Below are 57,671 nucleotides of genomic sequence, written 5' to 3' on the forward strand. Positions count from 1 at the left end.
ATGCCCTATAGCTAAAACATCTTTAGAAAAAGTATGTAAATTATAGTCACCTCCCACTACCGCTAAGAATTTTCCGTTAGCATAAACAGGAATGGCATAAGTAATTCCTATTTCTCCTGTTGTTACAGATTTATATGGATCAGTTGTTATAAATTTTCCAGCTGCTTTAGCTTCTTTATACCAACCTCTATTTTTAGTATCATAACCCTTTGATAAATCAAGTACTTGACCATCTGATTGATAATTTTTGCCACTATCTTCAAAACCAACATAAACTAGCTCAAACCCAGAAGTTTTTGCAGCTAGTTTGAGAATTTGCATAATTTGTTCTGAAGGCATATTTAAATTACTAGAAAATTGCTCTGCTAAAGATTCTATAGCTAATCTTTTAGTTTTTCCATAAAAATCATACAGAGCATTTGTATCCACCATATTGTTTACTTGTATTTCTGTTAGTAAATCAAAAGTACTATTTTTTGAATTAAAATAACTGACTAAATTAATCAGTATTACAATAGAAACTACACCTACACACATTATCCATATAAGCTTTGAAGATAAGCTCTTAGAAAATGAAAAAACCATAACAGCTCCTTAAAATTTTGTAGTAAATTTTTATACAACGATTATCATGCTATTAATATAACAAAATAACAACAAAATAATAAATATATAAAATAAAAAGTAAATTATTTATTACATGATGTCCTAGTTATAATATTTTAAAAGCATTTATCAAAAATGTATATTAATCAGTATATTTTGAGAGTATTGTAACTTTATAACACAATTTATGCTAAGCTGAAAGAAAAACTTTCAGCTTAAAAAATTATAATTTATTTTCGTTTTTACTTAGATAATCAGCAACACCTTTAGGGTCAGCCTTCATACCTTCATCGCCTTTATTCCAACCAGCTGGGCAAACTTCACCATGTTCATTAGTAAATAACATAGTATCAACCATTCTAATCATTTCATCAATGTTTCTTCCAAGTGGTAAGTCATTTATAACTGCATGGCGGATTGTTCCATCAGCATCAAGCAAGAAAGAACCTCTTAAAGCAACTGCTTCTTCAAATAAAACATCAAAATTTCTAGCAATTTGTTTTGTTAAGTCAGCTACTAAAGGAAATTTAACTTGACCTATACCACCTTGATTTACCGGCATATTTTTCCAAGCAAAGTGAGAGAATTCGTTATCGCAAGATACACCAATTACTTCAATACCTCTATCTTTAAAATCTTGATATCTTTTATCAAAAGCAATAATTTCAGAAGGGCAAACAAAAGTAAAATCTTTTGGATAGAAAAATACTACTGCACCTTTTGGTCCTATATTTTTATAAAGATTAAAATCTCCAACTATTTCATTATTACCTAATACAGCAGGTGCTGTAAAATCAATAGCTTTTTTAGTTACTATCATCGTTTATCTCCTAATTAATAAATTTTATTTGTAACAAAATAATATCATTTGTAAATTTAAAAATTTATTAATTGTGTAAATTTGTATGTAAATTAATTTTATTATCAAAATTAAAAGATTTTAAGAATAAAATTAAGACAATTTTGATAATCTTATATTAAACTTTTAATATTTAAGGAGTAAAAAATGGCAGTTAAAATTACTGATATTTGTATAGCATGTGGTTCTTGTATAGATGAATGCCCAGTAAGTGCAATCGTAGATGATGCAAATAACCCTGAGGGCGAAGATAGATATTATGTTTATGCTGATAAATGTGTTGAATGTGTAGGACATAATGATCAGCCAGCATGTGCAAGTGCATGTCCAACTGATGGCTGTATTGTATGGAGCGATGTAGTTAGTGGTCAACCAAGTCGTGATAATATCGGAAGCGATTTAAGAGATGGCTCAACTCCGGTATTTGCTTAATTAATACCCAATACAAGCATCTTTCTAGTATTTAAGATGCTTGTAGCTTCTTCATTTTATAACTCAAAATTACAATTTTTATATAATTTTAAAGCATTTTTTGATATAATTAGCTCTTTTATAAATATAAAACTTATCTAAATTAAGGGGACGATTTTGGAAAAAACACTTTCTATTATTAAACCTGATGCAGTAAAAAAAGGCGTTATTGGTCAAATTTTAACACGCTTTGAAAGCAATGGTCTAAGAATAGCGGCTACAAAAAAAATACAGCTTTCAGAAAAAGAAGCACAAGAATTTTATGCTGTACACAAAGATAGACCATTTTTTAAAGACTTAGTTGAATTTATGATCAGTGGTCCGGTTGTGGTTTCTGTTTTAGAAGGCGAAAATGCTGTGTTAAAAAACAGAGAATTAATGGGTGCTACAAATCCAAAAGAAGCGGCTCCTGGTACTATCAGAGCAGATTTTGCAGATAGTATTGATGCAAACGCGGTTCATGGAAGCGATAGCTTGGAAAATGCAAAAATTGAAATAGAATTTTTCTTTTCAAAAACTGAAATTTTATAATGAAAATTGCCTTTGCAAAACTTAGCTCTGTAGCTTATCCTTTTAAACTAGATCTTGATAATATAGTTTTTGAAGGAACTATTACAAAAGTTAATCCAAAATTAGCTAAAATAACAGCTAATTTTAAAGGATTTACTTATAGAAATTGCGATCGATGTGGTAATGAAATGGAACTTGAAATCGATCAAAATATAGAGCTTTTTGCAAGCGATGGAATTTTTAAAGATGAAAATAATACTTTAAGTGATACTATGGAGTTTTTTGACTCTCATATTGACTTAATAGAGCTTGCTACAAGTGAATTACAATCTTACTTAAGTGATTATTTTTATTGTAATAAATGTTTAAATTAATAAAGGAGTAAAAAATGGCAGTACCTAAGAGAAGAGTGAGCAAAACTCGCGCAGCAAAACGCAGAACTCATTACAAAGTTACCCTACCTATGCCTATTAAGGATAAAGATGGTAGCTACAAAATGCCTCATCGTGTAAATCCTGTAACTAAGGAATATTAAGAACAATGACGAGCATTGCTATTGATGCAATGGGTGGTGATTTTGGGGAAAAACCTATTATAGAAGGTGTAATTCAAGCTCTAAAAGAGCGAAAATTTAAAGCCATCTTAGTAGGAGATCCTCAAAAGCTTAAAACCTTAATCCCTCAAGAATTAAGCTCATATATAGAATATGAAGAGGCTTTTGATGTATTTGCTATGGAAGAAAATTCTACAGATGCATTAAAACGAAAAGATAGTACAATCTACAAAGCCATAGATTTAGTAAGAAATCAAAAAGCAAAAGCTGTTGTGTCAGCTGGACATAGTGGAGCTACTATGAGTTTGGCTACTTTAAGACTTGGAAGATTAGCCAATATCGCTAGACCTGCAATAGCCACTTTAATGCCAAATATCCATTCAAGAACATTAGTGTTAGATGTTGGTGCAAATGTTGATTGCAAAAGTGAGCATTTGTTTCAATTTGCCATTATGGGTGAAGCCTATGCTAAAGAAATTTTAAAAATTGCTAAGCCTAGAGTTGCTTTGCTTTCAAATGGTGAAGAAGAATGCAAAGGAAATGAGCTTACTAAAGAAACCCATCAACTTTTAAAGCAACTTTCAAATTTTGTCGGAAATGCTGAAGGAAGAGATATATTTAATGGCACGATAGATGTATTAGTATGCGATGGTTTTAATGGAAATATCTTACTTAAAACCGGCGAAGGTGTAGCAAGTGTTATTACAAAACTTTTAAAACAAGAAATTCAAAAATCTTTTTTAGCAAAACTTGGCTATCTTTTAGCAAAACCTGCTTTTAATGAATTAAAAACCCACATTGATTATGAAGAATATGGCGGAGCTCCCCTTCTAGGTGTGAAAGAATGTGTCATTATAAGTCATGGTAAAAGCGGTCCAAAAGCTATTAAAAATGCTATTTTTCAAGCATTAAATTTTACACAATCAAATATAAATCAAACTATAGAAAAAGAACTTGCCAATTATGAAATCAACTAAAGCTTCATTAAAAAGTATAGCTTCTTACATCCCCGAAAAAATACTTAGCAATAAAGAATTAGAATCTATGGTGCAAACTAGTGATGAGTGGATATTAAGAAGAACAGGAATAGAACAAAGACGCATAGCAAATGATGATGAAAACACAAGTGATCTTGGTACTAAAGCAGCTATCAAAGCTATACAAAGAGCGAATTTAAAACCTCAAGACATAGATGCTATTATTGTTGCTACTTTAAGTCCTGATTGCTTTACTATGCCATCAACTGCATGTAAAATTGCTCATAATCTTGGATTAAAAAACATCACTGCTTTTGACATTTCTGCAGCATGTTCAGGGTTTATTTATCTTTTAGAACTTGCTAAATCTATGGTTGAAAGCAAAACAAAGAAAAATGTTTTAATTATTGGAGCTGAAAAAATTAGCTCTATTATAGACTATACAGATAGAAGTATTTGTGTTTTATTTGGCGATGGAGCTGGTGCTGGAATTGTATCTTTAGATGATAATTATCCGATTATAGATACTCATACAGCAAGTGATGGGGAATTTGGAGATTTATTAATAACTCAAAGATCTCAAAAAAGTAGCATTTGCTCTCCTCTTTCTATGCAAATGAAAGGAAACGAAGTATTTAAAATTGCAGTAAATACTCTAAGTAATGATGTTATTGATATTCTTGCAAAAAATAATATAAAAAGTGAAGAAATTGATCTTTTTATACCTCATCAGGCTAATTTAAGAATTATTAAAGCCGTGCAAGAAAAATTAAATTTTGCAGATGAACAATGCGTGGTTACAGTGCAAAAATACGGCAATACTTCAGCAGCCTCAATACCTATGGCAATGAATGATGCTTATGAACAAGGTCGTTTAAAACAAGGCTCACTAATATTGCTTGATGCTTTTGGTGGTGGATTTACTTGGGGTTCAGCATTGCTTCGTTTTGGCGGAGAAAATAACAAATAAGTTTATAAAGCTTATTTGTTATTAAAAGTTTCTATTTGATCTAATACTGACTTTCTAACTTGATTGTCTGAAGAATCTACACGAATATAAAACTCTACCCTATTATTTATTTCATCTTCTTTATTTGTACTTAAAGGATAATTATCACCAAAACTTACAACTATAAGTTGAGTTGGATCGATTCCTTTAGCTATTAAATAATCAGCTACAACTTGAGATCTTTTACTAGCTAAATCAAAATTTCTCTTAGGATCCCTATCGCTTGCATCAGTATAACCTCTAAGTTCTATTTGAGCTTGTTTTGGCATTTTCTTAAGCACTTCACTAATACGCTTTAAAAAATCTTGTACATCAGCAGAATCAATCTGAATACTACCTCTAGCAAATTCAACTCTAGCTGGTAAATTTAAAACTATATTATTTTCTCTTTGATCTAATGCTGCTTTTAATTTTTCTATATTTTCTTGTTGAGTAATACTTAATTTCTTAAGTTTTTCAAGCTCTTCTACATTTGCATTTGAAGGTGCGCTATATTTATTATGCACTTCACTTTCTTTTTCTAAAGGACTAGAAGCAGTGAATTCAAAAATTTTAACAAATTCAGTTTTCAAGGCTTCAGTTTTTGCAGGATTACTTTCAGAAATCGCCCAAAGAGCAATAAAAAGTGCCAAAAGCAAACTTAAAAAGTCTGCATAAGGCACTGCCCATTTTTCACCTGCTGGACATTCTGGACATTTATGTTTTTTTCCCATTTTTAACTCTTATTTATCAAATTGAGAAATTCTAGGCTCATCATGACTTAAATAGTTAAATAACTTTGCCTCCAAATCTCTTGGATTAGCTCCTTCTGCAATGCTTACAATAGCGTGAGAAATAACTATTCTTTCCTTAATTAAATCATGTGAATTAGCTTTCATTTTATTACCCCAAGGCCCAAATAAAGCATAAGCTCCAAAAATTCCCGTAACAGTTGCTGTAAAAGCTCCTGAAATACCCGCTGCCATAGCCTGTGGATCATCGAGTAGTTTAAGTGCCAAAATCAATCCAAAAACAGCGCCAACAAGCCCCATAGTAGGACAAGTTTCACCAAAGCGTATCCAATATTCTGCACATTCTTTATAATATTCTTCCATTTCTTCTACTTGAATTTCCATACTTTCTTTAATTTCTTCTACGCTCTTACCATCTACCATCATCATCATAGCTTCTTTTAAGAACTCATTGTCAATTTCATTAGTTTTTGACTCTAAAGCCAAAAGTCCATCTCTTCTTGCTATAACAGAGTATTCTACAAGCTCAGCTATTCTTTGACTTAAATTTACCCCCGAACCTTTAAAAACTACCTTTAATTCCTTATATGCACCTTTAACAATTTTTTTATGTGTAGAAGTCATTGCGCAAAAAGCTGCTGTAGGCACCACGATAATAAAAGACGCTAAGTGTAAAACATGCAAAGGGTTACCACCCTCTAAAATATCCCCTACAGAAATACTAACAACAGCTAATACCATCCCAAGTATGGTTGAAAGATCCATTAAACATTCTCCTTATTTTAATATACCCCAATTTTTGGCAATACTTGATGAAGTTTTTAATTTAACTTTTAATTTTACAATATTTTCCATAATATCACTAGCTTTTTTTGCAAAATCCTCACAAAGTTCATCTTTTACTTCAAAAATAAGCTCATCATGAATTTGTAAAATTAAGCGTTTATTTTCATCCAAATTTCTACTTATTTCTATCATTGCCAATTTTATTATATCGGCAGCTGAACCTTGAAGTATAGAGTTAATACTCTCTCTTTCATGCATTGCAATTTGCATAGGCTTTGCATTTTCAAAATCAAAATAACGCTTACGACCTAGCAAAGTACTTATAAAGCCATTTTGCTTAGCTTCATTTTTTACCTTTTCAAAATAAGTTTTAATACTAGTAAAATTCTCAAAATATTTTTCAATATATTCTTTAGCCAACTTTGCTTCTATTTTTAAATTTTGGCTCAAAGTCTTATAACCCATACCATAAATAAGACCAAAATTTATACTTTTAGCAATACTTCTTGTCTCATAATCACTATGGCCAAAAATCATAATAGCAGTTTTTGCATGAATATCCTCATCGTTTGAAAACGCTTCTAATAATTTCTCATCTTCACTAAAATGTGCTAGCATTCTAAGCTCAATTTGTGAATAATCAAGTGAGATAAAACTAAATCCTTCTTTTGCAATAAAGCAAGATTTATAATCCTTAGCATATTGACCATGTGCAGGGATATTTTGCAAATTTGGATCTTTTGATGAAAGGCGTCCAGTAGCTGTTCCTGTTTGCAAAAAACTTGAATAAATTCTTGAATTTTCATCTTTTTTAGCTAATTTTAACAAAGGTTCACAATAAGTAGAAACTAATTTTGCAAGCTCTCTGTAAGCTAAAATTTCTTTTACAATCAAATGTTCATCTAAAATAGCATTTAAAACCTTTTCATCAGTAGAATAACCTGTCTTACCTTTTTTACCACTTGGTAATTTTAATTTTTCAAATAAAATATCCCCTACTTGTTTAGGAGAGTTAATATTAAATTTTTCACCCGCTAAATCATATATTTTTTCACTTAGTATTTTAATATCTTGATTAAAACTTTGCATTAAGTTTTCAAGCTTTCGAGTGTCAAGTTTAATGCCATTATTTTCCATCATAATAAGCACTTTGATAAATTCAAACTCACTTTTTTGTGCAAGTTCAAATAAAGGCTTTTCTAAATTTTTTAAAAAATACAAATAAAATCTTAAAGTAATATAAGCATCTTCAGCAGCATATTTACAAGCTTTTTCTACATCCACTCCTGCAAAGTTTTCTCCTTTTTTTACCAAGTCTTCAAAATGTAAAGTCTCATAAGCAAACAATCTTTTTGCCAAATCATCCATATTTACACGCAAACTTGGCTCTTTAAGCCATGCAAGTATCATAGTATCAGCATAGTTTTTTGGAGGAAGTAAATTAAAATTATTTTTTATGATTTCAAAGTCATATTTAAGATTATGACCTATAACCGTGCTTTGATATATTTTTTCTATACCCTTTTTAGCTACTTGCATAGAAATTTGCTTACAAACTCCTAAATAATCATGTGCAAGTGGCACATAAAAGGCTTCACTTTCATGAAAACAAAAACTAAACCCTACTATCTTAGCTTCTTTAGTATCCAAGCCCGTAGTTTCGGTGTCAAAAGCAACAATGCTTTGATCATCAATTTTTTCTAAAATTTCAAATAATTCTTTCTCATCTAAAATTAATCTTGCATTAAATCCTAAATTTTTATCTTTATTAGTAGGATTAGTGCGTAGTTTTTTTAACAAAGCATTTAATTCATAATGCTCTAAAATATCCATAATCTTAAGCAAAGGCTCATCTTTTGGATACTCACAATTTAAAAGCATATCTTTTACATCTAAATTTTCATACAAAGAAGCAAGTTTTTTGCTTAAAAAGGCATTTTCTTTGCCTTCAAGCAACAAATTACGACTTCTCTCATTACGCACTAGTGTTAAGTTTTCATAAATTCCTTCAATACTTTCAAACTCATCAAGTAAATTCTTAGCACCCTTAGCACCAATTCCTTTTACCCCTGGGATATTATCTGAACTATCTCCACATAGAGCTAAAAAATCTCTTATTTGGCTAGGTTTTACCCCATATTTTTCCAAACACCCTGCTTCATTATAATCATTTTTTGAAATAGGGCTATAAATACTAACTTTATCATCTTTTATAAGTTGATATAAGTCTTTATCTTGAGTGATAATTCTTATAAAAATATCCTTACTTTCACACTCTTTAACTAAAGATGCGATGATATCATCAGCCTCATATCCTTCACAAGAAAAACTTGAAAAACCCATTTTTTCTATCATTTGAATGCAAATTGGAATTTGAGCTAATAAATCAGGTGGAGGTGGAGTGCGGTTGATTTTATAATTTGGATCAATTTCACTTCTAAAAGTTTTTCCTTTACTATCAAGAGCAAAAATAATCATATCACTAGGATGTTCATTTTTCAAACTATAAATAAAATTAGCAAAACCACTAATCATATTACTAGGCTCACCTTTTGAATTTTTCAAACCCTTTAAAGCATAAAAAAGTCTAAAGAAAAAGCCAAAAGTATCAATTATTGTTAAAGTTTTCATTTTTTTCCTATATTAAAAAATAATAATAATAATTATCGCCCAAAATTATTTAAAAGTCGGTAAAAAGTATTAAATTTCCATTTTAAGCATTTTAGTTACAATTATATTTTAAATTTAAAACAAAGGTTTAATCTTGCAAACAAAATCAATCGCGGATGAAAATTTTCAAACCCCACAAGGAAAAAAGGCATTTAAAAAGGCTGTGTTTTCATGCTGGATAGGAACTGCCATGGAATATGCAGATTTTGCACTTTATGGCTTAGCTGCAGCTACTGTTTTTTCAGAAGTTTTCTTTCCTGAACAAACTCCTGTTATAGCATTATTGCTTAGTTTTGTTACTTATGGTATAGGTTTTATTGCTAGACCTATTGGAGCTTTATTTTTTGGATATTTAGGAGATAAATACGGAAGAAAAAATGTATTAATGAGCACCATTGCATTAATGGGTATTTCAACTACTTTAATTGGTTTTATACCAAGTTATGCGGTAATTGGAATTTGGGCTCCTATATGTTTGGTTATTTTGCGTTTTATGCAAGGCTTTGGAGCAGGTGCTGAGCTTTCAGGTGGGACTGTCATGCTTGGAGAATATGCTCCTAGCAAACATAGAGGTTTAATCTCTTCTGTTATAGCACTTGGATCAAACAGCGGAACCTTACTTGCAGCTTTTGTATGGCTTTTAGTTACAAGTATGGATGATGCTAGTTTTAAAGAATGGGGATGGAGAATTCCTTTTATAGGAAGTATTTTTATAGCACTTTTTGCTGTTTATATGCGTTTAAATGTAAAAGAAACTCCTGTTTTTGAAAAACAAAAAGAATTAATGCTAAAAATTCGTCATGAAAATGAAGCACATATGAAAAAAGATGAAAGAACTTTTTGGCAGAAAAGTCGTGCATTTTGGACTATGGTGGGTATAAGGATAGGAGAAAATGGACCATCTTATCTTGCACAAGGCTTTATAGTAGGTTATGTAACTAAAATTTTACTTCTTGATAAATCAGTAGCCACAACTGCTGTTGTTATCGCTTCTTTGGTGGGATTTTTGGTTATACCTTTAGCAGGATATTTAAGTGATAAATTTGGAAGGCGTATTACTTATAGAACCTTTTGCTTGCTTTTAATGCTTTATGCTTTCCCTGCTTTTATGCTACTTGATAGTAAAAATGAAATTATTGTAATTTTAACTATCATCGTAGGTATGTCTTTAGCATCTTTAGGAATTTTTGGCGTGCAAGCTGCGTGGGGTGTGGAGCTTTTTGGAGCAAAAAATCGCTATACCAAAATGGCACTAGCAAAAGAATTTGGCTCTATACTTTCAGGAGGAACCGCTCCTATGATAGCTTCAGCTTTGCTTGCTTATTATGGCACTTGGTGGCCAATAGCCTTGTATTTTGTTATCACTGCAGGAATTGGTTTTATCACAACTTTCTTTGCACCAGAAACTAGAGGTAGGGATTTAAATTTAATAGAAGATGCGATATGATACGCCTTATTTTAGATACTGATATAGGCAATGGAATAGCAGGGGCTAATACTGATGATGGTTTAGCCCTTGGACTTATTTTAGCCTCCAAAGAAATCAAACTTGAAATGATTAGCACTTTAAGTGGTAATGTGCAAGCTTTAACCGCTTATAGTGTTGCTAAAGATTTATTAAATAAGCTTAATCTAGATATACCTTTGTATTTAGGTGCTCATGAAGCTTTATGTGAAGATAGTCATTTTTGGAGACAAAGACTAGATAAAGGCGTAGAAGAGTTTAAACTTACTCATCTTTGGGATCATATAAAACCTATAAAAATCTTAGAAAACATAAACCCAAATGCTTGTATGAAAATGGGTGAGCTTATTATGCAAAACCCAGGTAAAATTTCCATTTGTGCTATAGGACCTTTAACAAATATAGCCATAGCTATGAAGCTTTTTAAAGACTTTGATAAAAATGTAAAAGAAATTTTTATCATGGGTGGAAGTTTTGATATGCCTTATCATATCAAAGATACAAATTTTGGCTTTGATCCTGAAGCTGCTAGTATAGTTTTAAACTCAAGAGCTAAAATCACACTTGTTCCTTATAATGCAACAATGCAAACTATGCTCACACATGAAGATTTAAATGCTTTAGAAAATCAAAATCCTCTTTGTGATTTTTTAGTGCAGACTTTAAGAGTTTGGATTGATTTTGCAAGCAAAACAAGAGGCACAAATGGCACATGGATACACGATGCATTAACTATTGCTTATATGCTTGATCCAAATTTAGCAAATTTTGATGAGTATTTAGTAGATGTCATTTGTGATAGTACTTTTGCTAGAGGAAGCACGATAAGGTGTTTTAAAGATGCAAAAATGCCTATGAAAAATCATGAATTAAAAAACACCATAAAAGTTTTAAAAGATGTTGATAATGCTAGACTTTTAAATCTTTTAAAATCAAGGCTTTTAAATGGAATTTGCTATGAAAATTACAAAAGCATAACGACTTAATTTACCCAAGGCTATAAAAATACTTGCTTTTAAAAAAGAATACTTAGCAAATCCAAGCCCTAGTGCAAAAAGATCTCCCACTATGGGTAAAAAAGTAAAAAAAGCATACAAAGAGCCAAATTTTTTAAAGTTTGCATTGATTTTTTCTAATTTACATAAAGAGTTTTTAAAATATTTTTCCAAAATTTGACTCTCTCCAAAATAAGCTAACGCATAGGTACTTAAACTACCCAAAGTATTCCCCAAGCTTGCTATAAATAAAACCATATAAGCATTAAAATCTAATTTCACAAAAACAAGCACAAAAGCCTCGCTAGCCATAGGCAAAAGAGTGCTAGAGAGAAAACATACTACAAAAAGCCCTATATAGCTTATATCATTATATAAAAAATCAAACATTATAAATTTTCTTAGTATTTATTTTCTAAACTATCATTTTAAAGAATTTTTAATAATAATTATCTTAGAATGTAAAGCAATTTGACAATTTTTTAAAAGGAAAAATTATGGAAAGGAAAAAATTTTCTAAACTAAATTTAGAATACTCATTTAACAGAGCTTCTTTTTCTTGGCGTTAAGCCTGCTACTACATTTTCAATCATTTTTTATTTTACATTTTTAGTTTTAGTTGATCATTTTTTGATTTTAAATTATTAATCATTTTAAGGAAATACTATGAAAAAATATTATGGAAAATTTGGTGGGCAATTTGTGCCAAATGAAGTAAAAATAGCATTAGATGAAGTAGAAAAAGCTTTTTTAAAACTCAAAAAAGATAAAGATTTTAACACAGAATTAAAAGAACTCTTAGCTAATTATGTGGGAAGACCCACACCTTTATACCATGCTAAAAATTTAAGCAAGCTTTATAATCATGAAATTTATTTAAAAAGAGAAGACTTAACTCACACAGGAGCTCATAAGATCAACAATGCCATAGCTCAAACCTTAATGGCAAAGAAAATGAATAAGAAAAAAATTATTGCAGAAACTGGAGCAGGACAACACGGGCTTGCAACAGCTACTGCAGCAGCACTTTTGGGACTTGAATGTGAGATATTTATGGGAGCTATTGATGTAAAAAGACAAGCCTTAAATGTCTATAAAATGGAGCTTTTAGGAGCAAAAGTTCATGCGGTAGAAAGTGGAAGTAAAACTTTAAGTGATGCGGTAGATGAGGCTTTAAAGTTTTGGGTTAAAAATACCAAAGAAGTATTTTATGTAGTAGGAAGTGCAGTGGGGCCTTATCCTTATCCACAAATTGTTACGCATTTTCAAAGTATTATAGGTAAAGAATGCAAAATGCAACTTAGAAAATTAAATAAAAAAGTTGATTACATCATAGCAGCAGCTGGAGGTGGTAGCAATGCTGCTGGAATTTTTCATGCATTTTTAAAAGATGAAAAAGTTAAGCTCATAGGTGTTGAAGCAGCAGGTTTAGGAAAAGATACACCTTATCATGCAGCCACACTTACTAAAGGCGAAGAAGGTATTATCCATGGTATGAAAACTAAAGTTTTACAAGATGATAAAGGCAATATTGCTCATACTTTTAGTATTTCTGCTGGGCTTGATTACCCTGGCATAGGGCCTTTGCACGCATATTTGCAAGAAAGTAAAAGAGCAAGTTATCATGCTATTAGTGATGATGAGTGTATTAATGCTTTAAAATTATTATGTAAAGAAGAAGGTATTATACCCGCTATTGAAAGCTCACATGCATTAGCTTATTTAGAAAAACTTTGTCCGACTTTAAAGAAAAAAAGTGTGATAGTTGTAAATCTTTCAGGAAGAGGAGATAAAGATATGCAAAGTATTTATGAATATAAAAAAGGTGAAATTTATGGTTGAAGAATAACTTCAACCAATTTATTTTTTTATGCTTTTTAGCTCTAAATTTAGATAATACCCTGTATAAGAACCACTTTTTTTATGATTTTTAGCAAGCTCTTCAACACTACCTTTAGCTATAACCTTACCACCTTTAACTCCACCTTCAGGTCCCATATCGATGATATAATCAGCATTTTTAATCACATCTAAATTATGCTCTATCACAAACACACTATTTCCAAGATCAACTAAATGTTGCAAAACTACAATAAGTTTATTAACATCTTCAAAATGAAGTCCTGTTGTAGGTTCATCTAAAATATAAAGAGTTTTTCCTGTATCGCTTCTGCTTAATTCTTTAGCTAGCTTAATACGCTGAGCCTCCCCGCCACTTAAAGTAGTTGCATTTTGTCCTAAGGTAAGATAATCAAGCCCAACTTTTACCAAAGTATCAAGCTTTTGTTTTATCTTTGGTACAGAAGTAAAAAACTCGCTTGCTTCAATAATACTCATATTTAAAACATCAGCTATGCTTTTACCTTTATATTTAATCTCTAAAGTTGCATCATTATATCTTTTACCATTACAAACATCACAAGTTACCATCACATCAGGCAAAAAGTGCATTTCTATTTTAATTTCACCATCTCCACTACACTTTTCACATCTTCCACCTTTAACATTAAAAGAAAAACGCCCTGCTTTATAACCTCGCATTTTAGCTTCTTTGGTAGCTGCAAAAAGATTACGAATTTCATCCATAGCACCTGTATAAGTAGCGGGATTTGAACGAGGAGTCCTTCCTATAGGACTTTGATCAAGATAAATTACCTTATCAAGTTTTTCCAAACCTTCTATCTTAGCCCCACTTAGTTTTTTAACTTTTTTAGCACGGTTAAGCTCTTCTTTTGCAAATGGAAGCAAAGTTTGCAAGATTAGCGAGCTTTTACCACTTCCTGAAACACCTGTAATTGCTACTAAATTATGCAATGGAAAATCTACACTTAAATTTTGAATATTATTAATACTCACATCTTTTAAACTAATAAAATCTTTTTGTTCTCTATTTTTTTGATGGGCAATTTGCTTTTTACCACTCATATAAAGGGCGGTTTGGCTTTTGCTTTTTAATAATTCTTTATAAGTTCCACTAAATACAACTTCACCACCAATTTTACCAGCATTTGGACCAATATCTACGATAAAATCTGCTTCTTCTATTGTCATTTTATCATGCTCAACTACGATTAAAGTATTACCCTTTTGCTGAAGATTTCTTAAAGTTTTAATGAGTTTTGCTGTATCTCGCTCATGCAAACCAATGCTAGGCTCATCTAAAACATACATCACTCCACTTAAACCACTACCAATTTGAGATGCTATACGAATTCTTTGAGCTTCACCCCCACTAATTGTTCTTGCATCACGCCCTAAGGATAAATACCCAAGTCCTACATCATAAAGAAAAAACAATCTTTCATTAATTTCTTTAAAAATAGGCTTAGCTATCAATCTTTCTTGCTCACTCAAATATGCAAAATTAGCTTCTTTTGAAAAAAATGCAGTAGTATTTTCTATGCTCATATCTAAAATTTCACCCAAATTTTTTTCAGCAACTTTTACAGCTAAACTTTCAGCTCTTAAACGATGACCATTGCAATCTTTACAAGTTTTTTCGCTCATATACTCGCTTAAATCTTTTTCATCTTTTAGCATTTCATAAGCATATTTAACTGCACCTTCAAATTTGCGATTTAAGCGATGTCTTTTCCATAAAAAGTTAATTTCCTTGGCATTACCATAAAGTACTAGACGCTTTTCTTCTTCGCTTAGCTCATTATATGGAATTTTTACCCTTATATCATTTTGCTCGCAAAAGGCCATTAAAAACTTATAGTAATAACTTTTATTAAACCCATATAATAGCTTTACAGCTCCTGCTTCTAAGCTTAATTCTTCATTGATAAGCTTTTTCATATCTAGCGTATATCTTATACCAAGACCATCACAACTTGGACAAGCACCTTTTGGAGAATTAAAAGAAAAACTCAAAGGCTCAAGCAAAGGAAAAGAAATTTTACAATCAAAACAAGCATTATGCTCACTATAATGAAAATGTTTTGCTATGTTTAATTCTTCATTATTTAAAACTTCAATTTCCACTTCACCAAAGCTCTCACTAAGACCTTTTTCTATATCGCTTGCAAGTCTTGCCAACATATCATCTTGCACTTGGAGTCTATCTATCACAAGCTTTATTGTATGTTTTTTAGTTTTAGCAAGCTCAATATCTTCATCAAGACGCGTTAAAACCCCATCAATTTGTGCTCTAACATAACCTTTTGCGACCAAATTTTCCAAAAGATCTGCAAAAGTTCCCTTTTTTTCTTTGATCAGCGGTGCATAAATGATGATTTTTGCCCCTTTTGGAAGCTTTAAGATTTCACCTACGATATCTGCTGCACTCATAGATGAGATTTTTTGGCCACATTGATGACAATGTTGTGAGCCAATCCTTGCATATAAAAGTCTTAAATAATCATAAATTTCAGTAATAGTCCCAACAGTTGATCGAGGATTTTTAGAAGTTGTTTTTTGATCAATAGCAATAGCAGGAGTTAAACCTTCTATTTTATCAACATTTGGCTTACCCACTTTATCTAAAAACTGCCTTGCATAAGCACTTAAACTCTCAATATAGCGGCGTTGTCCTTCTGCATAAAGTGTACCAAAAGCCAAGGTGGATTTACCACTTCCACTAAGTCCTGTAAAAACTATAAGCTTATTTTTAGGAATTTCTAGGTTGATATTTTTAAGATTATTCTCTTTAGCACCAATTATATTAATAGTATCATTCATAACTTTTCCTAAATATTTAAAAATAAATTTATGATTTTAACATAAGAAAAATTAAAATACATTCTTAAGTTTTATATAAATAAAAATATATATAATGATTATCAAAATTATTTTAAAGGAGAAAAAATGAAATTTTCAAAAATGGTGTTTTTGAGTTTTTTTATAGCAAGTTCTGCTTTAGCTCATCAATTCTTTCCTATGCAAACTAGCAATGGATATGAAGTAGGTTTTTGGGCTGATGATCACTGGGGACAATATCAACCTGATAGGGTTTTTGGTATAAGTGCAAAAGATTCTCAAGGAAAAAATTTAAAAGCTGGCTATGACTACGAAAATAACAAAATATTTATTGAGGGAAAACCTGCTGTTGCAAGTGTTAATTATGATTTTGGATATTACACATTTACAAAAGATGGAAAACATTATGCACAAAAAAGATCTGATATTACAGATATTACTGGTGCAAATGAAGTCACTCAAACAAGAAAAATTTTCAAAATGGGAAAAAGTATTTTTTCTTGGGATGAAGGTTCAAAAAAACCATTAGGATTAAAATTTGAAATAGTTCCTTTACAAAATCCTTTAACACTACATGAAGGAGATAAATTAAAACTCCAAGTTTTACTAGATGGAAAACCCGTAAAAGGAGTTGAATTTGAAGATCAAAATGATGATATCGACAACATAGCAACAAATGAAAAAGGTATAGCAACAATCACACTCACAAAACCAAAAGATGGTTTACAAATAATAGCTGCGAACATCAAATTACCATACAATCTAGACAGATATGGCGATACTCTACAATTGACAGCGACACTAAGTTTTAAATCTAAATAATTTCAAATTCTTAGTCAATAAAATTAATTTTTAATTGACTAAGAAATATGTTACATTTTGTAATATATTAATTTTTTATTTATCCTATATAGCAATAAAATATAATTCTACGATACACTAAATAAATTCACTAAAGCAAAGGAATTAAATGAATATTACTAACAAAATATTATGGTTTTTTGTTGCCATTGTCGGTGCTGTTTGTTTTGGCATATTAGCACTCCAAAATGGCGAAAGTATTTCAGCGATTTATCTTGTTATTGCTGCTTTATGTATTTATATCATAGGGTATAGATTTTATGGTAGATATATTGCCTATAAGGTGCTAGAGCTAGATAAAAACAGAGCAACTCCTGCTGTAGTTAAAAATGACGGATGTGATTTTGTCCCTACAAATAAAATTGTGCTTTTTGGACATCATTTTGCCGCTATCGCAGGAGCTGGTCCTTTGGTAGGTCCTATACTTGCTGCACAAATGGGTTATTTACCCTCTATGCTTTGGATATTAATAGGCGGTGTTTTAGCAGGTGCGGTACATGATTTTGTAGTTTTATTTATATCTACGCGTCGTAATGGAAAATCTTTAGGAGAGATGATAAAAGATGAATTAGGACAATTTATCGGCGCAATAGCAATGATTGCTATATTTGGAATTATGCTTATAATTATTGCGATTTTAGCTATGGTTGTTGTAAAAGCTTTAGCAGAATCTCCATGGGGATTATTTACCATCGCAATGACCATTCCTATTGCTGTTTTTATGGGAATCTATATGAGATTTTTAAGACCTGGTAGGGTTGGTGAAGCTTCTATTATAGGTTTTATATTGCTCATATTAGCCATACATTATGGAAGTGAAATAGCTGCTGATCCTTATTGGGCGAAAATATTTACCTTTGATGCACCAACTTTAGCGCTTATTATGATGGCTTATGGTTTTATAGCTGCAATTTTACCTGTTTGGTTTTTACTTGCTCCAAGAGATTATTTATCAACTTTTTTAAAAATCGGTGTTATTGTGGTTATGGCTTTAGCTATTGTATTTGTAGCACCTGATCTTCAAATGCCAAAAATTAATTCTCAATATTTAGATGGAAGTGGGCCTGTATTTGCTGGAGCAATTTTTCCATTTTTATTTATTACCATTGCATGCGGAGCTATTAGTGGTTTTCATGCATTAATTTCAAGTGGCACAACTCCTAAAATGCTTGAAAATGAAACTCATGCATTAGCTGTTGGATATGGCTCTATGCTTATGGAAAGTGCTGTGGCTATCATGGCTTTAATTTGTGCTTGTATTTTACACCCTGGTCTTTACTTTGCCATCAATGCGCCTGCTGCTACTATAGGTGTAGATGTTGCAAATGCAGCTGCTGCTATTTCTAGCTGGGGTTTTAAAATAACTCCTGAAGAAATCACTACTTTAACTACAAATATAGGCGAACAAAGCATATTATCAAGAACTGGTGGGGCACCAACATTTGCTGTAGGTGTTGCTTTAATTTTACATGAATTATTTGGTGGAGTGAATTTAATGGGCTTTTGGTATCACTTTGCTATTTTATTTGAAGCCTTGTTTATTTTAACTGCAGTTGATGCTGGGACAAGAGCTTGTAGATTTATGGCTCAAGATATATTGGGTAATGTTTATAAACCTTTAGGAAATATCAATAATACCTTAGCAGGAATTTTTGCAACAGCTTTAAGTGTTGGTGGATGGGGGTATTTTCTCTACCAAGGAGCGATAGATCCAAAAGGTGGAATTTACTCATTATGGCCACTTTTTGGAGTGAGTAATCAAATGCTTGCTGGTATGGCATTGCTTTTAGCAAGTGCGATTTTATTTAAAATGGGGAAGGCAAGATATACTTGGATTACTCTCATACCTGCTTGTTTTGTTTTAATCGCAACACTTTATGGAGGTATTCAAAAAATTCTTCCTTACAAAGAAGGAGATCCAATCCATAATGCTATAAGTCATGTTGCTGCTGTACAAATAAATACACAAAAAATACAAGAATTTAATTTAAAACTTTCTCAAACACAAGATGAAGCAATAATCGAGCAAATCAAAAAAGATATAAAATTAGCATCTCAAGCTAAAAATTCCAATTTAATAAATGCAATTTTATGTGTGTTTTTCATGATTACCACTTTGCTTGTTATACTTTCTTGTTTTGGAATTTTTATCAAAAAATTAAACATTCCTTTAAAAGAAAGCCCTTATATAGCATTAAAAAAGGAAAAAACATGATAAAAAAACTTAAATTATGGTATGAAAAATCCGAAAGGTTTTTTCATCCCTTAGTTGGAGTTGCAAGCTATGATAAATATCTTGAACATATGAGAGAAAAACATCCTAAAGCACCTTGTAAAAGTAGAAAAGAATTTTTTAAAGATTTTCTTGAAAAAAAATACAATAGTGGCTTAGGAAAATGCTGATAAATATTAAAGAGTAAAGTTTTTACTATACAAATGATTTTTGGTGAAAATCACCAAAAATCAAGCATGTTTTTTTGCAAAAGCTTTCATAAATTCACTTAACTTTTGAACCTTTTCAATACTGATAGAATTATAAATACTAGCACGAATTCCACCTAAAATTTTATGTCCTTTAAGACCTATCATACCATTTTCTTCAGCTTCTTTTACAAAAACTGGCTCTAAGTTTTTATCATAAGCTATATTAAAACTAACATTCATTAATGATCTATCCTCTTTTTTGGCATGACCTTTATAAAAACCATTACTCTCATCAATCACATCGTATAAAATTTTGGCTTTTTGTATATTTTGCTCATTGATTTTGTCTAATCCACCTTGATTTAAAAGCCATTTCATTTCAAGATTAAACATATATATAGCAAAGGTTGCTGGAGTATTAAATAAAGAATTATTTTCAGCATAAACGCTATATTTTAACATACTAGGTATATTTTTGTTTTTACTACGCTCTATCATATCTTTACGCACAAAAGCACAAGCAAGCCCTGAAATTCCTGCATTTTTTTGCACCCCACCAAAAAGCATAGCAATATTAGAAAAATCTATCTTTTTAGAGAAAAAATCACTAGAAGCATCAATTATCAAAGGACTTTTAGTCTTTGGATAGCTTTTATATTGAGTTCCATAAATGGTATTATTAGAGCATATATAAGCATAATCTGCATTATCGCTAAATTCAAATTGTGGGATATGATCAAACTCACTTTCTTGAGTGCTTGCTACTATTTTTGTATTTACTCCTAAAATTTCAGCTTCTTTAATAGCCTTTTTAGTCCAAACTCCCGTATTAGTAAATTCACAAACTCCACCCATATATAAATTCATAGGTATCATAGCAAATTGCAAACTAGCCCCACCTTGCATTAAAAGCACTTCATAATCATCATTTACACCATAAAGTTCTTTTGCCATTTTGATAGCTTCAAAATGCACTTCTTCAAAAACCTTTCCACGATGAGAAACTTCCATAATAGAAAAGCCTTTACCATGATAATCAAACAAATGTTCCCTAGCTTCTTTTAAAACCTCATCAGGCAGGTTTGAAGGACCTGCACTAAAATTCATCACTCTCATTTTATCTCCTTTTTATAGTATTTGAGCTTCTTTACTCTCATTTATTGAGCAAAGCTTTATAATATCTCCTTTTTTTAGCTTTTCAAGAGAGATATTTTTGCCATCTTTTTGTAAATTTATCAAATTTTTACTTTTATCAAAGAAATTTTTATGCTGAGTTAAAAGTTCCTCAAAATTATCAAGCTTATTTTCATAATTTAATAATTTTAAATTTAAAACACTCTTTAGTTGGCTTTGTAAAAAATCAAGCTTTTGTTTTCTAAGAAAAAAAGCATTTTCTAAAGACTTAGCTTTGGCTAAATTTTGCAAGTGATCGATTTTGTTTTGATAAAACTTAAGATGATTTAACATTTGGTTTTTAAAACACATAGCAAGCTCATCAAGTCCTTGTTCTAAGCTTAGTTTATTTGGAAAAATCATATCAATAGCTGCACTTGGAGTTGGTGCTCTTAAATCTGCTACAAAATCACTAATAACATAATCAATCTCATGTCCAATAGCAGAAACAATAGGCGTTTTTAAAGAAAAAATACATCTTGCAAGTTCTTCATCGTTAAAACAAAACAAATCTTCTCTACTTCCACCACCTCTTGCCAAAATAATCGCATCTAAATTATACTCATTGGCTTTTTTTAAAGCATTTATTAAAGAATTTGGGGCACTTTGTCCTTGGGTAAGGGCATTAAAAATAGTTATTTTGCAAAGATTGTATTCTTTTTGTGAAATTAGCTTTAACATATCTTGCAAAGCAGCTGAAGTAAAAGAAGTAATTATACCTATTTTTTTAGGAAATTTAATAATGCTTTTTTTAGCATTTGTATCAAACAAACCTTCTTTTTCAAGCTTTTCTTTTAGAGCTAAAAATTTAGCTTCTAAATCTCCAAGACTTGTTTTTTGCATACTTTTGGCGATAAATTGATACCTGCCACTTGCTTCATATAAACTCACATAGCCTCTAAGTTCAAGCATATCGCCAACTTTAGGTTTAGCTTGGACAAATTGATTAAAGCCTTTAAACATCACACAAGCTATGCTTGATTTTTCATCTTTTAAATCAAAATACCAATGTCCTGAACTATGAATGGTAATTTTAGAAATTTCTCCACTAAGCTCTATATCATCAAGATGAAATTCTAATAAACTTTTAGCTTTTAGATTAAGTTCTGAAACTTTCATTTTTTTCTTGCAATAAACATAGAGCAAACACCAAAACTAAAGCTTTTATACTCTAGCATTTCAAAATACTCACTCAATTCTTTAATAAATTCTTCTTTGCTTAAAAAATCTTCTATCGAATTTGGTAAATACTCATAAGCACTATAATTTTTACTGATAAATCCACCCACTTTTGGTAAAATATTTTTTAAGTAAAAATCTCTACAAGCAGCTATAAAACCACCCTGCTCTCTTTTAGTAAATTCAAGCACAAGTAAAATCCCATCCTTTTTCAACACTCTTGCAAATTCTTTTATAGCTTCTTTCCTATCTACCACATTGCGTATGCCATAACTTATACTTATGATGTCTGCACTTTCACTTTCAAGTGGAAGTTCTTGTGCTTTTGCTTGCACAAAAGTCGCATCAGGAATTTTTTTCTTAGCCACTTCAAGCATACCCGCACTTGGATCAACTCCTTTTATACTAATGATATTTTTATTTGCCCTTAAGGCTTGATTTTGCCATTCTATAATCATATCGCCTGTACCACAAGCCACATCAATAATATCAAGTTCATTGTTAGAAAATTTAAAAACATCTAAACAAGCTTTTTTTCTCCAACTCACATCACTTCCAAAACTTAAAATTCTATTAGCCTTATCATAAGTTGGTGCTATATCATCAAACATTTTGACTATTTTTTCTTGTTTTTGCATGTTTTTCCTAACTATATATTTTTAATTTTTTAATGCTTTTTTCAATTTGTTTTATTGTATTTTCATCATATGAAATTTGTTCTAAATAATTATGTTCAAAATAATTTTTTAGTTTTTCAATACTTTTTTCTTCAAACATAGTTACAAAATAGCATAATAAAAATTTTATTCTTTCTAATTCTTCTTCATGATTTGTTTGAGATTTTACAATTTTTTTCTTTAAAAAAACTAATTCTTTTCTTAGTTTAAAAGCCACTAAAGACTTTAAAATTTGATTTTTCTCTCCTTGATAAAAACTACAATCATTCTTTAAAATAAAATCCATATCAAGAAAAATATCATTGATTTTTTCATCACTTAAAATAAAAATATACTTTTCTAATTCAAATTTACAAATTTTATCATTACAAATTTGTTTTTCCAAATTCAAAATATAATCTTGAAGTTTATTTTGAATACTCTTTTCAAAAAGAGTGCTAAAAAGCTCAAAGAAAATGCATATTTGCCTAAGACTTGCAAAAAATTGCTCAAAACTTTCAAAATTTAATTTTTGTAAAAAATTCAATCTGTCATTTTTTAATCTTTTTAAAAGCACAAAAAGTAAGATTTTACCCGCTTCAAAACTTTGAATTTGATTTGGAAAATGTAAGCTAATATCTTCTTGCTTATCTAAAATTTTAATACATCTAGCACTATCAAAAATTTTAGAAAAATCTCCATATAATGCTAAATTTTTGCTGTAGAAATTTTCATCATCTGAAATCTCTTTATAGCTTTTAAAAAAGTGAGGTAAATTAAATTGCTTTGCTTTTTCAAAAGTAGGAAAAACAACTTTCAAAATGACCAAATCTTGTAGATTATTTTTAAACTTATAAAGTAAAAATCGAGCACTATTAATCTCAAAACTAATTCTAGTTTTCTTAATAACACTTCCTATAAGTTTTTTACTTTGCTGTTTAAATTCTTTTTTAGAAAGTTTATGATTTTTTTTATCTAAAATATCATGCAGTTTATAAAGTGAAAATCGATAATAATTTTTATTAAATTTTTTATATTTAACATCACAAAAAGGACTTATACGCGTAAAGAAAACGCGTATTTTATCCTTAGAATATATAATTTTTTCTTCTTTTAAAATTTTTATAAAGTCATCATTTTTAAGTAAAAAGCGTCTTTGGACTTCACAAACCATTTTATTTTTTACAAGCTTTACAACCATTCACATAAGCAAACACGCCAAGATAATCAATGATATTGCCAATTTTTTTCTCAAGATCTTCTTGGTATTTATTTATCCCACTATCTTCATAACATACATCTTCTATATGATTGCATTTGCTACAAATTACATGTATATGAGGATATTCATAAATATCATAACAAGTTTTTTGATTTGGAGTGTTGATTTCTACAACCAAACCTTGTTCTTTTAAAGTATTTAAATTTTTATACACTGTAGCTAAAGAGATAGAAGGATATTCTTCCTTAATGCTTTCGTATAAAGATTCTATATTAGGATGTTCATGGCGTTTTAAAATTTTTAAAATACAAAGTCTTTGAGGAGTAGCTTTTAAATCACAATTTTTAAGCAATTGAATAAGTTCCATTATTAATTCTCCGATATTTTTTATATAGTATAACGCTTTTTTTATAAAAAAATGATTATATTAAAGGATATTTTTTATCTTTTAATAAATTTTAATCTTTTTACACAAAGATTCAACATCAATTTCTAGAAATTTTTCTACTTCATTTGTTTTACCATGAGTTATAAATTGATCTTCAAATTCAAAACTTACTAGTTTTATATGATAAAGGTTTTCTTTTTGCAAGAAAGTTGTAATCAAACTTCCCACTCCACCTATCTTAGCACTATCTGAAAAAACAAACCAAGTTTTTGTATCTTTTGCCAATTCTTTTAAAAGCTCTTCATCTAAAGGTTTTGCAAAAATCAAATCTATTAAGCTTGCATAATCTAAACCAAGTTTATCTAAAGCTAGTTTTGCCTTAGCCACACCCTGACCAAAACCTAAAAATACTTTATCGCTTTGCACTTTAGATAAAATTTGAGCTTTTGCAAGTTTTATCTCACATGGATTAAAATTTTCATCTAATAAAAAATTACCTCTAGGATAACGAAAAGCAAAAACACCTTGATGAAAATAAGCATACTCCATAATTTTTTCCATCATAGCCTCATCTCTTGGAGCCGCTAAAGTAATATTTGGTATAGCACTTAAAAAACTAACATCAAAAGCACCTTGATGAGTTTCCCCATCTTCTCCTACTATGCCAGCTCTATCCATAGCAATAACTACATTTAAATTCATAATAGCACAATCATGGATAACTTGATCATAAGCTCTTTGCATAAAAGTGCTATAAATTGCTATAAAAGGCTTAAAACCTTCTTTAGCCATAGCTGCCATAGAAGTAACTGCATGTTGTTCTGCAATTGCTACATCCCAAAAACGCTCAGGATATTTCTCCATTAGCTTATCTATTCCAGTTCCACTTGGCATAGCAGCAGTTACACCTACTATATTTTCATATTTTTGAGCTAAATTTAAAAGTGTATTTGAAAAAATTTCTGTCGCACTTTTTTTGTTCATATTAGTCTTTAAACTCTCTCCGCTACTTCTATCAAAAGCACCTACTCCATGCCATTTAGCATTTTTACCTTCAGCTAATGTATAACCTTTGCCTTTGATAGTTTGCGCATGCACTACACAAGGTTTATTCATAGCTTTAGCTTGATTTAACGCATTAATAACTTCATTTAAATTATGTCCATCAATAGGCCCTATATATTCAAGTCCTAATTCTTCAAATAAGAGTCCAGGTGTAATAAGTCTTAAACCCTCTTCAAAACGCTTTGCCATATAAGATGCGCCTTGAGGAAAATACTCTAAAAGATTTTCTATGCGTTTTTTAAACTTTTGATAAAACTGCGTTGCCATTGCTTGAGAAAGGTATTTTGAAATAGCTCCAATTGGCCTTGAAATACTCATTTCATTATCATTTAAAATAATCACACAAGGATATTCTCTATCGCCAAGCTCATTTAAAGCTTCATAAGCCATACCTGCACTTAATGCCCCATCACCTATTAATACAACAGGTAAGCGATCTTCTTTTTTTAATCTTATAGCCTTACAAGCTCCAACTGCTAAAGATATAGAAGTGCTTGAATGTCCTGCTACAAAATAATCCCCCTCATCAGGCTTTGTATATCCACTCAAGCCATTAAATTGTCTTAAAGTATGAAAATTATCTATCTTACCACTTAAAAGCTTATGTGGATAAGATTGGTGTGAAACATCAAAAATAAAAGGATCTTTTCGCACATCAAAAACATAATGCATTCCTATACTAAGCTCAACTACACCTAAATTTGAGCTTAAATGTCCACCATTTTTACTCACTGTATCTATGATAACTTCACGCAAATTACTAGCTAAATTTTCCAGTTCTTTAATTTGCATATTTTTAATATTTAAGTTATTTAAATCTATCATTCATTAACCATGTTTTTGATTTTTTGCAAACGATTGTTAAGGTTTGACTCTATATTACCCGCATCACTTAATATTAAAATACTTCCCTTATTAATCGCATCATCAAGACTAAATTTAATATTGCTTTGTTCTTGCAAGTGTGTTTTTACATATTCAAAATCATCAGGACTTAACTTTAATTCTATCTTAGTAGCATTTTTAAGTTCACTCATAAGTTCTTTTGCTAAATTTAATGCTATAAGTGATGAATTTTCTTCGAGCTCTTTTGCAATCACTTCTTTTGCAATAATTACAGCTGTATCGGCTAATTCTTTTTCATTTTTAGATAAAAACTCATTTAAATTTTGCACTGTATTTTCAAGCTTTTCTACGCTTTTTAAGTATTTTTCCTTCAAGGCTTCTAATTCACTTTCAAAATTCTTTTGTGCTTGTTCATAACCTTCTTTAGTAAATTTTTCCTTTGCATGTTCTAATTCTGTGTTTAAACGATTGTTAAATTCAGCCTCTTGGCTTTCTATCTGCATTTGCAACTTAATGATATTTCCTGACATTTCATCAGTTTTTTTAAGTAAATCTTCAACAAAATCAGGTTGAATTTGTGGTTGTGGGGCTTGTGGAGTAGCTTCTATTGTTTGATTTTCTACTGCTTGTTGTGTGTTTTGGACAGGAGAGACTTGATTTATAGTTTGAATTTCTTCTTGTTTTTGTTCTTCACTAGAGGGCATTTCACTCATAACTTTAAAATGATAACCCTCAACTACATGAGCAGAAATATTTTCAGGTGAAATTACATTGGTTAATTTTGCCATAATCTTACTCTATCATCTCATCAGCCTCACCCACTTGGATAAGACCTTGTTCTGCAAGTTTTTGCACCACTTCTACAACTTTTCTTTGTGCTTCTTCTACATCTTTAACACGCACAGCACCCAAAAAGCCCATTTCTTCCACAAAAGCTTCAGCAGCACGCGTAGACATATTGGACATAAATTTTTGTTTTAAATCCTCGCTTGCACCCTTTAAACCTATCATCAAATCACGCTTGTCAGCAGCTTTTAAAACTTCTCTAATCGCATTAGTACTAAGTTGAGAAATATCATCAAAGGTAAACATTAAATCTTTAATGGTTGTAGCAAGTTTTTCATCACTTTGCTCAATATAAGAAAGTGTTGTTTTAGAGGCTTTTTGACCCAAGCGATTAAGCACTTCAGCAACTGCTCTTGGACCACCCACTTCAACTTTATAAGAAGTAAGACTTTCAAGCTTACTTTCAAGCACAGCAGATACTCTTTTGATAATTGAAGGAGATATATCTCCAAGATTTGCCATTCTTATTACAACTTCAGCTCTTAATTCATCGCTAAAATATTCCAAAGTTTCAGCAGCTTGAGTAGTATCCATATGAGCTAAAATCAAAGCTATAGTTTGCGGGTGTTCTTTAATGATAAAGTCTGCAAGTTGTTGTGGTTTAATTTGTGAAAGATAAGCAAAATTTTGATTATTTTCCATACTTTTGGTAAGTTTTTCCAAAATTTTATTGGCAATTTCAGGACCAAAAGTTCTAAATAAAATTTCTTTTGCATATTCCAAACCACCACTTTTTAAGTATTGATTTGATTGCAGTAAAGTATAAAATTCCTCAAGCACTGCAGTAGCAACTGGCTTATCAACATTTTTTGCTAAAGCAATATAGCGAGAAATTTCAGTGATGACATTAATATCCATATGAGAAAATAAAACTGTCGTTACATCTTCTCCAAGTTGGATTAAAAATATGGCGACCTTTTCTGGCATAGAAAGGTCATCATAGACCATTTTTTGTTCTTCGCTAAGCTTTATCATTAGATATCCTTCTCACCAAATTCGGCTTCATTTTCAACAAGTTTTTGCAACAATAATGCCACTTCTTCGCCTTTTTCATTAGCTACTGCTCTTAATTTTTCAAGTAAAACATCATATTGTAATGCATCCTCATCAAAACTATCTCCAAAACCAAGCTGTTCTTCAACTTTTCTACGAGCAGCATTGAATTTTTCAATAGCATCTTCAGCCTCATCAATAATCTGCCCATCCTTACCTTCCATCTCTTCTTCAAGTCTAATATCTGCAAGCATTTTTTGAGAAAATGGCACAATAACTTTTTTGTAAAAGATAAAAAGCAAAATCGCGGCAAATACATACTTAACAGGTGGAATAAAAGGCTCAACAAATCTTGAATAAAAAGTTTGAACCTTATTTTCAACTTTAGCTGTTCTATGAAATTCCAAATTATTTACTTCAACCGCATCACCTCTAGCAAGATTAAATCCTATGGCACCTTTAGTAAGATTTTCAATCGCTTTAATTTCTTTATCACTCAAAGGAATGTACTCATTAGTAACATTTCCTTGATCATCAGTAATTACTTTATACTTTCCATCTACCACAACGGCTGCAGAAATTCTTTTAATGGTTGCAAATTGCTTAGTGGTGTTGGTAATTTTTTTAGAAATTTCATTATTAGTTGTAGTTTGATTTTTAGTATAAACCTCGCGCGCACCTTTATCATCCAAACCTTCCACAGGACCGATGTTTGAAACAGCACCTGGTACACCTTGAATTTCTTTATCTTTATAGCCTTCTCTATGCTCTTCCAAGGTTTGCTCACTACGCACAACGGTATTTGGATCATATACTTCACTTTGAGATTCTTCTTTAGAAAAATCATAATCAATACTAACCTTTGCTACTACCCTATCATAGCCACCTGCAAATGGAGCAATAGAAGCAACAATTTTTTGCTCTAATTCATATTCTTGATCTCTTTTATATTTAATTTGAGCAGCGATTAAATCACTTTCAAAAGCACCCTCATCATCTAAAGGAATACCTTTTTGATCCATGATTTTTACATTTTCTGGAGTAAGTTTTGTTACTGAAGAAGCAATTAGGTTTTTAATCCCCATAATTTGCTTTTTATTAAGCTTTAAACCTTCTTTTATAGTCAAAGCTACTGAAGCAGTTGGTGGAACTTGTTGTTGGGTAAAAAGTGTATCTTTAGCAAAAGCAATATGAACCGTAGCACTATGAATAGGCTCTAAACTTTCAATCGTTCTAGCAAGCTCACCTTCTAATGCTCTTTGGTATTTTACCTTTTGCTCAGCTTCTGTGGCTCCAAATTCTTGTTTATCAAAAAGCTCAAAGCCTACTTTATTATCTTTTGGCAATAATCCTGCAGAAGCAATAGCTAAACGCTGTTTATATACTTGTTCATTAGGAACTAAAATCGTTCCTTCATTACGCAAAATATAAGGAACTCCACTTTTTTCAAGTTGAGTTACTATCATCGCCGAATCACTAGTATTAGCATTTTCAAATAATACTGAATATCCAGCTTCGCTAGCTACTGTAGAGCCACTTCTAAAAAGGGTTAAAAATACTAAAAATCCAACTACAACAACAATAGAAGCAGCAATAATAATACGCTGTCTTAAACTTAAATTTTGATAAAGCTGACCTACTTGGTGCAGTATAGTTTTATAATCCATTTATTTCCTACAAACTAAAAATTTTTAGAAAACTCTTCAAAAAACCTTGAATTTTCATACTCTGTACCTATACTTATACGCACAGCATTTAAACCATAACTTTGTAAATTTCTTATTATTATACCGTTTTTAAGCAGTTTTTCAGATAAATCTGTGCTATTTTTTTCATCAAAAAAATAGGTAATAAAATTTGTATAGCTTGGAATGTATCGAATTTTATAATTTTTAGCAAAATCTTCATAAAGTTTCATTTGTGAAAAATTATTTTCTAAGGTTTTTTGCACAAACTCATCATCATCTAATGCAGCAACAGCAGCTTTTAAACTCAAATTAGTCACATTAAAAGGTGCTCGTAATTTATAAAATGTATTGATAATTTCCTTGCAAGCTATACCATAACCCACTCTCATACCGCCCAAACCATAAAGCTTAGAAAAGGTTCCTAGATATACTGCATTTTGAAATTTATGGATTAATTCTTTAGGATTAATATGCTTTTTGCTATCTTTAAATGAAGCAAATTCATTATAAGCTCCATCGATGGCCACCAAACAATCTTTATCAATTTTCTCTAAAAACTCAAAAACCTCACTTGCGTCTAAACACTCACCCAAAGGATTATTTGGCAAGCATAAAAAAATTACTTTGATTTCATTTTTATGCTTTTGATATAACTCATATAACTCATTTAAATCATGGGTTAAACTTGGAGTTTTATAAACCTTAACTCCTAGTTGTTTTGCATAAATTTCATACATAGCAAAACTAACCCCACATTGCAAATAAGCCTTAGAATGATCAAGTTTTGCATGTACTATATATTCTATGATTTGATCACTCCCACTACCTATAATGAGATTTTCTTTTAAAATATCATATTTTTGTGCTAGAGCTTGTTTTAATTCACTCATAGTATCATCAGGATATAAATGAGCTAAATGTGCATTATTTATGATGGCTTCTTTAGCTTTTTTACTTGTGCCATAAGGATTTTCATTACTTGCTAGTTTAATAACTTCTTTTAAACCATATTCTTTAGCAACTAAATCCATATCCTTGCCACTTTCATAAGTTTTAATAGCCTCTAAAAAAGGATTAAATTTCATTGCTTTCTCCTGATAAATATGATCCAAGCCATTTTATATGCTCAGCTTTTTTTAATACTCTTTGGACATTTTCATCATCAATATGTCCTTCAAAATCTATATAAAAACTATGCACAAATTCTCTTGTTTTTATAGGGCGTGATTCAAGTTTTGTTAAATTTATCCCCTCTTTTTTAAACTCATATAACAAGTCACTAAGCCCACCTGGTTTGTGTGCAGCAAGTGCTAAGATAGAAGTTTTACAATGAGGCATTTGAGGTATTTTTATATCACTTAAAATCAAAAATCTAGTACGATTTGCCAAATTATCCTCAATCGTTTCAAATAATATAGGTACATTATAAAGTTTTGCTGCAATTTTAGAGCAAATCGCGGCTGAAGTAACATCTTGCGAAGCTAAGTAAGCTGCATGAGCTGTGGATTTGCTTGCTACAAATTCTACTTCACTTAAATCATGACTTTCTAAAAAATTTCTACATTGATTATAACCTTGTGGATGAGAATATATGCGTTTAATATCTTTTAAATTTTCACTCATACTTACAAAAGAATGATGAATATCCATATAAATTTCAGCAAAAATTTTTACATCTTCATATTTTCCAAGACAATCAAGCGTCACACCCACTGCACCTGCTGTATTATTTTCTATAGGCACTACTCCATATTTTGCTTCTTTGTGAGCTAATTCTTTAAAAACATCTTCTATATTTGCAAGTGGAGTATAACGACTCATAGCACCAAAACGCGTTCTTGCTACTTGATGCGTATAACTTCCCTCAGGCCCTAAATAAGCTATGCTTTGGGGCATTTCTAAATTTCTTGATACAGCAAAGATTTCTTGATAAATTGCTTCGATTGCATTTTGATCTAATAAACCATGATTATAATTTTTAAGTCTATTTATAATAGCCCTTTCGCGCTCAGGTCTATAAATACTCCCACCTAAATTTTGCTTAATAACTCCTATATCTTTAACATGAAGCATTCTTTCATTAAGTAAAGCCAAAATTTTATCATCGATAGTATCGATTTTATTGCGTAATTTTTCTATCTCTTTCATTTAAACCTCGATATGTAGTAATCCTTAATACTATCATATACAAAATTAAGTTTAGTTGTATCAAGACCTTGAGTGTTAGAAATTTTACCACTTAAAACTAAGCCTGTTTGCATACCAAGCTCATAAGCACCAAGCAAATCGCCTTTAAAATCATCACTGATGATTAAAGTCTTTTCAAAACTCACATTACAATCTTGTTGTTTTAATAAATTTAAAGCACTTTCATAAAAAGCCTTACTAGGTTTTCCTATCACTTTATAATCAAACTCGCATGCATTTTTAAGCATAGACATGATACTCCCAACACCTGGATAAAGCCTTGAGTTTTTCTTATAAATACTGCCCTCATGCATTGCTATAGCTTGCACGCCATCTTTAATATACTCTATCATATTAGCAAAATCTTGAAATTTAAAATCATCATAACTTGCTACCAAGAATGCTTTTGGGTTTTTATAATCAAGCTCATAACCTAACTCTTGAAGTGAATCTAAAAATTCTTTTGCTCCAAAAGCTGCTATTTTACAAGGTTTTAAATGATCTTTTAAAACACAAAAAGGATCAATATAAACCTTTTCATTAATTTCAAAACCCAAATTTTGCAAATAATTTAAAAAATCTAATCTTTTGGTGTTATTAGTAATAATCACATAAGGAATTTTTTCTTTATTTAAAGATTTAATGAGTTCTAAAGCACCATTTATAGGACTTTTATCATGATCTGAAATCAAAGTTCCTTGCACATCTAAAAACAACATTTTAATCCTTTAAAAAATCAAGTTCTAAAGCAATTTGATCCTCATAACTTTCTCTTTTTCTAATCATTCTTACTATGCCATTTTCACAAGCTAGCTCACATACTCTATTGCGAGTATTGTAATTACTACTCATACTAAAACCATATGCACCTGCGCTTTTAACTATGATCAAATCTCCTGCTTTTGTTTTAGCTAGTTTTCTATCTTTAGCTAAAAAATCTCCACTCTCACAAACCCCACCAACAATATCACAAAGGCTTTCTTCTTTATTTTCACTCAAAAGCTTGATTTCATGATAAGCACTATATAAACTTGGACGCAATAAATCATTCATCGCCCCATCAATAATCACAAAACGCTTTTTATCATTAAATTTTTCATATAAAACTTTAGTAACAAACTCGCCTGCATTTGCTACCAAAAACCTGCCAGGTTCCATACCTATACACACATCAAGACCTTGCAAACTTGCTAAAATTCCTTGAGCATAATCATATAAATTTGGCTCTTGTTCATCTTTATAACAAACTCCTAAACCCCCGCCTATATCAAAGAATTTAATATTAATTTTCAAAGCTAAAAGTTCTTTTACTAATTTTGCAACAATCGCTGAGGCCTCATGGATACTACTTATATCAAGAATTTGTGAACCTATGTGAAAATGCACTCCAACTGACTCTAAAAATTGTGAGTTTTTAGCATAAAGATACATTTTTTTAGCACTTTCTATATCTACACCAAATTTATTTTCATGCAAACCTGTAGAAATATAAGGATGTGTTTTAGCATCTACATTTGGATTTACCCTTATACTTATACGAGCTATCTTTTGACTTTCTTTAGCAATTTGCTCCAAAAGAAGCATTTCTTCATAACTTTCTAAATTTACATAAAGTATGTTTTGCTCTAAAGCATATTTTAATTCATCAGCACTTTTACCTACCCCGCTAAAAATAATTTTATAATTTTTAGCCCCTGCTTTTAAAGCTCTATAAATCTCACCCGCACTAACACAATCAAACCCACTATCTAAAGAAGCTAAAAGCTTTAAAACACTTAAATTAGAATTTGCTTTGACTGCATAAAAAATTTGTGATTTTCTTGCCTTAAAAGCATCTTTTAACATTGTAAAACGCTCTTTAATTTTATCAAAATCATAAATATAAAATGGTGTGTTGTATTCCTTTGCCAGTTTTAAATAATCCATAAAAACCTCACTTGTAGTTATTTGTGTTTAAAATAATAAAAACTTCCTATACTTATTAAAATAAATACTGGTAGCATTATACCAAGCTCTGGAAGTAAAATTTCATTTTCACTCAATCTTGTTAATAAAAACAACAAACCCCAAACTAAAAGTATGCACACAAAAAACACAAAAGCTAAAAGTGCGAGATTAAAAAATCTTGCTGTTAAAGGAAAATAATAATACACAATAAGCATTAAAAATGGCGCAAAAAATGGTGTAAGAACTAAAGAATATAAACTTGTTCTAAGTGTATTAGTAGAAATATTTTGTTTTGCAAAAATTGCCATACTTTCTAGCGCGTCTAAAATAGAATAAGAAGGATTGCTCTCTACTAAAGAAATTCTTTCTAAGATTTTTGGAGAAAAATCTTCTAAGCCTTTGATATTTTTAAATTCTTCTACGCTTAAACCCTCTTTTGAAACAATCAAATTTTGTGGTACATTAGTAGCTTTAGCGTCATTTAAGTTCCAAGAATCTCCATCAAATTTAGCAGTTTTTGCATGGATTGTGCTTTGAATGTCTAAATTTTTTACATCAAAGATTTTTACATTATATAAGGTTTGAGAACTTGTTTTTTGTATATAAATAAATTTATCATTATATTTAATCAAAACTTCCCCACCCTCTCTATCTACAACGCCACGCTTGAGAATATTACTTTTATATTCATCTGCATAAGCAAAGGCACTAAAATTAAGTCCTACATAAACACAACAAAAAAACATAGCCCATAAAAAAGGATAAAAAATCACTTGATTTTTACTTAAACCCAAAGCATATAAGCTAACAAATTCATTCGAGCGTATCATATTAAAAATACATAAAACCAAAGCAAGGACTATAGCTAAAGGTAGTATATAAGAAGCTGCTGAACATGTTAAGAAAAATATATACAAAAGCTCTAAATTTGCACTTTTTGGCAGTCTATTGAAATTGAGTAAAAAATCAATCGCTACGAAGAAAAAAGTCAAAGAAAAAAATAAAATAAAAAATGATTTTAAATACAAAGATGAAATATAGCGAAAAAATATACTCATCGTTTAACTTTTTAAAGAATATTTTGAAGCGATTTTTTCTATATCAGAATTTAAAAGCTCAAGTAAAGCTTTTTTGCTATGTTCTAAAACCTTAGTTAAACTTTCTTGTTCTTCTTGTTTAAATTTTCCCAAAACATGAGAAATTACATCTTGTTCTTTTCCTACTCCTATGCGTACCCTCTCATAAGCATTGCCACAAAGATTATCTATACTTTTAAGCCCATTATGTCCACCGCTTGATCCACCCATTTTAAATTTCAATGCACCCAAATTTAAATCTATATCATCATGGATTACAATGATTCTATCACATTTATAATATTCACTAACAGCTTTTACACTTTCTCCTGATAAATTCATATAAGTGGAAGGTTTTAAAAAAAGAGTAGAAGAGCCTTTAAAAAGCTCTCCTTTAAATTTGGCATTTGAAAGCTTTACTGTTTGCAAATCTTTCAAAATTAAGTCAATTAGCATAAACCCTACATTGTGACGGGTTTGGGTGTATTGTTCTCCTATATTACCAAGTCCTACGACTAAGGTCATTTTATCTTGCTTTTTCTACGCCAACTACAGCTACTCTATCAGCATCAACCATAGTTACACCCTCAGGCACAACTACATCGCGGATTAAAAGTGCATCACCAACATCGAGTTTAGTTACATCTAATTCAAAATAATTTGGTAAGTTTTCAGCTGCACATTTTACTTTCAACCTTCTTTTTGATTGGATTAAAACACCTTTATTTTTAAGACCCATAGCTATTCCTACGATCTTTACAGGAACCATATATTTAGAAATAACACCTTTTTGTGCTACTTTTAAATCTACGTGTTTTAATTCTGCAGTTACAGGATCTTTTTGATAATCAACTACCACAACATTTAATACTTTATCTGCCACTTTTACATCAAAAGCTAAAGTAGTTTTTTTGCGTACTTCTTTAATAAATTCATTTACTTTAAAAGCAGCATTGATGTTTTCTAATCCTTTTCCGTAGATGTTTGCGATTAGATAACCATCTCTTTTTAAAGCTTTAGCAGCTTTTCTACCGATACTCTCTCTAACGATACCTTCTAACATCTGTTTCCTTTCTAAAAAAATAAACGCTAATTATAGCCAAATAAGTTTATAAAGATTTTAAAATATCTTCATAAGCTATGCAAAATTGCTCCAAACCATCATCAAGCAAATCTTTACAAGCTTTACTTAAAGCATCTTTTGAAATATTTGCATTTAATTTTTTCTCTATACACTCATCTTTTAAAGGCTCTTTAAATATAATTTGCTTACCTTTAAAAGCCTTAATAGCATCTAGTGGTGCAGTATTAATAGCTTTATCATAGAGTAATTCTTTAATATAATAATCTTTTTCTAAATCATCACCCTTAACACCTGTACTTGCAAATAAAGCTCTAATATTTGTTTCATTTTGTTTAATGATATAATTATAAGCCTTTGTTGCAGTAAGAATTCCTATATAATTTTTATCTAAAACTTGATTATTTAATAATCTATCAAAACGGCTTACAAAAATACTAATAATTGCTCGAGGCTCTTTTTTAGCTGTGGTATTATTTTTTCTAAATTCTTTTAAACCTAAATTTAAAGCTTCAAAGCATTTTTTAGTTTGCTCAAAATCAAAAATCAAAGTAGCGTTAACATTAATACCATTTTTCATTAATTCTTGCATTACTTCATAAGAAGCTTCTGTAGCAGGAATTTTCATCATCACATTTTCTTTTGCAATTTGCATGTATAATCTTTTTGCTTCGGCCAAAGATAAGCTAGTATTATCTTTTAATCTTGGATCAATTTCAATACTAATAAAACCATCATTATTTTCATAATAATTAATAGCTAATTTATCCGCAGCCTTAGCTATATCTTCTATCGCAAGATACTCATATAAAGCTTTTTTATCTTTAAGATTTGATTTTTTGATTTTTTCTTTATAAATAGCTGAGTTTAAAATCGCATTTTTAAAAATAGCAGGATTTGAGGTAGCACCATTGATTGTTTTTGAGTAAATTAAATCTAAAAATTCATGATCTAAAAATTCATTTTCTATAAAATCACACCATAGCGAAAATTTTTTCATTGTATTACCTTTATTATTTCTTTTAAATCTTTCTTATCTATACAAATATCTGCATGAGATTTTAAAATTTCTTTGGCACAAAAAGCTATTTTTAATCCACATTCTTTAAACATAGAAATATCATTAGCTCCATCGCCTACACACATAATTTCTTCTGTTTTTAAATTTAAAAATTTCTTAAGTCTTTGTAGTATAATACCTTTTGAGTTATTAAACATAATTTCTCCGCCAACTTTTCCTGTTAAAAAACCATTTTTACTATGTAAAAAGTTAGCAAAACCAAAATCAAAATGAAGTTTATTTTGTATTAAATCAATTCCTTCATGAAATCCACCACTAAAAACGATTATTTTTATATTCTTACTTTTTAAATATTCACATAATTCTTTAGCGCCATTCATCAAAGGTAAATTTTCACAGCATTTCTTTACCTGCTCTATAGGCATACCTTCAAGCAAAGCTACTCTAGCACTTAAGCTTTCAAAAAAATCAAGCTCACCATTCATTGCTTTGTTGGTGATTGCTTTTACAGCATCACCAACATTATATTCTTGCGCTAAAATATCGATAGTTTCCCCATCCATTAGCGTAGAATCAAAGTCAAAGGCACAAAGCTTTATCATTAAAACTCACGCTTTAATAAAGCTTCAGCTTTTAATATAGTCAAGATATTTTCTTCTCTTTTGCCTATACCAAAAATCATACCTTTTTCTTTTAGTAAAGTTTCAGGTGGCGGATCAATCCTGCTTCTGTGAATTTTAATAGCCTCAGTAAGTCTATCAATCACAAAGCCTGCATTACCTGCAGGAGTTTGATTGCCATTTGCTATACCTTTTAAAACAATATATCTTGTTTGAGGAGTCATTTTAGAACTACCTTGATTAAATCTTTTAGCAAGATCAATCAAAGGCATAACATTACCCCTCATATTAAACACACCTAAAACATAATCAGGTACACTTGGAACCCTAGTATATTCTATAGGTTTAATAATTTCTTGGATATTAAGAATTGGAATAGCGTATTCCTCATCTCCTACCACAAAACCAACAAGCTGAATAATATCCTCTTCTTTATCTACATCAGGTTCTGCAATTTGCGCTTGTTGTTTTTGCAAAACCTGGTTTAATTTATCATTCATCTTCTTATCCTAGTTTTAAATTTTTTCTAACTACATTTTCTAAGTACTCTGGAGAGTAAGGCTTAGTAATATACTCAGTCATTCCTACTTCCACACCTCTTAAACGGTCTGATTTACTAGTTCTTGAAGTTACTGCAACAAGTGGGAGGTTTTTATATTTAGAATATTTTCTAATTTCACCTGCTAAGGTATAACCATCCATTCTTGGCATTTCAATATCAATCAACACAGCATCAATATCATGCTCGCCTGATTTAATTGTATTTAATGCTTCAACACCATTAGTTGCTTCTATAATACTTACACCTAGTGGCTCTAATGATTTTTGCATGATATTTCTATCCATTTTAGAATCATCCACTATAAGCACTGTATAATCACTTGGTTTTTCTTTAGTTGTTTTTTTAGATTGTGATTCAATTTGTGCTTTAATATCAACTTTAATTTCTTTAGCTATATCCATCATAGCAGCAACATCGATAATCAAAGTTACTCTACCATCACCACGGATAGTTGCTCCTGCTATACCTTGGATATTTTGCAAATACTCACCCATAGACTTGATAACAATTTCTTCTTGACCTACTAAAGTATCTACTATAATACCAAGCTTACTTTCTGCCACACCTATAACAACTACATAAGTTTGATCAGTATTTTCAAGCACTTGTTTTACGCCAAATACATCTGAAAGTCTTACTAAAGATAAAACCTCATCTCTTAAGCGAAGTACATTTTTACCTTCAATGGTATAAATATCATCAATTGGCACTCTAACTGTTTCAAGAACACTTGCAAGTGGAATAGCATAAAATTCTTCTTGAGTTCCCACAAGTAAAGATTGAATAATCGCCAAAGTAAGTGGAATTTTAAGCTTCATCACAGTGCCTTTTCCAAGCTCACTATCGATTTCAATCACACCATTTAATTTTTCAATATTAGTTTTGACAACATCCATTCCAACACCACGCCCTGAAACATTGGTGATTTTTGCAGCGGTTGAAAAACCTGGTTTGAAAATCAATGCAAATGCTTCTTTATCACTCATTTGATCAGCTTCACGCTCTGTGATTAAGTTTTTCTCTATTGCTTTTGATTTTAACACATCAGCATCTAAACCTTTACCATCATCGGCAATTTCAACAACGATATGATTTCCTTCATTATATGCTTTAAGATTAACCGTTCCTTTTTCTGGTTTACCATTAGCTATACGCGTTGCTGGATCTTCTATACCATGATCACAAGAATTTCTAATCATATGCATAATAGGATCGCCAATTTCTTCTACAATAGACTTATCAAGTTCAGTTTCTTCCCCTGAAATTTCAAGCTCCATTTGTTTACCAAGTTCACGGCCTAAATCACGCACAACTCTTGGGAATTTATTAAATACTTTCGCAATAGGTTGCATTCTTGTTTTCATAACCGCAAGTTGAATATCTGTAGTGACAATGCTAAGTTGAGAAACAACTTGATTTAATTCTTCTAAGAATTTTTCTCCATCATATCTTTCTTCAACATCATCATAAATTTTTAACAAGCGGTTTTTACCTAATACAAGCTCGCCAATTAAGTTCATTAAATGATCAAGTCTTTTAACTTCAACCCTAATTGTTTGATCCATATTTGCACCACTGCTTCCACCACCTGCTGCAGGGACCTTTTTCTCAGCTGCTGCATTTTGTGCCTGTGGAGCTGGCTTACTTGGGGTTGGAGTTGATTCTTGAGTTTTTTTCTTTTCAGCGCGTCTTGCTTGATCTTCAGCTTTTCTTACTTTTAAAAGTCTTTCAATTTCAGCTTCAACTTCATCATCACTAAGTTTATTTACATCAACTTCAGGTTCTTCAGCTTTTGGCTCTTCTTTAACTTCTTCTTTTGGCTCTTCAGCCTTAGCCGGAGTAATTGATTCTAAACTTTCTCCTTCTGAAATTGCGGTTAATCTTGCACAAATTGGAGCTATATCAAGTCCGATTGCTGTATCATTTCCATTATCTCTAATAGAATTTAATAAAGTTTTCATCATATCAATAGATTCTAAAACTACATCCATTACTTCAGGAGTAATTTTAAGCTCATTATGTCTTGCTTTATTTAAAACATCTTCCATATGATGAGTAAGTTTTGTTAAAACATCAAAATTTAAAAAGCTTGATGATCCTTTAACAGTATGCGCAACGCGGAAAATTCTATTTAATAATTCTAAATCTTCAGGATTTGCTTCTAATTCAACCAAATCATGATCAATTTGCTCGACTAATTCAAAGGCTTCAACTAAAAAATCCTCAAGTATTTCTTGAATATCTTCCATTTTTACTCCTCACCTTTTTCATGTTTTGCTATGATACGAGAAATTTCAGCAAAGAAATCACTTGCATTAAATTTAACTAAATATCCATCTCCACCTGCTTCTTTAACACCTTTATCACTCATAAATTCATTTGATAAAGAAGAGTTAAATACGATAGGAATATTTTTAAATCTCTCATCATCTCTAACTTTTGCTGCAAAATGGAATCCATCCATTTGTGGCATTTCAACATCACTTACAATAATTTTTAAATGTTTATTTAAATCGCTGCCATAAGTACTATAAAGCTCTTCTAGTTTATGTAAACCTTCAACACCATCTTTAGCTTCAATTACTTTAAGACCAATTTTATTTAATAAATCTTTAACAAGCTTTCTTGCAGTTGAACTATCATCAAGTGCTAAAGCCATACCTTCGATTTTTTGAATTTTATCATCGTCAATATCAGTTTGCGGGGTATAAATTCCAAGTTCTTGCACTATACTTTCTAAATCTAGGATAAGTAAAACCTCATCTCCTTCGATCTTAGTTACACCAGTAATTTTACCCTTATCTAAACTACCCGCACTTGTTGCAAAAGTAGCTGGCTCAATATTTTTCCAATTAATTCTACGAATTCTTTTCGCCTCATGGACAATAAAACCGATTAAAACATTACTAAATTCAGTAATGATAACTCTAGGTTTTATATTTGTCATTTCTGGTTCTTGAATTTGCATCCATTTAGCTAGGTTGATTACAGGAATCACCACGCCACGAAGATCAAAAATACCTTCTACATATTCAGGTACTCCTGGAATTTCAGTCAAAAAAGGAATTTTAATGATTTCTCTAACCTTAGAAACATTTACACCATAAATTCCCTCATAGACTTTATCGTGGCCTTGCTTAAAGATGCGAAAATCAACAAGTTCCATTTCATTTGAACCTGTTTTAACGACATTCTCATCAAACATTATGCCTCCTTAAGTTCTATTTTGTGAAATCTGATTTCTGGCTCATATTTTACTATAAAAAAACTTTCCTTGTATGCAAAAGTAGCTAAATTTAGATATTTTATATCTTCATTTTTTAAAAATACATCTTGATGATAATGACCTTCTATTACAAAGCCTATATTATAGTGCTTTAAACGCTCTTTTACTAAAGCAGAAAAATGGGGAATTTTTCTAATAAGTTGTTTTTTGTTTTGATTTTTTAGAATTTTTTGAGTAATTCTTTCTTTACTAATAACATTTAAAAAATTTAAAAAAAGTAGCAAATAATGATTTCTCAAACTCTTTAAGCAAAACTGCAAAAAAGGTTTTAAAAAAATATCCCCATGGGCTAATTTTACTAAGGTTTTATCTTGAAATTCGCAAAGCAAGGGTTGTTGTTTTATACTAAAAACTTTCACTTTTTTAAAAAATTTAGCTAAATTAAAATCATGATTGCCTTCTAAATAAATGATTTCAATTTCATACGCAAGTTCTTCAAGTAAGTCTATATAAGCTTTTGCAAAATCATGCGTGGCCTTTACTTCATAAATTAAAAGATCAAATATATCACCCATTAAAAAAAGCTGTGGAGTTTGAATTTTTTTATTTTTTAAGGCTTGCAAAAACTCCCAAAAACCACGCCTATTTTTATTTTCATGCGCATCGGCAATAAAAATAGCATTTTCTTTTATAATTATTTTTTGCAAAAATTAAAATTCCAAAGCTTTGTATTCTATAGAAATGATTTCAAATTCACTCTCGCCTTTTGGCAAACGCACTTTAAAATCATCCCCTTCTTTTTTACCAAGCATTGCTTTAGCAATAGGCGAACTAATGGAAATATAGCCTTTTTCTAAATTTCCTTCATTTACCCCTACCAAAGTATAAGTGCTTTGTTTTTCACTTTCTAAATCCTCTACAACAACAGTTGAGCCAAATTTCACACTATCATGCTCATAAGAAGATGGATCGATGATTTGCGCTCTTGAGATCAAATCCCCAAGTTCAGCAATCTTTCCTTCTATAAAAGCTTGTTTTTCTCTAGCTGCGTGATATTCTGCATTTTCTTTTAAATCTCCATGGCTTCTTGCTATGTCTATTTCTTCTACTACTTTTGGACGTTCAACTTTTTTTAAATGCTCTAATTCTTTTTCTAATTTCTCATAGCCGTATTTACTCATAGGTTCTTTTTGCATGATTTATCCTTATTTGATTTCATAAAGTATTTTAGCCAAATTTTTTGCACTTGCAAATTGCAAATATTCTTTTAAAAAATCTACTTTATCAAAAAATGCCTTATAATCGTATTTAAGATAAGCTTGATATAAATTTTCCACATTCACTTGCTCTTGTAAAAATTCAGGATTAAGCTCGCTTTTTCCTGCAAAATCTAAAAAGATATTTGCAAGCCCTATATGTTTGAGTTTTACAAAACATCTTGCGATAAATACATCAATAGCTTTAGCTTTATAAGCAAGCACAAAAGGCGTGCCAACCAAAGCTGCTTCAAGTGTAGCTGTGCCACTACAAATAAAAGCAAAATCAGCATTTTTTAGCACCTTTGGGGTATTAGTTTGAATTTCAAAATTACTCATTTCTCCGTAAATTTCTAATCTTTTTAAATTAAACTCGGGTACGCAAAGGATTTTTTTACCTTTAAATTTAGTGCTTAACTCTCTAAAAATAGGCATCAAACGCTTTATTTCACTTTTTCTTGAGCCCGGTAAGAAAGCGATTACTTTTTCATCATCTTTTTTTGAAAATATAGAATTTATATCTTCTTGATTTTTAAACTCTTTTATCTCATCTAAAAGCGGATGTCCCACATAAGTGCTTTTACTAAAAAACTCACTATCAAAAGGTAAAATAGAAGCTAGCACATCAAAATGACTTTCTATGATAGGAATGCGTCCTTTTTTCCATGCCCAAACTTGAGGTAAAATATAATAAATTCTTTTTACTTTGGAATTTGCTTTTTTTAAAGCCTTTGCAAAAGGTAAGTTAAAGGCAGGAGAATCTATACATAAAATCGCATCAATTTTTTGAGCAAAACTTAAACTCACTAGCTCTTTTATGGCTCTTTTGGCTTTTAAAATGAGTGGCAAAACCTCTATAAAACCCATAGCACTAAACTCATGTGAGCTATAAAGTGGCTTCGAATTTAAACTAAATTCTTCACATAAATTCTCATCATAAATTCCCACTAAATCAAATTCTTTATACTCATTTTCATAAGCTTTTAAAACTTCTTTTAAATGTAAATTTGCTGAAGGCTCTAAGGCGCAAACTAAAAAGGTTTTCATTTGAAAATCTCAAAAAATTCATTTATTTTGTTTTCTGAAATTTTTACTATACCATTTTGTATATCACTAACTTCCACACTTTTAAATCTTAAATTAGTCATTTTGCAAAAAATTCTTTTATTTGAAACCCCCATTTTAGGATATATATATAAAAAAAATTCTTTTTTGATTACAATGCTTTCTTTGTGATATTCTAAATAACAAGATAAAAGATAATTTACAAACAATCTTGATGATTTTATTTGTTCCAATGCTTCATTTTCATTCTTTTTACTAAGACTTGATTTTATTTCAGAATAATATACAATTAATTCGTTATTCAATATTCTAAACACAATAAAATCGCACGATTTATTTGTAGAAAAGCTATTTAAAAGATTTAAGGTATGTTTGTTTTCATCTTGCCTAAGTATTAAAAAATCATCTTGATTTTTTAATGTAAATTCTATTTTTTTAATTTTACTATCTTCATGTTTTTCAAAGACTATAAAACAATTGCCATTTGGTTTTATTTTCAGATCATCTTTAATAGCATCTCTAAAAATTTTTAAGTGCTTATTTGTCATATCTAGTCTCACATATCTTTTCATAAATCGTACTTTGATTTTCATTTTGAGTATCTATAGGTTCATCAAAGGTATTCATAAAAATTCCTTCTTCTTTAGTGATTTTTACCCCTTCAATGGTATTTTTACCTTTAATGTTTTTAGCAATATAAGCTTTAATATCTTTAAAATCAATTTTATTTTCTTCTATATAACCTTTTGATTTGAGTGTTTGTATTTGTTCATTTGTTAATCCATTTAGCATTATGCAATTATTTAATTCTCTAACTATATAATCACTATGAGTAGTAATAAAAATTTTAACACCTGCATTTGCCAAAAGCGTAAAAAGTCTTGCTAGTAAAATTTGATTTTTAGGATGGAGATTAAGTTCTGGCTCATCTATCATCAAAATATCACCTTTTTGAGCTTCATGTAAAATATAATGATTTAGTATAAGCAAAGATCGAACAGAACTCGAAGCTCTTTGAATTAAAAATTTACCTTTGGTAATTCTTTTTTTTGCACCCGGTGCAAATTCTACACCTTCTCCGCTAACTAAGTATTTTCCACCAACAATTTCAAATAATAAATCTAAAATATTTTGATATAAATTTTTACTTTTAGAATTTTTATTTATACCTTCTTGTATAAAGCTCGTTTTCTTTACTACCTCATCTAATTCTCTAACAAAATAAATATTATCTTTAACCGGTTTTGGATATCTAGAATATTTTTCTACTAAAATATCTATTACAGCTTCTTTAATATCACTACTTCTAACTTGAGATATCCTATCTACAATTTCATTTTTATTTACATCCAATTCCTTTTGAAACATTGAAGCTCCAGTTCTTTCTGCACTCAAAATAAAAGCTCTTGGGTATTTTGGAGTTAGAAATAAAAAAAAAGATGTTAAAAGCTGCATAGTTTTAATCATAATAATTCTATCTTTTACTTCAAAATTCTCATCATCATTCTTATAATCTAATTTTATATATTCGCTATTGATTTCTGACAAATTAATTAAATTTTTATTTTCTGAAAATTCTTTAAATCTATTTACAATATCATCATTACTTAACTTACCTAAAAAATAATCTAATTCTTGGTTTAAAAAAACACTATCATCAAAATCTCCGTCTTTTCCTGCTAAGATTTCTGATAATTTTTCCTTATAATCATCGTATGTTTTTTCAATTACTTCTTTGTAAATAGCTAGAATTTCCCATGTTGATATTGTGATAGTATATTTTTCAGGAATTAAAATATTTAAATGTTTTTGAACTATTGAAAAAAACACACTAGTTAAATTATTACTTAAAAAATCCAAATAACCGTATAAACTATAAGTAGCATAATTTTTCCCAGTATTATTTTCACCACAGATTAAAGTAATATTTCCTACTTCAAATTCTGCCTCATCAAGCATTCCAATATTTTTTAATTTTACTTTCATATTTTTCCTTCAATATATCTACTGTGTAAGATTTATATTTTGGCTATTAAAATTATCTACAAAAATTTAAAGACATTCTAACAAATTTTAACTTAGAGTTTAAACCCACAAAAGCGGGTTAAATTTAATAAATCGGAGTTGCTTCAACAATAGCAGGAGCAAAGAAAAATAACTCTTTTAACTCTATCGGCACAGAAGGATTTACAGTGCAATCATCTAAGCCAAAACGATTTTCTATAGGCACGCGCGCTTCATAAAAGGTACTCATGCATTTTACCCCGCCATGAGTTAAAGATCTAATTTGCACAGCTGAACTTGTAGTAGGCATGATAGAAAAAACCGTTTGCATTTGCTCATCTTGCAAATCTTGCTTGCAAGATTTCACTCCAAAAGATTTTTCACTTAAGACAGCTAAACACACATCAGCACCTCTAGGGTTTATAAACTGCACATAGCCAAAAGGGCGTTGCATGGCATATCTATCTTTTTGTTTTAACGCATCACTAAGAATTATCTCTTTTAAAAACCAATTTTGCTCTTCTAATTTTTCAGAGCTATATCTAAAAGGACTAAGTGAAATTCCCGTTTCTAAAGATCTTATCGCGAACATAGGTGTAAAATCTTCTAAATCATCAAATAAAACTTCAGCTTTTAAAAAACTTAAAATAAAGCAAAATAAAATACAAATTTTTCTCATCATCTTCTCCTAAGGTCTTCTAAAATTTACAGGAAAATGATCCGAAGCTAAAAAAGTCCTAAGTCCTGCTACAGCTAAAATTGCAAGAATTCTAGGCGGACTATATAAAGATGTAGTGCTTGAATTTCCCGTAATTGCATAATCAATTGTATTGCCACCTGTTTGTGTAAAAGAAGGAGGTGCGACTATATTAATGCGAGATCTTAAATCCGGATCAATTAAATTTACAATAGTCCCAGGAGGTCTGTTAAAATCCCCTAAAATCATCCAATTAACCTGTGGCATATTCCTAAAGTGCATATCCACAGCACTTATAATAGCCCCTGCATCATTACCGCCTCTTGATAAAGCGTGTATGCTAAAAAACGCATCATTTCCTATACGAATTCCTATAATAGGCCTTGAAGCAACGGTTGGAGGTGGTAAAACTATCACCTCATCAGCTCGCGTTCTACTCACAATAGCCATATTTACGCGATTTGCCCCAACATCAACTCTTGAGTAGTATATATAAACTGAATTTGGACGACTTGATGAACCCAAATTCCACTCATACTCATGAATAGGAATGCCAACTCCCACGGGTTGAACTTGTCTTGGCGTCATTATAGCAGTACTTGGTAAAACTCCTGCTTCTTGAACAGCCAAAATATCCATAGGATTGGCACCGGTTACAAGCTGTCTTATGCTAATATTCCACTTACTTTCAGTAGAAGCTGATGCACCTTGTAAATTCCAAGTACCGCTATTATAATTTTCCAAAGCAGCAAATAATAAATTAAAACTAAAAATCAAAAATACTATCTTTTTCATCATCACTCTCCCGTATAAGCATAAGGCGATCTTGTTTGAAAAGCAGGCGCACTAATGCTCCATTGTCTATCTAAATTTTTTTCTTTTGATTTCAAACAAGGTGTCAAATAAATACTATAATAGTCAAAATAAAATTCCTCCATTACATTTCCAACTGTCGTTTGTATACATTGTTGTGTTGCAAAATTTTGAATTTGATAAGCACCATTGCTCATAGGATATAATCTCCAAAATTGTGCAAAATTTGTCTGATCGCAAGGATAATGTACTATACCATTACCATAAGCATTTAAGCAAGTTAAAGTTTTTGCATTTTTAATCATCACAGTATTATTTGGAAATTCAATGAGTTGCCACACTCTTGCATCACCAAAAGATTTACTATCAAATAAATTATACCCCCATATCCAATTACCTGGATTTAAAGCCCAAATCGTTAGTGCAGCTCCATTTGGGTTCATAATAGTTACAAAATCGCTTACAAATCCTATATTTTCATACAAAGCATTTGAAGTAAATCCATTGCTTGATGTAAGTCTTGGTAATGGTCCTTTTACAGCATTATCTCCTTTAAAAGTATTGACTTTCATAAGAGGTGGCTCAAGTGGTATAGCTGGGATTTTCTTACCTTCCACTAAAGTTGGTGTTTTTTGTTTAGCCGGTGGAGTTGGATTTTTACCTATTTTCAAAGGATCTCCATCGCTAAATTCTCCAAAAGAACGCCCTAAAGGATTGATTTCTTTAGAAGAACATCCAATAAAAAAAGTTATAAATACGCTCAATATCATCATAAATCTAAGTTTTTGCATATTCTCTCCTTAAAAAATATAAATTTAAATATATTATCATAATTTTAAATAAATTTTGATAGAAAATATCATTTAATAAAATCTTCTTAGATTAATCAAATATTTTAAAAATGAATTGTTATAATTTTATTAATTTTAATCTAAAAAGGAAAAATTATGGATATTGTACAAAGATTTATAAATTACACTAAGATTAATACCACTACAAGTAGAGAAAATGGCGCCAAAGGCATTATGCCATCAAGCCCTAATCAAATGGAGCTTGCAAAATTACTTGAAAAAGAATTACAAGAACTAGGTTTAAAGGACATCAAAAGAAGAGAAAACACCATCACCACAGCTCTTTTACCAGCAAACACTCCAAATGCTCCTAAAATAGCCTTTTTTGCGCATTTAGATACAAGTATGGAACAAACTAATGACACCAAAGCACAAATCACTAAGTATCAAGGTGGAGATATATGCTTAAATAAAAACTTAGATCTTTATTTGAAAGAAAGTGAATTTAAAGAGCTTAAAAACTACATAGGAGATGATATTATCCACACTGATGGCACAAGCTTGCTTGGAGCTGATGATAAAGCAGCTATTGCAGCTATTATGGATATGCTTGAATTTTTTGTTAAAAATCCTGATATTAAGCATGGTGATATTTATGCTTGCTTTTTACCTGATGAAGAACAAGGTTTAAGAGGGGCAAAAGCTTTTGATATAAAAGAAATTAATGCTGACTTTGGATATTGTTTAGATTGTTGTGAGATAGGAGAATTTATTTATGAAAATTGGAATGCAGGAGATTGTGAAGTAGAATTTATAGGAAAATCTGCTCATCCTATGAGTGCTAAAGGAAAATTAGTTAATTCTTTACTTTTAGCACATAAATTTATCTCTATGCTTCCAAATGGCGAAGCACCTGAATACACAGAAAATAAAGAAGGATATTTTTGGGTTAAAGAACTCAAGGGAAATAGCGCTAAAACTATTTTAAAAATAGATATTAGAGAATTTGATGATGAAAAATACAAACAAAGAATGCAATTTTTACAAGATTTAAACGATAGTTTTAAAAAGCTATATGGAGAAGAAAGAATTAACATTAAGCTTAACGATCGTTATAAAAATGTCTTTAATAGTCTAAAAACAACCAAATCTTTGCCTATTAAACTTGCTTTACAAGCTTATGAAAATTTAAATATCAAAACTAAAATCATTCCTATGCGTGGAGGATACGATGGAGCGGTGCTTTCAGAAAAAGGCCTACCTTGTCCAAATATCTTTACTGGAGCACATAATTTTCACTCTATTTATGAGTATTTGCCTGTTAAATCTTTAAAAGCAGCGAGCAAAGTTATACAAGAAATCATCATCCTAGCCGCAAAATAAATTTAAGCCTTTTAAGGCTTAAATTTATAATAACACAAAAGCAATTACAACCACCGAAACAACACACCCCAAAGCAGTTCTTTTAACAATTTCTAAAGGACTAACCCCAGCTATAGCTGAAACGATGATACAAGCTCCTAAAATAGGCGAAAGGTATCTTCCAAGCACTGCTGACATTGCCACTGCAGTACCAAGTTTAACTTGATCAAAACCAAGATCTTGAGCATGAATAGTTACAGCCTTGTTAAATGCCATAGCAGCAGCATCACCACTACCTGTAATCATAGCCATTAAAAATGGTATAAAAGTTCCACCAAAACGCACATAATGCTGTTCATTTTTAAGCCATTCTATGATAATATCAATTACACCGCATGCTTTTAAACCCGCAACAAAAACACTAGCAGCTATGATAATCCCTATAATCTCTGCATAAGATTTTCCCATGCCATTGAAAAACTCTTTAAAAATATTATCAGGCTTGCTCATAGTTACTACTAAAGCTATAATCGCTCCTAAAAACATAGCTTCAGCAACTCCAACTTCTTTTGTCCATGTTAAAAACTCATAATCATTTAAAGGACTTGCGCCTATAATTAGCACAATTAAAGGCACTAAAGGCATAAGCGCATAAAATGCATTTACTTTTTCAATATTATCTTCAGTCTTGTTTTGATTAGCCACTTCAAAAACTTGCCCTTTTTGATAATCTTTAAAAATCACTGCCATAATCATCAAAGAAATCATCACTATCACTCCTGCTGTTAATGCATTTGGAGTTTGAGTTAAAACAATTTCTTGTATATTTTTCCCTGAAATTTCAGAAATCAAAGCCGTATGAGAAACACCTGGACTTAAAATTCCTCCTATAGTTCCACAAAGCACTGTTGCTGCTGCCATGGCAGGTTTTATACCCGAAGCCATTAAAAGTGGTATTAAAGTCGCACCAACTGCAGCTGAACATCCTGCCGCTGAAGGTATAGCTATAGCAATAAAAAAAGTTACCATAAAAGCAAGTGGGATTAAGAAAAATCCTACATTTTTCAAAGGTGTTGTAAGTATTTTAACCAAATGTTTATCACATTTAGTCACTTTCATCACAAAAGCAAAGCCCATGCTTGCACAAATTGCCTTAATCAAAGCAGGTTGCACCATAGCATGTGTAAAAGCACTCAAAGCTTCAATGGGCTTAAGTGAAATCAAACATAAAATAAAACCAACACTAATTAAAGCTGTTTTTGTTTCTACTTTTTTAATAAGCAAATAAACCACAGCCACAATACCAAAAATCGCAGCTAAAAGATAAAAAGTTTGCATTTTTCTCCTTTAGATTTTAGTTATTTGATTGATTTTTAAATATTCTACATTAAAAGGATGACTTAGCTTTAACACATCATGATAACCTATGATTTTTAAGCTATCATCTTGCACTTTTAATGCAGAACCCTCCGGTATAGCATAAACAATGTCTTTTGGATTAGTTAATAAAAACTCTTCCAAACGCTCTTCTCTACTTTCTCCGTTGTGTCCAGGAATTTTCCCGCCAATAAAATGTGGGTTGATTTGACAAGGAAAAACCCCTAAACTATCAAAACTTTTTGGCATAACAATAGGCATATCATTAGTTGTTTTTATGCTAAGGCCTGCTATGTTAGAACCTGCACTCCAACCTATATAACAAGCCCCTTTTTCAATACACTCTTTTAACACTTCAAGCAAATCATTTTCATATAATTTATGCAAAAGCATAAAACTATTGCCACCACCTACTAAAAAAACCCTTGCATTTAAAATCGCTTCTTTTAAATTTTCAAAATGGTGTAATGATTTGATATTATCTTTTTTCAAGCCTTCTTTTACTCTAGCTTCATAAGCATCATAAGTCCTTCTAACACCCGCATAAGGTATAAAAAGAATTTCTTCATCTTTCATGGAATTTTCTTTTAAAAAATCATCTATAAATTCTCTAGTATGACTTAAATAAGCGCTATCTTTATAGCCAGAAGCACTAAAAAGTAAAAGTTTTGACATCATTCTTTCCTTTAAAAAATTAATCAAAACTATAATTTTAATATTTAAAAAATGAAAAAACAATTTAGTAATAAAAAAATATTGTATTACTTGTGTTAGAATTTAAAAAAAGGAAAAAACATGAAAGAAATTTTAATAACAAACGATGATGGCTATGAAAGTGAGGGTTTAAAAAAGCTTATAAAAATGCTAAGAAAGCATTTTAAAGCTAAAATTACCATAGTAGCTCCTGCTAGTGAAAAATCAGCATGCTCACACTCTATAACACTAACTAAGCCTTTAAGATTTCATAAGGTTGGAAAAAGATTTTACAAGCTTGATGATGGCACGCCTGCAGATTGTATTTATCTAGCTTTACATGCTTTATATAAAAAGCGTTTGCCTGATCTTGTCATAAGTGGAATTAACAAAGGTGCTAATGTAGGCGAGGATATAACCTACTCAGGAACTTGCGCAGGTGCTATGGAAGCAGTACTTCATGGAATTCCCGCCATTGCTTTATCGCAATTTTACAAAGATAATCAAAAAGAGCTTGATTATAAACTTGCTTTAAAACTTACTAAAAAAATAGTCAAAAATATCTTTGAAAAAGGCTTTCCTTTAGATAAAAAAGAATTTTTAAATATCAACTTTCCTTCTAGCAAAACAGCCTTTCAAGGCTTAAAAATTTGCAAAGCAGGTAAAAGAATTTATAGCTATAAAGCACACTCAAATACAAATCCAAGAGGTGTAGAATACTACTGGCTAGCTGCTGCTAATCTTGATCATGAAAATGAAAAAGATTCAGACATAGCACTTTTAAAACAAGGCTATGCCACAATAACCCCTATAATGCTTGATCTAACAGCTTATAAACAAATGAAAAATCTCAAAAAATGGATGAAAAATGGATAGATACACGCGTATAAAATGGCTTATTAATGAAGAAAATTTTATCAAAATTCAAAACACTAAAGTTTTAGTTTGTGGGCTTGGTGGAGTTGGTGGAATTTGTGTTGATGCGCTTTTTAGAAGTGGCTTTAGTAATCTAACTTTAATTGATGCGGATAAATTTGAAACTACTAATCAAAACCGCCAGCTTCATAGTGAAAATATAGGCGAAGAAAAAGCTAAGGTTTTTGAGCGTATTTACAATGCTAAAGGTATAGTCAGTAAAATCGATGATGAGTTTTTGAAAAGTTTTAATTTGAGTGAATTTGATTTAATCATTGATGCGATTGATGATATACCTGCTAAGGTTGCTTTGGCTAATTTACTTGATTTGAAAAAGCAAATTTTTATCTCATCAACCGGTGGAGCTAGAAAGCTTGATCCAACGCGTATTAAAACGACAAGCATATTTAAAACACATGGCGATGCTTTAGCTAAAAAATTCCGCTATGAACTTAGAAAATCGGGCTTTAAAGGGGATTTTGATGTGGTATTTTCAGATGAAGAAGCCCATTGTAAAGATCTTGGCTCATTTATGGGTGTAACAGCTTCTTTTGGACTTGCTCTAGCTTCTTTGGCTTTAAGGAAAGTGCTTGATAAGAAAGCTTGATATAAAAGACTTAGCTCCTTGTATCAAGCTTTTTAAGCAAAGCGTATCCACTCTTTGTAAGAATGATTACACAAAAGAACAAATTCGTGCTTGGATTAATATAAACCAAAAAGCTTGGGAAGAAAAATTCCAAAATCAACTAGGTTTTATTTATGAAGAAAAAGGCCAAATTATATCTTTTATAAGTATAAATTTAGAAGAAAAAACACTCGATCTTTGCTTTACTCATGCAAACTATGCTCATCAAGGTTATGGTAAAGCTTTATTAGAATTTGCTCTTAAAAACTACCCTTATAGTGAAATTTATACTTTTGCTAGTCTTAGCGCTAAAAATTTCTTTTTAAAAGCAGGATTTAAAATCATCAAAGAAAACATTGCTATAAGAGATCAACAAGAATTAAAAAATTTTTTCATGAAAAAGAAAATAAAACGATTTTAAAAAAACAAATAAAATGCATTTTATCTGCTTCTACTTTAAAATTTTTAATGTCTTAATTACACTCAATAAAGGTATTATAAAAGATAATAATAAATTTTTCACTACAAAGGTAAAAATTATAAATATCATCAAGCTAGGTAAAAACACAAACTGGAATTTAAAACAATATAGACAAATTGTAGGTTTTATAAAAAGTAACAAAATTTACACTTTTGTCTTAAATATATAAATGTAAATGATTTAAAAAAGCTTTACCTAAGAGAAGAAGTAGTAAAACTATATCTAGATCAATTATAAACAAGGATTTTATATGTTAGCTTTAAGCACTCATCTTTTTTTGGCTATTTCTTTGATATTACTTTCATTTGATAAAGTCAAAATTTCGTATATTTTTTTACTCTTTTCAGTCTTGTTGGGATATGTATTTAAAATTATAGATATAACTTTTATAGTGATTAATGTATTAGTTTTTATAACGGCTATATTGTATCAGTATAAAAAAATTTTCATATTAGAAATAGCATTATTTATCTATGCTTTAGCTTTATTTCTTCATTTTATCCCTGGTGTAAATAACATCAAAGTTTTAGATCAAGTTTATGCAAGCACAAATAGCGCACCTTTTAATCTTTACTTTAGTATTGACAAGCCACTAGGGGTTTTTATACTTTTTATACTTTTTCCTATTTTATTTAAAAACACAAACTACACCAAAGCTTCAGTGCTAAAATGGAGCTTATTGCTTTTATCTCCTATTCTTTTGCTGTGCGTGCCTTGGTATTTGGGTGTTATCAAACTAGAAATAAGCATACCATCATGGATTTTATATTTTTTATTTTCAAATCTTTTGTTAGTTGCTTTAGTAGAAGAAGCTTTTTTTAGAGGTTATCTCCAACAAAGACTTACACAATTTATTCACCCCAATCTTGCTTTATTAATCGCAAGCATAGCTTTTGGATTAGTGCATTATAAAAGCGGTGTTTTGATGATTGTATTTGCTAGTGTTGCAGGTGTGATTTATGGCTTAGCTTATAAATACTCAAAAAGCTTATGGATGAGCGTATTGTTTCACTATGGATTAAATTTAATCCATTTGATATTTTTTACCTATCCATTTTACTTAAAACATTAGCGATTATAGTTTTCTAACTAGAAAAAATAAAGGATGATAAGTCAAGGTATTTTGAAATTCTTTTTCATAGTTTTTTAAAAATGCCTTGCTTATAAAAAATTTATCACTCAAAGCATTTACCCCGCTTAATTTCAAATGTCTAAAAAGCTCTAAAGTATGATCAAATTTTAACTCTTTTAACTCTTCTTTTGCTTTTATGATCTTAAAATTTTTAGAAAGTTTTTGTGTAATTTGCTCTAAAGTTAAATATTCAAGTGATAAATTAGTGCTTTGTTTTATTTGAGTGAAATTTTTTTCTCCAAAAGTAGAAAAAAGCAAAATACCATTTTTATTTAACATATTTGCAAAATTTTCTAAAAGCTCATCTATTTTTAGCCACTGCATGCAAGCATTTGAAGCTATAAGATCAAATTTTTTCGTATAAAAATGATGATTTTTAAGCTCATTCATATCAAAAACACCAAATTCATCAAACTTACAAGGATTTTCAAAAGGATAAATATCATTTAAAAAATAATGCTTAAATTTAATACACTCTTGCAAAGCCTTACTAAAAACCCCTACTCCACAGCCAAACTCAAATACCGCTTTAAAATCGCTCAAATCATTCTCACTAAGCATTTTACAAAGCTCTTTAACCATGTCTTTTTGCACTGGTGTATTTGCGCTATAAGTATCTTTTGCTCTTATGAAAGTTTGCAAAGCTCTTCCCAAGTGTGGTATTTAAAAAATATAAAATGTGGCTCATCAACAAACATTGCCTTTTCTTTGAAAAAATTAAAAGCATGCTTTGGTGGAAAGATTTTATCCTCTTTACTGATTATGGCTTTATCCCAAGTGAAATTTTCATTTAAGTTTTTAGTGCAAAACTCATATAAGCTTAAAAGTTCTTCTTTTAAATACTCATCTTTTTCAAAGTAAAATTCATCACTTAAATTCATTCTTTTTTCAAGCAAATTTGTTTTAAAATCTTCCAAAGCAAATCTTTTCATCGTTAGCTTAAAAATAGCTTCTTTAATCCCAAATTCATCATCTATAGGCAAATTTGTGCCATTTATGGCTATTTTTTTATCAAATTTTATATCTTTTAAAATTTTACTCGCTACACAAACTCCCATAGAAAAGCCAACAAGAGTGATTTTTTCAAAATTATGAAGATCAAATTCCCAATCAAAACTCGTATAATCATACACCATTAAAACATTTACACCACTTTTTAAATGCGTAAAATGGCTAAAATGTGAGCAAAACCCTGAAAAAAATAAAATCAACTCAGATGAATTTGCATTTTCATGTAAAAAATGAGTTTTCAAAGTACCTCCAAAACCTTTTCTAAGTCTTTTTTCACTAAACCAGCATGCAAAGAAAAGCGAATTCTAGCTGTATTTTTAGCTACGGTTGGCTCTTTAATAGCAGGTGCAAAAATACCATTTTCTAAAAGCTTTTGAGAAATTTCACTAGCTAGTGCATTTTGTCCTAAAATAAAAGATATCACATAAGCCTCACCTAAAACTGCACCTTTACTTGCTAAAGCATTTTTAAACCAAGTGCTTAGCTCTAAAAGCTCTTTTCTTTGAGTGTTAAATTCATGCAAATGCTTAAAAACATGCAAAGTCCAAGCTACATTGATAGGCGCAATAGCAGTTGAGTATATAAAGGCCCTTGCTTTGTTGATAAAAAAATCTTTTTCATTGCTTATCATGCAAGCTCCCATAGAAGCTATAGCCTTACCAAAGGTAAAAACTAAAAAATCCACTTCCTTTTCTAAGCCCAAAAATCTCACATAACCCAAACCATCATCTCTAAAACAACCTATGCTATGAGCTTCATCGATGTAAATTTTGATATTTTTAAATTCTTTTTTCAAATTTATGAATTCTTTTATAGGTGCAAAATCTCCATCCATACTAAATAACGCTTCACTTACGATGATGATATTTTCAAATTCTTTATAATGCTTTTGCACTAAGCTTTGCAAATGCTTTATATCATTGTGTTTAAATCTTATAAATTTAGCTCCGCCAAGCCTTAAACCATCGATGATACTTGCATGCACTTGCTTATCTGCTAAAAACAAAGTATTTTTAATGCTTGCTAAAGCTTGTAAACAGCTAACATTTAAGGCATAGCCATTGTTAAAATGCAAGATTTTTTTGCCTAATTTAGCTTCTAAAAAGCTTTCAAATTCATCAAAAATCGCATAATTTCCACTCAAGCTTCTTGAACTTGAACTAGAAAATTCAAATTCTTTTAAATGTGTTAAAAAATCTTTCTTTAATGCTTTTTCATTGCTTAAATTTAAATAATCATTGCTCGCTAAATTTAGTAATTTTTGCCCATTATAAACGACATATTTTCCCTCATGTTTTAATGAGCGTAGAATTCTAAAATTATCTTGTTGTTTTAGCTCATCTAAAATTTGTGCAATTTGCATTATTGTTTAAACCTTGCATAGTTTTCACAACCTTTATCATATTTCAAATCACAAGCCTTGCCAAAATACTCTAAAGCTTTAGAAATATCTTGTCTAACACCATATCCATTTATATACACAACTCCAAGATTAGAACAACCTGAACCTTCATTTAAACCACAAGATTTTCTATAAAATTCTAAAGCTTTATAATAATCTTTTCTGACACCATTTCCGTTTATATACATAGTTCCAAGATTAGAACAACTCACACCATTATTTAAATCGCAAGCTTTTTGGTAAAGTTCCACTGCTTTAAAATTATCTTTTTTTATTCCTTTGCCAAATTCATACATGACACCAAGATTAGAACAAGCTGAACCAATATTTAAATCACATGCTTTTTCATAAAGCTCTATAGCTTTGAAATCATCTTTTTTTACACCAAATCCATTTTCATACATAAAGCTAAGATTATAACACCCAGCACCAATGTTCAAATTGCAAGCTTTTTGATATAATTCAACCACCTTAAAACTATTTGTTTTTACACCTTCGCCTACACTATACATAATGCCGAGATTATAACAACCCGTTCCATTATTTAAATCACAAGCTTTTCTAAGATATTTTTCAGCTTTTACATAATCACCATTTTCATAGGCTTTAATTCCTTTTTCAACCAAATCCTCTTGCGAATATGCAAAATTTAA

59 protein-coding genes and 1 pseudogene (1 of these 60 running past the window's edge) are annotated in these 57,671 nt (G+C 30.4%); 18 read left to right on the plus strand and 42 right to left on the minus strand.

Annotated elements, in window-relative coordinates; all coding sequences use genetic code 11:
• Together L8U37_RS03615 and L8U37_RS03620 are read right to left on the minus strand one after the other, a co-directional pair.
• The coding region (locus L8U37_RS03615) for a cache domain-containing protein (RefSeq protein WP_263728615.1) at positions 1–585 on the minus strand (585 nt) is incomplete at its 3' end.
• A 244-nt stretch (positions 586–829) separates the two neighbouring features.
• The gene (locus tag L8U37_RS03620) at positions 830–1,426 is read right to left on the minus strand and encodes a peroxiredoxin (protein ID WP_133319569.1); all 597 of its coding nucleotides are present in this window, start codon (positions 1,424–1,426) and stop codon (positions 830–832) included.
• A gap of 186 nt (positions 1,427–1,612) precedes the next feature.
• Between L8U37_RS03620 and L8U37_RS03625 the strand changes: the two genes are divergently transcribed.
• From L8U37_RS03625 to L8U37_RS03650, 6 genes are all read left to right on the plus strand, one after another.
• Positions 1,613–1,897, plus strand: a complete 285-nt coding sequence (locus L8U37_RS03625) for a ferredoxin, 4Fe-4S (RefSeq protein WP_039619165.1) — start codon at positions 1,613–1,615, stop codon at positions 1,895–1,897.
• Positions 1,898–2,053: 156 nt separating this feature from the next.
• Complete coding sequence (gene ndk / locus L8U37_RS03630; RefSeq protein WP_039642239.1) at positions 2,054–2,467, plus strand: nucleoside-diphosphate kinase; 414 nt, start codon at positions 2,054–2,056, stop codon at positions 2,465–2,467.
• A complete protein-coding gene (locus tag L8U37_RS03635; protein ID WP_133319567.1) occupies positions 2,467–2,820 on the plus strand; it encodes a hypothetical protein in 354 nt (117 codons plus the stop codon). The genes ndk and L8U37_RS03635 overlap by 1 nt, the downstream gene beginning before the upstream one ends.
• Before the next feature lie 14 nt (positions 2,821–2,834).
• Positions 2,835–2,981 (plus strand): 50S ribosomal protein L32, encoded by a 147-nt coding sequence (gene rpmF / locus L8U37_RS03640; protein ID WP_012662034.1) that lies wholly within the window; start codon positions 2,835–2,837, stop codon positions 2,979–2,981.
• A 5-nt stretch (positions 2,982–2,986) separates the two neighbouring features.
• A complete protein-coding gene (plsX, locus tag L8U37_RS03645) occupies positions 2,987–3,976 on the plus strand; it encodes a phosphate acyltransferase PlsX (RefSeq protein WP_263728616.1) in 990 nt (329 codons plus the stop codon).
• A complete protein-coding gene (locus L8U37_RS03650; protein ID WP_133319565.1) occupies positions 3,963–4,946 on the plus strand; it encodes a beta-ketoacyl-ACP synthase III in 984 nt (327 codons plus the stop codon). The genes plsX and L8U37_RS03650 overlap by 14 nt, the downstream gene beginning before the upstream one ends.
• A gap of 11 nt (positions 4,947–4,957) precedes the next feature.
• Here L8U37_RS03650 and motB read toward each other — a convergent pair whose 3' ends face one another.
• From motB to polA, 3 genes are read right to left on the minus strand one after another with little or no spacing between them, the layout of a single operon-like run.
• Positions 4,958–5,698 (minus strand): flagellar motor protein MotB, encoded by a 741-nt coding sequence (motB, locus tag L8U37_RS03655; protein WP_263728617.1) that lies wholly within the window; start codon positions 5,696–5,698, stop codon positions 4,958–4,960.
• A gap of 9 nt (positions 5,699–5,707) precedes the next feature.
• Positions 5,708–6,481 (minus strand): flagellar motor stator protein MotA, encoded by a 774-nt coding sequence (gene motA / locus L8U37_RS03660; RefSeq protein WP_133319563.1) that lies wholly within the window; start codon positions 6,479–6,481, stop codon positions 5,708–5,710.
• A gap of 12 nt (positions 6,482–6,493) precedes the next feature.
• Positions 6,494–9,133, minus strand: a complete 2,640-nt coding sequence (polA, locus tag L8U37_RS03665; RefSeq protein WP_263666631.1) for a DNA polymerase I — start codon at positions 9,131–9,133, stop codon at positions 6,494–6,496.
• A gap of 130 nt (positions 9,134–9,263) precedes the next feature.
• On the opposite strand from polA, the gene L8U37_RS03670 reads away from it, so the two are divergent.
• Entirely contained in the window at positions 9,264–10,619 is a 1,356-nt protein-coding gene (locus tag L8U37_RS03670; RefSeq protein WP_263728678.1) for an MFS transporter, read from the plus strand.
• The gene (locus L8U37_RS03675) at positions 10,619–11,623 is read left to right on the plus strand and encodes a nucleoside hydrolase (RefSeq protein WP_263728679.1); all 1,005 of its coding nucleotides are present in this window, start codon (positions 10,619–10,621) and stop codon (positions 11,621–11,623) included. The genes L8U37_RS03670 and L8U37_RS03675 overlap by 1 nt, the downstream gene beginning before the upstream one ends.
• Here the strand turns inward: L8U37_RS03675 and L8U37_RS03680 are convergent.
• A complete protein-coding gene (locus L8U37_RS03680; RefSeq protein ID WP_263661468.1) occupies positions 11,579–12,022 on the minus strand; it encodes a YqaA family protein in 444 nt (147 codons plus the stop codon). The genes L8U37_RS03675 and L8U37_RS03680 overlap by 45 nt on opposite strands.
• A 276-nt stretch (positions 12,023–12,298) precedes the next feature.
• Here L8U37_RS03680 and trpB point away from each other — a divergent pair, with 276 nt between their 5' ends.
• Positions 12,299–13,474 (plus strand): tryptophan synthase subunit beta, encoded by a 1,176-nt coding sequence (gene trpB / locus L8U37_RS03685; protein ID WP_263728619.1) that lies wholly within the window; start codon positions 12,299–12,301, stop codon positions 13,472–13,474.
• Positions 13,475–13,492: 18 nt separating this feature from the next.
• Here trpB and uvrA read toward each other — a convergent pair whose 3' ends face one another.
• A complete protein-coding gene (gene uvrA, locus L8U37_RS03690; protein ID WP_263728621.1) occupies positions 13,493–16,315 on the minus strand; it encodes an excinuclease ABC subunit UvrA in 2,823 nt (940 codons plus the stop codon).
• Positions 16,316–16,441: 126 nt separating this feature from the next.
• Here uvrA and L8U37_RS03695 point away from each other — a divergent pair, with 126 nt between their 5' ends.
• From L8U37_RS03695 to kcuS, 3 genes are all read left to right on the plus strand, one after another.
• The gene (locus L8U37_RS03695) at positions 16,442–17,155 is read left to right on the plus strand and encodes a DUF4198 domain-containing protein (protein ID WP_220566597.1); all 714 of its coding nucleotides are present in this window, start codon (positions 16,442–16,444) and stop codon (positions 17,153–17,155) included.
• Between the two features lie 148 nt (positions 17,156–17,303).
• Positions 17,304–19,409, plus strand: a complete 2,106-nt coding sequence (locus tag L8U37_RS03700) for a carbon starvation CstA family protein (RefSeq protein ID WP_133319556.1) — start codon at positions 17,304–17,306, stop codon at positions 19,407–19,409.
• A complete protein-coding gene (gene kcuS, locus L8U37_RS03705) occupies positions 19,406–19,597 on the plus strand; it encodes a KCU-star family selenoprotein (protein ID WP_133319555.1) in 192 nt (63 codons plus the stop codon). Before L8U37_RS03700 ends, kcuS begins: the two co-directional genes overlap by 4 nt.
• Positions 19,598–19,657: 60 nt before the next feature.
• On the opposite strand, the gene serC is transcribed toward kcuS, so the two are convergent.
• From serC to L8U37_RS03850, 29 genes are all read right to left on the minus strand, one after another.
• The gene (gene serC / locus L8U37_RS03710) at positions 19,658–20,734 is read right to left on the minus strand and encodes a phosphoserine transaminase (RefSeq protein ID WP_220566596.1); all 1,077 of its coding nucleotides are present in this window, start codon (positions 20,732–20,734) and stop codon (positions 19,658–19,660) included.
• Between the two features lie 12 nt (positions 20,735–20,746).
• Entirely contained in the window at positions 20,747–21,910 is a 1,164-nt protein-coding gene (gene xseA, locus L8U37_RS03715; protein ID WP_263659777.1) for an exodeoxyribonuclease VII large subunit, read from the minus strand.
• Entirely contained in the window at positions 21,907–22,608 is a 702-nt protein-coding gene (ubiE, locus tag L8U37_RS03720) for a bifunctional demethylmenaquinone methyltransferase/2-methoxy-6-polyprenyl-1,4-benzoquinol methylase UbiE (RefSeq protein ID WP_263659776.1), read from the minus strand. Before ubiE ends, xseA begins: the two co-directional genes overlap by 4 nt.
• Positions 22,609–22,615: 7 nt before the next feature.
• Positions 22,616–23,800 carry a hypothetical protein gene (locus L8U37_RS03725; RefSeq protein ID WP_263659775.1) on the minus strand — a complete coding sequence of 395 codons (1,185 nt, stop codon included), beginning with the start codon at positions 23,798–23,800 and terminating at the stop codon, positions 22,616–22,618.
• A 1-nt stretch (position 23,801) separates the two neighbouring features.
• On the minus strand, positions 23,802–24,215 hold the full coding sequence (gene perR, locus L8U37_RS03730; RefSeq protein WP_133319550.1) for a peroxide-responsive transcriptional repressor PerR: 414 nt from the start codon (positions 24,213–24,215) through the stop codon (positions 23,802–23,804).
• Between the two features lie 81 nt (positions 24,216–24,296).
• Positions 24,297–26,126, minus strand: coding sequence for a 1-deoxy-D-xylulose-5-phosphate synthase (gene dxs, locus L8U37_RS03735; RefSeq protein WP_263659774.1), 1,830 nt, complete (start codon positions 26,124–26,126; stop codon positions 24,297–24,299).
• Positions 26,123–26,935: a flagellar assembly protein FliH gene (gene fliH, locus L8U37_RS03740; RefSeq protein WP_220566592.1), complete on the minus strand. Its 813-nt coding sequence runs from the start codon at positions 26,933–26,935 to the stop codon at positions 26,123–26,125. Before fliH ends, dxs begins: the two co-directional genes overlap by 4 nt.
• A gap of 4 nt (positions 26,936–26,939) precedes the next feature.
• Entirely contained in the window at positions 26,940–27,968 is a 1,029-nt protein-coding gene (gene fliG, locus L8U37_RS03745; protein WP_039619192.1) for a flagellar motor switch protein FliG, read from the minus strand.
• Positions 27,968–29,653 carry a flagellar basal-body MS-ring/collar protein FliF gene (fliF, locus tag L8U37_RS03750; protein WP_263676220.1) on the minus strand — a complete coding sequence of 562 codons (1,686 nt, stop codon included), beginning with the start codon at positions 29,651–29,653 and terminating at the stop codon, positions 27,968–27,970. Before fliF ends, fliG begins: the two co-directional genes overlap by 1 nt.
• Positions 29,654–29,667: 14 nt before the next feature.
• On the minus strand, positions 29,668–30,759 hold the full coding sequence (gene hisC, locus L8U37_RS03755) for a histidinol-phosphate transaminase (RefSeq protein ID WP_263676221.1): 1,092 nt from the start codon (positions 30,757–30,759) through the stop codon (positions 29,668–29,670).
• Positions 30,749–31,822, minus strand: coding sequence for a prephenate dehydratase (gene pheA, locus L8U37_RS03760; RefSeq protein WP_070255253.1), 1,074 nt, complete (start codon positions 31,820–31,822; stop codon positions 30,749–30,751). Before pheA ends, hisC begins: the two co-directional genes overlap by 11 nt.
• A complete protein-coding gene (locus L8U37_RS03765) occupies positions 31,819–32,580 on the minus strand; it encodes an HAD-IIA family hydrolase (protein WP_263728623.1) in 762 nt (253 codons plus the stop codon). Before L8U37_RS03765 ends, pheA begins: the two co-directional genes overlap by 4 nt.
• Before the next feature lies 1 nt (position 32,581).
• A complete protein-coding gene (lysA, locus tag L8U37_RS03770) occupies positions 32,582–33,787 on the minus strand; it encodes a diaminopimelate decarboxylase (protein WP_263728624.1) in 1,206 nt (401 codons plus the stop codon).
• A gap of 17 nt (positions 33,788–33,804) precedes the next feature.
• On the minus strand, positions 33,805–34,866 hold the full coding sequence (locus L8U37_RS03775) for an LptF/LptG family permease (protein ID WP_263659768.1): 1,062 nt from the start codon (positions 34,864–34,866) through the stop codon (positions 33,805–33,807).
• A 3-nt stretch (positions 34,867–34,869) separates the two neighbouring features.
• Positions 34,870–35,409: an aminoacyl-tRNA hydrolase gene (gene pth / locus L8U37_RS03780; RefSeq protein ID WP_263728626.1), complete on the minus strand. Its 540-nt coding sequence runs from the start codon at positions 35,407–35,409 to the stop codon at positions 34,870–34,872.
• Position 35,410: 1 nt separating this feature from the next.
• The gene (locus L8U37_RS03785) at positions 35,411–35,947 is read right to left on the minus strand and encodes a 50S ribosomal protein L25/general stress protein Ctc (protein WP_263728627.1); all 537 of its coding nucleotides are present in this window, start codon (positions 35,945–35,947) and stop codon (positions 35,411–35,413) included.
• A gap of 46 nt (positions 35,948–35,993) precedes the next feature.
• A complete protein-coding gene (locus tag L8U37_RS03790; RefSeq protein ID WP_263728628.1) occupies positions 35,994–36,965 on the minus strand; it encodes a transaldolase in 972 nt (323 codons plus the stop codon).
• Positions 36,962–37,588 carry a phosphoserine phosphatase SerB gene (gene serB / locus L8U37_RS03795; RefSeq protein WP_133319538.1) on the minus strand — a complete coding sequence of 209 codons (627 nt, stop codon included), beginning with the start codon at positions 37,586–37,588 and terminating at the stop codon, positions 36,962–36,964. The genes L8U37_RS03790 and serB overlap by 4 nt, the downstream gene beginning before the upstream one ends.
• Complete coding sequence (locus L8U37_RS03800) at positions 37,588–38,106, minus strand: chemotaxis protein CheW (protein ID WP_133319537.1); 519 nt, start codon at positions 38,104–38,106, stop codon at positions 37,588–37,590. Before L8U37_RS03800 ends, serB begins: the two co-directional genes overlap by 1 nt.
• A 4-nt stretch (positions 38,107–38,110) precedes the next feature.
• Complete coding sequence (locus tag L8U37_RS03805) at positions 38,111–40,417, minus strand: chemotaxis protein CheW (RefSeq protein ID WP_220566582.1); 2,307 nt, start codon at positions 40,415–40,417, stop codon at positions 38,111–38,113.
• Between the two features lie 2 nt (positions 40,418–40,419).
• Positions 40,420–41,373 carry a chemotaxis protein gene (locus L8U37_RS03810; protein WP_133319535.1) on the minus strand — a complete coding sequence of 318 codons (954 nt, stop codon included), beginning with the start codon at positions 41,371–41,373 and terminating at the stop codon, positions 40,420–40,422.
• Positions 41,373–42,101: a UDP-2,3-diacylglucosamine diphosphatase gene (locus L8U37_RS03815; RefSeq protein ID WP_220566581.1), complete on the minus strand. Its 729-nt coding sequence runs from the start codon at positions 42,099–42,101 to the stop codon at positions 41,373–41,375. Before L8U37_RS03815 ends, L8U37_RS03810 begins: the two co-directional genes overlap by 1 nt.
• Before the next feature lie 3 nt (positions 42,102–42,104).
• Positions 42,105–42,590, minus strand: coding sequence for a transcription elongation factor GreA (gene greA / locus L8U37_RS03820; protein WP_039619215.1), 486 nt, complete (start codon positions 42,588–42,590; stop codon positions 42,105–42,107).
• A gap of 9 nt (positions 42,591–42,599) precedes the next feature.
• A complete protein-coding gene (lpxB, locus tag L8U37_RS03825; RefSeq protein ID WP_263665475.1) occupies positions 42,600–43,697 on the minus strand; it encodes a lipid-A-disaccharide synthase in 1,098 nt (365 codons plus the stop codon).
• On the minus strand, positions 43,694–44,287 hold the full coding sequence (locus L8U37_RS03830) for a hypothetical protein (protein ID WP_263728629.1): 594 nt from the start codon (positions 44,285–44,287) through the stop codon (positions 43,694–43,696). Before L8U37_RS03830 ends, lpxB begins: the two co-directional genes overlap by 4 nt.
• Positions 44,253–45,701, minus strand: a complete 1,449-nt coding sequence (locus tag L8U37_RS03835; protein WP_263728630.1) for an AAA family ATPase — start codon at positions 45,699–45,701, stop codon at positions 44,253–44,255. The genes L8U37_RS03830 and L8U37_RS03835 overlap by 35 nt, the downstream gene beginning before the upstream one ends.
• A gap of 124 nt (positions 45,702–45,825) precedes the next feature.
• On the minus strand, positions 45,826–46,398 hold the full coding sequence (locus tag L8U37_RS03840; protein WP_263728632.1) for a cytolethal distending toxin subunit A: 573 nt from the start codon (positions 46,396–46,398) through the stop codon (positions 45,826–45,828).
• 9 nt (positions 46,399–46,407) lie between these two features.
• A complete protein-coding gene (locus L8U37_RS03845; protein ID WP_133319572.1) occupies positions 46,408–47,211 on the minus strand; it encodes a cytolethal distending toxin subunit B family protein in 804 nt (267 codons plus the stop codon).
• A 2-nt stretch (positions 47,212–47,213) separates the two neighbouring features.
• Entirely contained in the window at positions 47,214–48,020 is an 807-nt protein-coding gene (locus tag L8U37_RS03850; RefSeq protein ID WP_263728633.1) for a cytolethal distending toxin subunit A/C, read from the minus strand.
• 156 nt (positions 48,021–48,176) lie between these two features.
• Between L8U37_RS03850 and pepT the strand changes: the two genes are divergently transcribed.
• On the plus strand, positions 48,177–49,403 hold the full coding sequence (gene pepT, locus L8U37_RS03855; RefSeq protein WP_133319528.1) for a peptidase T: 1,227 nt from the start codon (positions 48,177–48,179) through the stop codon (positions 49,401–49,403).
• 24 nt (positions 49,404–49,427) lie between these two features.
• Here the strand turns inward: pepT and dcuC are convergent, their stop codons facing one another.
• Positions 49,428–50,720 (minus strand): C4-dicarboxylate transporter DcuC, encoded by a 1,293-nt coding sequence (gene dcuC, locus L8U37_RS03860; RefSeq protein ID WP_263728634.1) that lies wholly within the window; start codon positions 50,718–50,720, stop codon positions 49,428–49,430.
• 9 nt (positions 50,721–50,729) lie between these two features.
• The gene (pepE, locus tag L8U37_RS03865) at positions 50,730–51,434 is read right to left on the minus strand and encodes a dipeptidase PepE (protein ID WP_263670077.1); all 705 of its coding nucleotides are present in this window, start codon (positions 51,432–51,434) and stop codon (positions 50,730–50,732) included.
• Between the two features lie 120 nt (positions 51,435–51,554).
• Between pepE and surE the strand changes: the two genes are divergently transcribed.
• The 5 genes and pseudogenes from surE (at position 51,555) to L8U37_RS03890 (ending at position 54,545) form a co-directional block, all read left to right on the plus strand.
• A complete protein-coding gene (gene surE, locus L8U37_RS03870; RefSeq protein WP_133319525.1) occupies positions 51,555–52,328 on the plus strand; it encodes a 5'/3'-nucleotidase SurE in 774 nt (257 codons plus the stop codon).
• Complete coding sequence (locus L8U37_RS03875; RefSeq protein WP_220566570.1) at positions 52,321–52,974, plus strand: ThiF family adenylyltransferase; 654 nt, start codon at positions 52,321–52,323, stop codon at positions 52,972–52,974. Before surE ends, L8U37_RS03875 begins: the two co-directional genes overlap by 8 nt.
• Positions 52,958–53,413, plus strand: a complete 456-nt coding sequence (locus L8U37_RS03880; RefSeq protein WP_263728635.1) for a GNAT family N-acetyltransferase — start codon at positions 52,958–52,960, stop codon at positions 53,411–53,413. The genes L8U37_RS03875 and L8U37_RS03880 overlap by 17 nt, the downstream gene beginning before the upstream one ends.
• Positions 53,403–53,710, plus strand: a pseudogene (locus tag L8U37_RS03885) (hypothetical protein); the annotation flags it as partial. The gene L8U37_RS03880 and the pseudogene L8U37_RS03885, both read left to right, overlap by 11 nt.
• Before the next feature lie 13 nt (positions 53,711–53,723).
• The gene (locus L8U37_RS03890) at positions 53,724–54,545 is read left to right on the plus strand and encodes a CPBP family intramembrane glutamic endopeptidase (RefSeq protein WP_263728636.1); all 822 of its coding nucleotides are present in this window, start codon (positions 53,724–53,726) and stop codon (positions 54,543–54,545) included.
• Positions 54,546–54,548: 3 nt separating this feature from the next.
• Here the strand turns inward: L8U37_RS03890 and L8U37_RS03895 are convergent, their stop codons facing one another.
• The 4 genes in view from L8U37_RS03895 to L8U37_RS03910 are tightly spaced (each overlapping or abutting the next) and all read right to left on the minus strand, a layout consistent with a single transcriptional unit that may run on beyond the window.
• Positions 54,549–55,247 (minus strand): methyltransferase domain-containing protein, encoded by a 699-nt coding sequence (locus tag L8U37_RS03895; protein WP_263728637.1) that lies wholly within the window; start codon positions 55,245–55,247, stop codon positions 54,549–54,551.
• Positions 55,232–55,858, minus strand: coding sequence for a pimeloyl-ACP methyl esterase BioG family protein (locus tag L8U37_RS03900; protein ID WP_263728640.1), 627 nt, complete (start codon positions 55,856–55,858; stop codon positions 55,232–55,234). Before L8U37_RS03900 ends, L8U37_RS03895 begins: the two co-directional genes overlap by 16 nt.
• The gene (locus tag L8U37_RS03905; protein ID WP_263728641.1) at positions 55,855–56,979 is read right to left on the minus strand and encodes an aminotransferase class I/II-fold pyridoxal phosphate-dependent enzyme; all 1,125 of its coding nucleotides are present in this window, start codon (positions 56,977–56,979) and stop codon (positions 55,855–55,857) included. The genes L8U37_RS03900 and L8U37_RS03905 overlap by 4 nt, the downstream gene beginning before the upstream one ends.
• Positions 56,979–57,671, minus strand: the 3' portion of a protein-coding gene (locus L8U37_RS03910) for a tetratricopeptide repeat protein (RefSeq protein WP_263728643.1). Its footprint extends 36 nt past the window's final position; the window shows 693 of its 729 coding nt (coding positions 37–729); its start codon lies beyond the right edge, outside the window — the gene reads right to left on this strand; the stop codon is at positions 56,979–56,981. The genes L8U37_RS03905 and L8U37_RS03910 overlap by 1 nt, the downstream gene beginning before the upstream one ends.

It is taken from the genome of Campylobacter sp. RKI_CA19_01122, from assembly GCF_025771325.1.
In the GTDB taxonomy this organism is placed as follows: domain Bacteria; phylum Campylobacterota; class Campylobacteria; order Campylobacterales; family Campylobacteraceae; genus Campylobacter_D; species Campylobacter_D lari_D.

Bases quoted from the DNA above. Each gene is read 5' to 3' on its own strand.
- L8U37_RS03620 (WP_133319569.1), bottom strand. From the start codon at position 1,426: ATGATAGTAACTAAAAAAGCTATTGATTTTACAGCACCTGCTGTATTA.
- L8U37_RS03625 (WP_039619165.1), top strand. From the start codon at position 1,613: ATGGCAGTTAAAATTACTGATATTTGTATAGCATGTGGTTCTTGTATA.
- L8U37_RS03635 (WP_133319567.1), top strand. From the start codon at position 2,467: ATGAAAATTGCCTTTGCAAAACTTAGCTCTGTAGCTTATCCTTTTAAA.
- rpmF (WP_012662034.1), top strand. From the start codon at position 2,835: ATGGCAGTACCTAAGAGAAGAGTGAGCAAAACTCGCGCAGCAAAACGC.
- plsX (WP_263728616.1), top strand. From the start codon at position 2,987: ATGACGAGCATTGCTATTGATGCAATGGGTGGTGATTTTGGGGAAAAA.
- L8U37_RS03650 (WP_133319565.1), top strand. From the start codon at position 3,963: ATGAAATCAACTAAAGCTTCATTAAAAAGTATAGCTTCTTACATCCCC.
- motB (WP_263728617.1), bottom strand. From the start codon at position 5,698: ATGGGAAAAAAACATAAATGTCCAGAATGTCCAGCAGGTGAAAAATGG.
- motA (WP_133319563.1), bottom strand. From the start codon at position 6,481: ATGGATCTTTCAACCATACTTGGGATGGTATTAGCTGTTGTTAGTATT.
- polA (WP_263666631.1), bottom strand. From the start codon at position 9,133: ATGAAAACTTTAACAATAATTGATACTTTTGGCTTTTTCTTTAGACTT.
- L8U37_RS03680 (WP_263661468.1), bottom strand. From the start codon at position 12,022: ATGTTTGATTTTTTATATAATGATATAAGCTATATAGGGCTTTTTGTA.
- trpB (WP_263728619.1), top strand. From the start codon at position 12,299: ATGAAAAAATATTATGGAAAATTTGGTGGGCAATTTGTGCCAAATGAA.
- uvrA (WP_263728621.1), bottom strand. From the start codon at position 16,315: ATGAATGATACTATTAATATAATTGGTGCTAAAGAGAATAATCTTAAA.
- L8U37_RS03695 (WP_220566597.1), top strand. From the start codon at position 16,442: ATGAAATTTTCAAAAATGGTGTTTTTGAGTTTTTTTATAGCAAGTTCT.
- L8U37_RS03700 (WP_133319556.1), top strand. From the start codon at position 17,304: ATGAATATTACTAACAAAATATTATGGTTTTTTGTTGCCATTGTCGGT.
- kcuS (WP_133319555.1), top strand. From the start codon at position 19,406: ATGATAAAAAAACTTAAATTATGGTATGAAAAATCCGAAAGGTTTTTT.
- serC (WP_220566596.1), bottom strand. From the start codon at position 20,734: ATGAGAGTGATGAATTTTAGTGCAGGTCCTTCAAACCTGCCTGATGAG.
- xseA (WP_263659777.1), bottom strand. From the start codon at position 21,910: ATGAAAGTTTCAGAACTTAATCTAAAAGCTAAAAGTTTATTAGAATTT.
- ubiE (WP_263659776.1), bottom strand. From the start codon at position 22,608: ATGCAAAAACAAGAAAAAATAGTCAAAATGTTTGATGATATAGCACCA.
- L8U37_RS03725 (WP_263659775.1), bottom strand. From the start codon at position 23,800: ATGGTTTGTGAAGTCCAAAGACGCTTTTTACTTAAAAATGATGACTTT.
- perR (WP_133319550.1), bottom strand. From the start codon at position 24,215: ATGGAACTTATTCAATTGCTTAAAAATTGTGATTTAAAAGCTACTCCT.
- dxs (WP_263659774.1), bottom strand. From the start codon at position 26,126: ATGATAGATTTAAATAACTTAAATATTAAAAATATGCAAATTAAAGAA.
- fliH (WP_220566592.1), bottom strand. From the start codon at position 26,935: ATGGCAAAATTAACCAATGTAATTTCACCTGAAAATATTTCTGCTCAT.
- fliG (WP_039619192.1), bottom strand. From the start codon at position 27,968: ATGATAAAGCTTAGCGAAGAACAAAAAATGGTCTATGATGACCTTTCT.
- fliF (WP_263676220.1), bottom strand. From the start codon at position 29,653: ATGGATTATAAAACTATACTGCACCAAGTAGGTCAGCTTTATCAAAAT.
- hisC (WP_263676221.1), bottom strand. From the start codon at position 30,759: ATGAAATTTAATCCTTTTTTAGAGGCTATTAAAACTTATGAAAGTGGC.
- pheA (WP_070255253.1), bottom strand. From the start codon at position 31,822: ATGAAAGAGATAGAAAAATTACGCAATAAAATCGATACTATCGATGAT.
- L8U37_RS03765 (WP_263728623.1), bottom strand. From the start codon at position 32,580: ATGTTGTTTTTAGATGTGCAAGGAACTTTGATTTCAGATCATGATAAA.
- lysA (WP_263728624.1), bottom strand. From the start codon at position 33,787: ATGGATTATTTAAAACTGGCAAAGGAATACAACACACCATTTTATATT.
- L8U37_RS03775 (WP_263659768.1), bottom strand. From the start codon at position 34,866: ATGAGTATATTTTTTCGCTATATTTCATCTTTGTATTTAAAATCATTT.
- pth (WP_263728626.1), bottom strand. From the start codon at position 35,409: ATGACCTTAGTCGTAGGACTTGGTAATATAGGAGAACAATACACCCAA.
- L8U37_RS03785 (WP_263728627.1), bottom strand. From the start codon at position 35,947: ATGTTAGAAGGTATCGTTAGAGAGAGTATCGGTAGAAAAGCTGCTAAA.
- L8U37_RS03790 (WP_263728628.1), bottom strand. From the start codon at position 36,965: ATGAAAAAATTTTCGCTATGGTGTGATTTTATAGAAAATGAATTTTTA.
- serB (WP_133319538.1), bottom strand. From the start codon at position 37,588: ATGATAAAGCTTTGTGCCTTTGACTTTGATTCTACGCTAATGGATGGG.
- L8U37_RS03800 (WP_133319537.1), bottom strand. From the start codon at position 38,106: ATGAATGATAAATTAAACCAGGTTTTGCAAAAACAACAAGCGCAAATT.
- L8U37_RS03805 (WP_220566582.1), bottom strand. From the start codon at position 40,417: ATGGAAGATATTCAAGAAATACTTGAGGATTTTTTAGTTGAAGCCTTT.
- L8U37_RS03810 (WP_133319535.1), bottom strand. From the start codon at position 41,373: ATGTTTGATGAGAATGTCGTTAAAACAGGTTCAAATGAAATGGAACTT.
- greA (WP_039619215.1), bottom strand. From the start codon at position 42,590: ATGCAAAAAGAACCTATGAGTAAATACGGCTATGAGAAATTAGAAAAA.
- lpxB (WP_263665475.1), bottom strand. From the start codon at position 43,697: ATGAAAACCTTTTTAGTTTGCGCCTTAGAGCCTTCAGCAAATTTACAT.
- L8U37_RS03830 (WP_263728629.1), bottom strand. From the start codon at position 44,287: ATGAAAAGATATGTGAGACTAGATATGACAAATAAGCACTTAAAAATT.
- L8U37_RS03835 (WP_263728630.1), bottom strand. From the start codon at position 45,701: ATGAAAGTAAAATTAAAAAATATTGGAATGCTTGATGAGGCAGAATTT.
- L8U37_RS03840 (WP_263728632.1), bottom strand. From the start codon at position 46,398: ATGAGAAAAATTTGTATTTTATTTTGCTTTATTTTAAGTTTTTTAAAA.
- L8U37_RS03845 (WP_133319572.1), bottom strand. From the start codon at position 47,211: ATGAAAAAGATAGTATTTTTGATTTTTAGTTTTAATTTATTATTTGCT.
- L8U37_RS03850 (WP_263728633.1), bottom strand. From the start codon at position 48,020: ATGCAAAAACTTAGATTTATGATGATATTGAGCGTATTTATAACTTTT.
- pepT (WP_133319528.1), top strand. From the start codon at position 48,177: ATGGATATTGTACAAAGATTTATAAATTACACTAAGATTAATACCACT.
- dcuC (WP_263728634.1), bottom strand. From the start codon at position 50,720: ATGCAAACTTTTTATCTTTTAGCTGCGATTTTTGGTATTGTGGCTGTG.
- pepE (WP_263670077.1), bottom strand. From the start codon at position 51,434: ATGTCAAAACTTTTACTTTTTAGTGCTTCTGGCTATAAAGATAGCGCT.
- surE (WP_133319525.1), top strand. From the start codon at position 51,555: ATGAAAGAAATTTTAATAACAAACGATGATGGCTATGAAAGTGAGGGT.
- L8U37_RS03875 (WP_220566570.1), top strand. From the start codon at position 52,321: ATGGATAGATACACGCGTATAAAATGGCTTATTAATGAAGAAAATTTT.
- L8U37_RS03890 (WP_263728636.1), top strand. From the start codon at position 53,724: ATGTTAGCTTTAAGCACTCATCTTTTTTTGGCTATTTCTTTGATATTA.
- L8U37_RS03905 (WP_263728641.1), bottom strand. From the start codon at position 56,979: ATGCAAATTGCACAAATTTTAGATGAGCTAAAACAACAAGATAATTTT.